Genomic DNA, 40,397 nt, shown 5'->3' with positions numbered 1-40,397 from the left:
ACAGGTACAGCACCAAGCATTGCGGTGGCTGATGGTAGCTACACAGATACTGTGGGCAACCTCGGTACAGGCGATGTGCTTGATGGCACAGACGGTTTCGTTGTAGACATTGTTCCACCAACACTTGCAATTACTACTGATGATCTAGCTCTTGCAGCAGGTGAAACTGCGAATATTACCTTCACATTCAGTGAAGCAGTTGCAGGCTTTGATGCGACAGACATCGCGGTAGTGGGCGGTACCTTGACTGGCCTGACTACGACGGACAACATCACCTGGACAGCGGTGTTTACACCAGATGGCACAGGCACAGCACCAAGCATTAGTGTTGCTGATAATACTTACACAGACCTTGCAGGTAACTTAGGTACAGGTGATGTACTTGATGGTACAGATGGTTTCGTTGTAGACATTGTTCCACCAACACTTGCAATTACTACTGATGATCTAGCTCTTGCAGCAGGTGAAACTGCGAATATTAGCTTCACATTCAGTGAGGCAGTTACAGGCTTTGATGCAAGTGACATCACACTTATTGGTGGTACATTGAGTGCGTTGGTTACAACTGACAATATCACTTGGACAGCGGTGTTCACACCTGATGGTACAGGCACAGCACCAAGCATTAGTGTTGCTGATAGTACATATACAGACCTTGCTGGTAACTTGGGTACAGGCGATGTGCTTGACGGTACAGATGGCTTTATCGTTGACCTGGTTGCACCAGTGGTTGGTTTCACAGATGTAACTACTAATGATGACACACCTCCATTGACTGGTACGATCGATGATCCTGCTGCAACAGTTGTCGTGACTGTTGATGGCGTGGATTATCCAGCAACTAACAATGGCGATGGTACTTGGACGCTTGCAGACAATACCTTGCCAACACTCGCAGACGGTCCACACACAGTGAGCGTAACTGCAACAGATGTGGCAGGTAACATATCGAATCCGGCAACTGGTACGGTAACGATTAGTTCTTCTAGTATCTTGGCCTTTGATAACACTGATACAGCCGTACTTGCTCCTCAACCATTGCTTGTACAAGATGATGCCTCTTTAGGTAGCGAAACTTACCTAGCCTTGGTTTCACTTGCTGGACTTGATTTACAACTTGGTTCTGAAGCAATTGATTTTACAGTGGGTGCTGGTCAAGAAGGTAACGCGACATTTACTTACAGTGCTTTAATTGGAGTGGATGCATTATCTGACTACTCTTTAGTTGTTCAAAAATTTGATACAACAACAGGTCAATGGACTGCGATTTATGGTGGTGGCCAAGCGGATATTCTTGATCTTACTTTACTAGGTTCAACACCTGGTGTAGTGATTGATGGTTTAGAAGAAGGTCAATATCGTGCATTCATGACTTATAACGGTCTTCTAGGCATCGGTTTACTTGGTACCTTAACCGGGACAATGGATGTCTATGATACGACACAAGTAGGTGGATACTACACCGAAGTTGCCGATGGTAATGTTATTACTGATATCAATACCAGTGGTGAAATAGACATCGTAACTCCTACGACTGTAGTTACAGCGGTAAATGGTCAGCCTGTTACAGTGGTAGATACAGTGATCAACGGGTTGTATGGTACTTTGGTAATTGATCCAGACGGTACATACACTTACACACCTAACTTAGATTCCGCTGGAGTTGGTCAAACAGATGTGTTTGTCTACACATTAACTGATCCTCTAACTGGTGATACTGCTCAAGCAAATCTCAATATTCAATTGAGCTCTGTGAAAGCGGTAGACAATGTAGTAACGGCAGAAATTAACCCAGAGCCATTGCTTGTTGCAGATGATGTAGCTCTTGGAGATGCATCTTACCTTGCAGCCGTATCGTTGGCTGGTCTGGATTTACAATTGCTTGGTAACGAGGCAATTGAATTTACTGTTGATCCAAACCGTGAAGGTACAGCAACGTTCACATTCGATGCGATAATCACTGCCGATTTACTCAGTGATTATGCGATTGTTGTTCAGAAGTTTGATGAAGCAACAGGACAATGGGTATCGATTGGTGGAACTAATCCAGAAGCTTCTCTCATCGATCTATCACTCATCGGCGGTACACCAACAGCCGTGCTTGAAGGATTGGATGCTGGTCAGTACCGTGCATTTATCGGATATGAAGGTTTGCTAGGCATAGGCTTAGGCGGAACATTAACTGGTACGATGGATGTCTATAATCCATACATCGTGGCTGGTTACTCTGTTGAACCGATCTCTGGTAATGTCATCAAAGATGCAAGCCTCACTGGTGAAGTTGATGCGGCAAGCAGCAATGCTGTCATCTCTGAAGTGAATGGTATTGCTGTTGATCCAACAGCTGGTGCAACAATTGTTGGCGCATACGGTACGTTGGTGATCGATCAAGATGGTAACTACACCTATACCCCAACTGTAGATGGAGCAAACCTCGGTCAGGTAGATCAATTTACCTACACCTTGCTTGATCCTGTAACAGGTAACACTTCTGAGGCAACACTTTATGTTCGTCTCGATAGTGACAGTGTAGATATGACTTGGAACGATGCAGATCCATCTCAACCAGCTGTAATTACTAGTCCGCTTCCAGTAGATGCAATGGATAACGTTGCTTCAGCTGAAATAGACATGGTGTATCCAGTAACAACTGAGGTACTTGATAATGCGATCAGCTATAACTGGTTACTCGGTATAGGTGGAATTGTTATCGGTTCTAGAGAAGGAACAGCGACATTTACAGTTGACCCAGGTAACCTTACTGATGCCATTATTGCAGTGAACTTCGGTTCGGTTGCAACGGTTATTGATGGTTTACATGTGGTATTAACCCGAGTAAATCCAGACGGCTCTCGTACTGTGGTTGCTGATAGTTCTGATACTGGCGTGATTGATTTGTTAGGTATCTTTGGTTCTGAAGTTCAATTCAAGATTGATAACTTAAGTGCCGGTACTTACGAGTTGTTCATGGAAAGCAACACACTTCTAACAGCTCTAGGTAGTGTTACAGCAGATATCACACTAAATCATGGTGATATTACTCAACCTCCTGTACTGGTCGTTGACCCTGTAACTGGTAATGTACTCGCTGATGATAACTCTGCTGTTTATGGTACAAACTATGTGCCAGACTACATTACGACAACTTCAGTAGTAACTACAGTTACAGCTGAAAATGGTAATACAGAAGCGGTTGTAGTAGGTGCTCCTACAACGATCGTAGGTGCATATGGCAGCTTGATTATCAATTCAGACGGCAGCTATAGCTATCAGGCAACTGCAGATATGGCGAATGTAGGTAAAGTTGATAGCTTCACTTACACAGTCACAGATCCAGTTACTGGTAGAACTGATACAGCTACATTACATGTTCAAGTTGGTTCGCCAGATGTTGATGTAACTTGGAACACAGCAGATCCTTCGGCAGATGCAACGCTTCCAACGCCTTCTGCAACAGCTGATACTGATGATGCAACAATCAGTATGTCACCAGTGGTAGATCCACTTGTGGATGTAGTAAGTGGTAATGTGACCATCGGTAACTTGGTTGGTTTCCCAATTCCACTTCCTGTACTCAGCAGTACGGTAACGTCGGATCAATTTGTGATTGCTGCTAATACAGTAAGCGATGTACATGTACAGTTGAACTACACTGCATCATTAAGCTTGTCTGCTTTCCCAACAACTGGATATACAATTCAGCAGTTCGTTGGTGGAACATGGGTTGATACTGCATATTCAGGTTCTGCAACTGCCTTGGCAGGTGTACTCGGTGCTCCGGCATTCTCGGCAGATGTACCACATTTGACGGCGGGTACTTATCGAGTTGTATTCAGTTTATCAAGTGTGCTTTCACTAGGTGTGGTAACTCTAGACTCTGTAGTGACAACTACAGCGACTCATCTAGACCAATACACACCAGATGGTCAAACAGACTGGATTACTGGCAACGTACTTACTAATGATGTCGTAGAAGGTACTCAGCTCTATGTACTGAACTCAACAACTGGCACATATGAGCTAGCTGCTGGTCAAGGAGTGAATACAGGTGAAGGCACATTGTATCTATACAATGATGGCTCTTACTTCTACAAACCATTAGACAGTGCTGCTAATGCGACAGTTGATGTGATTGATTACAAGTTAGTTTCGGTGATTGATGGTAGTGAATATCCTTCTTCATTGACGATTAACTTGAGTCAAGAGTTGAATAGCCTTGCAGTAAGTACTGCGGCAAATGATACATTTGCTCTTGGTAATGGCTCTGATACCTTGATCTACAACACATTAACAGCTGCAAGTGTCACTAATGCAACTGGTGGTAACACAACAGGTGGTGGTGTAGATATATGGACTGACTTCCATGTAGGTGATACTGCAACCGATGATCAGGCTGATAAGATTGACTTAAGTAACTTGTTAATTGGTTCTCAATCTAACTTAACAATTGGTCAATATGTGTCAGTAAGCTACGATGCTGGTACTCAAACTGCGACAATCAGCGTAGACCGTGATGGTGGAGTACTCATCGAAGGTACTTACACTGAAACACCATTGCTTCAATTGACTAACCTCACAGGTCCAGTCACATTGAATGACTTGATCAACAATGGTCAAATCATTTTCTAATCTGACAATCGACTTATAGAAAAAAGAGCCTTCGGGCTCTTTTTTTATGTTTAAACAATACGTTAACTTTGCTTTTAGAAGGGGCATGATATGATGCTTGATTAGCGCTTTATAGAACAACAAACAATTAGGGACTGAATTCGAGTGACGGCATTTTTAAATTTCCAAAGACAACTTAACCTTTGGTTAGAACAAGTTGTTCAGCACGTTCCGAGTCTTAAACAGGATATTATTTTATTTTTATCTTATGGCCCCAAAGACCAAAGATGTAGCGTATGGCACAGTGAGAAAACCAATTTAGAGCAGGCTAAAAAACAATTATTAGATTTTATTAATGACCAATTTGCACAGGCACCACTTGCTGATTATATAAAAATCGATATTGCATATAATTTAGCGAAACAAGCTTGGAAAGAAGTAGAGCAGCAGGTCCACCATCAATTTCACAACAACCATTACCGTAAAGGCATCGGCTTTGATGAACAAAGTTCAGTGGCTTTTCTTGAACAAGAGATCTATGGAAAAGCAATTATTCGAGGCTTGAGCTACGACAAGCCGAACTTCTTTGATGAAACCAATCTGAATTATGCAATTAAGCAAAAATATAACGCTACAAAACCACAAATTAAACTACAAGAGCTACAAGAAATTTGGACTTTTGATACCTACGCAGGATTTTATGAAAATGGGCAATTCATTAATTTAGCGAGTCGTTATGATGTAAATGGTATTAGAGGCATTTCAAACAATAAGAAACAGCATTTTCAGCAGTTAATAGAACAAAATTCGGCGTTTCTTCATGACCAGATTCAAGAAAATGGCAAATTTATTTATGGTTATTTTTCTGCCTATGATCGGGATATTCGTAACTACAATACGGTACGTCACTGTACCTCGGTGTATGCCTTACTAGAAACATTTGAGGTGCAAAATAAGCCTGAATATTGGTCTAAAATTCATGCCGCGATTCACTATGCACTGACCAAATTTTATAAAGAAAAAGATTCATCAACCGCTTTTATGATTGATGGAAAAGAAGGGGAATTAGAAATTAAACTGGGTGCCAATGCGGCAGCTATTTTAATGCTAACAAAATATCAAGAAATTACTCAAAAAACTGATTATCAAAAATATGCAGAGAAACTCGCAAATGGTATTTTAAAGCTAGTAGATTTAAATGGATCAACGACTCATGTATTAAATTATCCAGATTATGATTTAAAAGAAAAATTTAGGATTATTTATTATGATGGAGAAGCTGCTTTAGCTTTATTACGTTTATATCAAATTAACCAAGATTCTAGATTATTAGAAACAGTTAAGTTAATGTTTGAATGTTTTATTGAAAAAAGATATGAAAAATATCATGATCATTGGTTAAGTTATTGTACCAATGAACTCACTAAAATATGCCCAGAAGATAAATATTTTATTTTTGGTTTAAATAATTATTTAAAACATTTTATTTTTATTAAAAATCGAAAAACCACATATGCAACTTTATTAGAGATGTTAATGGCTGCTTATAAAATGGTGAACCGTTTAAAAGAGCAGGGGCGCACAGCACTTTTTGAGCAATCTTATATGTCTGAACTTCAAAAACTAATTGAGTTTAGAGCAGATTTTCAAACTACAGGATTTTTTTATCCGGAAATGGCCATGTATATGGCACGGCCAGATAAAATCTTGCATGCATTTTATATTCGACATGACCGTTTTCGAGTACGGATTGATGACCAAGAGCATAACTTGTCGGGTTATATCGCCTATGTAAAAGATTACAAGGGTGATGAGCAATGAAGTATCAACCCGTTGAGATCAAGTTATTAGCACATGTTGATACTACAAGTTTTGATGAAACTTTATGGCAATTCGAATTTGATGATGATATTTCAACGCCCTTACTCATCGACTATGCATTAGAGCAATTTCAGCAAAACAAAATACAAGCTCAAGATGTCTATGTCGTGCCTGAGCACCTATCTGAACAAGTAGGTCAGCACAATTTAGGCTTAAAGCCTTCTGAACATTACACCTTTACTGAGCTATTACAGTTTTTAATTTTTACCCAAGCAGCAGATGTAAAAAATGCTTTAAGCAATATGCTTTGCGGTACAAATGAGGAAGCATATTTAGCTTTATTAAAAAGAGCTGATATCTATCACTTAAATTTTAAAAAAGAGGGTAAACGAAATCAGCTAAAATATTTGTTTTTATTAATCAAAAATATTTATACCTATCCAGCTGAAATCAGAAATCTGTTCTTTGTAAAGGAGCTAAATTTTAAGGGTAAGGCCTATCATCCACAGACGCCCTTAATAGCTCAATCAATCATAACGGTCTTATATCTCTCTAATTCGTTTCGAGAAATTTATCTCACGTTCTTTGAAGAAAACCAGACCATCGGTTTCTTTTCATTTTTAGATGATATTCATCGAATTGAACATTTGGTTCCTTACTATCACTGCTTTCAAGAGCAGAACGTAAAACCTAAAGTTTGTACTACTCGAAGTGGCATGATCAATATTTTGGGAGATACTTATTTTGGGGAGATCTATACAGAAAAGCGCAAGTCTAAGGGGCAAAAAGATGCTCTACAACAATATGGATACAGCTATTCATTCGAAAAAATAAAAGCTTTTTTAGGTGAAAATGACTTAAATATTACTAACTTTGAAGCAGTATTTTCTTTAGAAGATCAGTCACCATTAGCGCGTAAAAAGCCGTTTATTCTTAAAGCTGAGGCTGAAAAAACATTAGCGGAATTTAAGAATATTCACCTTAACCATGTTGTGTTGGCCAATAACCATCTAAAAGATCATGGCAATAGTGGAATAACTTATACATTACAGCAATTTGATCAGGCCAATATTTCTTATATTGGTGCAGGATTGAACCAAAAAGATGCCCATAGCTATTTTGAAATCACGTTTAATAACAAGCATTACGCTATTTTTAATGGCTATTGGCACAGAAATACGGCTTATTTAGATTATGATTTTTACGCTTTAGGGCACAAGAGTGGAGTGGCCTGTCTAAATGGAGTTTTAATTGAACAAATAAGCCGTTATAAGTTGGCTCATCCTCACCATAAAGTCATTGTTATTTGTCATTGGGGCGTTGATTTTAAACCTATTACAAAAGAACAAACTAAACTCGCGAATATTTTAACCCAAGCGGGGGCCGATCTTTTGATTGGACATGGTGCGCACACTGTTCAACCTATTCAATCCATTCATCAAAAGCCTGTAGTATTTGGTATTGGCAATGCAGTTTTTAATAGTAATGGTGAATATGAAGAGCACAATGCTCTACCATATGGATGTATAGCACGGTTAGATTTGTCAAAAGATCGCCTTCGTTTATATCCGATCTATACCAATAATTTAAAAACATTTTGGCAGCCGTATCCAGTCAATGAGGAAGAATTTTCAAAGGTCAGCAGTTATATGACTTCATTACTGACCCAAGAAAACTATAGTTTGGCTCAAGATAAATTAGGTTTTTATATCGAGCTTGGTTTTTAAAATATGTTAAGGATAACTTTGATAATTCGATAAAATTGTTTGAAGTTGTACAGGTGTAAAACCTAAATTCCTTAATCCACCACTACCACGTTTACATTCAGCACTCGCCATAATATTCGTTGGAGTCCGTTTTGTAGCATTCGGTGCGCAAACATGTTTTAGACCAAATGCATGCCCCATTTCATGAACGCTTCCTGCCTGAATATTATAATTTAAACGATTCCAGTCTAACAAAATAAAGGGTTCGCCATTGTTGCGAAAAGCTCTGCTGGTAACATCTTCAAATTTCCATTTAGGTGAGTATGCATCGTAAATAAAAATAATGACTTCTTTACTTGCTGTACGTTTTGGAAAACAGGTCTTTATGCTTGCCGGAATCGTTTCGAGGGAAATAGGGTAGGGCTGATTAATTTGCTGCTTAAGGTCACATCGTAACTGAATGAACTGTTCATATGGGATATAGCGGTTTAATTGGAACTTAAAGATTTTATTGTTTTTATCATCTACATAATATTTATTTAATATTTTAATTTCTTTCCGCATTTGTTGGTAATTATCAAACTTTACAGCTTCTGGAGAATTAGTGGTAAAAACGAAAGTGACTGGAACGATAGGGCGGCCATCTATAGATACTTTAGGTACTTCTCTTGAAGGAAGAATAGGGGGGCGAGTAGTACAAGAAACACATAGTAAAGTTCCAGTCACTACCAGTATGGTTTTTTTCATGCAGATCTCCCTCAAACCTACCTTGGATTATATTTAATTTTAGTCAAATTTTTTTATATGATATGAAGAATGTCAATTTTTATGGAGTCCATTTTGACAACTCAGTATGAACTACATCGGCAGATTTTAGAAGTCATTGCTTTGATTCCTTGCGGAAAAGTTGCAACTTATGGGCAGGTGGCTCGTATGGCTGGGTTACCTAAACATGCGAGACTCGTTGGCTATGTCCTTAAGCATCTTGAAGCAGATCATCAAGTCCCTTGGTATAGGGTTATTAATTCTCAAGGCAAAATTAGCCTAAGTAAATTTAATGAAAAGGGTGAAAATGTTCAACAGTTAAAGCTAGAAGCTGAAGGCGTCTATTTGTTAAATGGTAAAGTAAGCTTAAAGCAATTTGCTTGGCAGCCTTAAAGATACTGAAAAGGCTATTTATTTAAAATAATTGCCTAAATCATTAAAATTAACAAGATAGGCAATATGGAAATTATCGAACAATTAAAACAGGAATATGACTTTCGCCTAAGACTTTTTGTGCAACGCTACCCAGCACCAGTTTTCGGACACCTGTACGACCATGTGAACCCATCACAATGAGATCAACATTTAAGTCTTGAGCAGCCTCAATAATTTCTTCATGCACTACAAAACCTTCCAATAACTTAGTTTCAACAGTAATACCTTCTTCGGCAAATTTTTGCTTTGCTTGTTCTAAAATGTCGAGTAAATAAGTTCGTGTGCGTTCAATCAAATCATTCGTTTGACCAGTTTTTACATAGACATCTGCAATAAACGGGTCAAGTGCCATAACTTGTACAACCGTAATTTTGCTATTTAGCGCTTTTCCAAGTTTGATCGCCTCTTTCATGGCGATCATAGAAGTTTCAGAACCGTCAATTGGTACAAGAATATGTTGATATGACATGAGTATCTTCCTTATTGTAATGATGCTTATTTATTCAATACTTTATACTTTTTTTTTGACGATTTAAATTCAAGCAGGTAATCATTTGTGACTTTATAACAATAAATTTTTCTAGATAAAATTTTATAGATTCTGGAAATTTTCCATATGTGTAGATAAAGCATCTATATCATCAGTTTGTAAATATTCACGTATTTTCAGAATCTGCTTTTCATCTAAATCATACAGTTTTAAAGCAAGCAGTTTATCGATTTGTTCTTGAGGAAAGCGATATTTAATAATTTTCGCAGGCACGCCACCTACAATTGCATAGGGTGGAACATCTTTAGTTACTACAGCTCCAGTTGCAACCACTGCACCTTCACCAAGTTTGACACCTTGCATAATCATTGCACGACTACCAATCCAACACCCATCGGCAATAATTGTATCACCAGCAGCTAAAAAGCTACGCGTATCAAAAGGAAAAGTCGAAATCCAGTCTGGTCTATGAAGTTGGTTACCACCCATCATGATTACGCATTCAGCGCCAAAACAAACAAAATTACCAATATAAAGTTGATCAATCGGTTTGTCAGGTGTCGAGGCTTTGTCATGTAAATAACGTACAACACAACGTTCAAAACCTTGGTCCCAATAGGCTGAATAATATGAATAATGACCTTTAATATGGATATTCGGGTTTTTAACAGTTTTGGAAATAAACTCAAATTCACACCAATGACGAACTGGGGTGTTAATTAAAGAAGTATCCATTTGTGATTTCCCAAAAATATATCAATGGTATTGAATAAAAACCCCTCATAAAGAGGGGCTAGTTGTGTATTATCTTAGAGATATTCTACACTTACGATTTCATATTCGACTTCGCCTTGAGGAGTCACGATTTTTACTTCATCGCCTTCACTCTTACTCAAAAGACCACGTGCGATTGGTGAGTTCACAGAAATTTTATTAATTTTAAAATCTGCTTCGTCATCGCCTACAATTTTATAAGTCTTACGTTCTTCGGTATCCAAGTTTTCAATGGTGACAGTCACACCAAATACAACACGACCATTTTGCTCAAGTGTTTTGACATCAATTTCTTGAACTGCACCGAGTTTACCTTCGATATCCTGAATACGGCCTTCACAGAAACCTTGCTGTTCACGAGCAGCGTGGTATTCTGCGTTTTCTTTTAAATCGCCATGTTCACGCGCTTCAGCAATCGCTTGGATAATACGTGGGCGTTCAACAGATTTTAAATGTTGTAATTCTTTCTCTAAGGCAATTTTACCTTCAGGGGTCATTGGATAGCGTTGCATTTTGGTCCCTCTTAAGTTGAGAAAACACAGTTAAAAAAATGAAAAAATCCCGCCACCGATAAGGTGACGGGACTTATCGGTAACAAATTAACCTACAGTTAAATCTTGCAAGCGGTATACATCCATTGGCAATTTCACAGCAAAGGCTTGGCAAACAGCTTCTGCACCATTGATAGTCGTTGTGTAATACACTTTGCCTTGTAGGGCAGCACGACGAATCATTGCAGAGTCATATTGAGCCTGTTTACCTTCAGTGGTATTGACAATAAGGTGTATTTCACCATTTTTCAAGCGGTCAACAATATGTGGACGACCTTCAGTTACTTTATTCACAGATTCACATTCTAAACCTGCTTCTTTAAGCACTTGGTATGTACCACCTGTTGCAATAAGCTTGAAGCCATATGCAGCTAATTTCTTAGCGATATCTGCAATATATTTCTTGTCAGATTCACGTACTGATAAGAAAGCATGTTTCACTTCGCCTTCGGTTGGTAAACCTGGTAAGCGTTCATTTGAGCCTAAAACAGCTTTATAGAATGCTTCACCAAATGTTTTACCTACACCCATTACTTCACCTGTAGATTTCATCTCAGGTCCAAGCATTGGATCTACGCCTTGGAATTTAGCGAATGGGAAAACAGCTTCTTTCACAGCAAAGTGTGTTGGAATGATTTCTTTAGTAAATCCTTGAGATTCAAGTGATTGACCAGCCATACAACGTGCAGCTACTTTTGCTAAAGAATCACCAATACATTTCGATACGAATGGAACTGTACGTGAAGCACGTGGGTTAACTTCAAGAATGTAAACATCATCGCCTTTAACTGCGAATTGAACGTTCATCAAACCAACCACACCAAGTTCTTTTGCCATCGCAACAGTTTGACGACGCATTTCATCCTGAATTTCTTTTGATAAAGAATAAGGAGGAATTGAACATGCTGAGTCACCTGAGTGAATACCAGCTTGTTCGATGTGCTGCATAATACCGCCGATCACAACGTCTTTACCGTCAGATACACAGTCAACATCAACTTCAGTTGCATCATCTAGGAAGCGGTCAAGAAGAACAGGGGCTTCGTTAGATGCCTGAACTGCTTCACGAAGGTAACGTTTAAGTTCTTCTTCGTTATATACGATTTCCATTGCACGACCACCTAATACATAAGATGGGCGAACAACTAACGGGTAACCTACTTTTGCAGCTTCAGAGATACCTTCTTCAGCAGATTTTACAATGCTGTTGTTTGGTTGACGAAGCTGTAAACGTTGGATCATTTGCTGGAAACGTTCACGGTCTTCTGCGCGGTCAATTGCATCTGGTGATGTACCAATAATTGGTGTACCAGCTTCTTCTAAAGCACGTGCCAATTTAAGAGGAGTTTGACCACCGTACTGGACGATTACACCTTTAGGCTTCTCTGTACGTACAATTTCAAGCACATCTTCAAGTGTTACAGGCTCGAAGTATAGACGGTCAGATGTGTCATAGTCGGTAGAAACAGTTTCAGGGTTACAGTTAACCATGATTGTTTCATAACCATCTTCACGCATAGCAAGTGCCGCGTGTACACAGCAGTAGTCAAATTCGATACCTTGACCAATACGGTTTGGACCACCACCAATCACCATGATCTTGTCACGATTTGATGGGTTTGCTTCACACTCTTCATCGTAAGTTGAATACATGTATGCAGTACCAGATTCAAACTCGGCAGCACATGTATCAACACGTTTGTAAACTGGGTAAACACCCAAATTCCAACGTTGTTTACGGAATTGCTTTTGTGAAATACCCATGAGGTCAGCAATACGCAGGTCAGATAAACCTTTGCGTTTGAAAGCACGGATATTGTCAGCGTTTAAGTCACCAAAACCTAAAGCTTTTACTTCAGCTTCAGTTTTAACGATGTCTTGAATTTGAATGAGGAACCAACGGTCAATTTTGGTTGCTTCAAACACTTCGTCTAAAGAGAAGCCATGACGGAAAGCATCTGCTACATACCAGATACGCTCAGGGCCTGGAACTTTAAGCTCTTTTAAAATGGTTTCTTTTGCATTTGTTGCGCCAGCTTCGATTTTTTCATCAAAACCGCTTACACCAACTTCAAGACCACGTAATGCTTTTTGTACAGATTCCTGGAAGTTACGGCCAATAGCCATTACTTCACCAACAGATTTCATCTGAGTGGTTAATACAGGTTCTGCTTGTGGGAATTTCTCGAAGTTAAAACGAGGAATCTTCGTTACAACATAGTCAATCGATGGTTCAAAGCTTGCAGGAGTCACGCCACCAGTGATGTCATTTTTCAATTCATCAAGGGTATAACCAACAGCAAGTTTTGCTGCGATTTTTGCGATTGGGAAACCTGTTGCTTTAGAAGCAAGAGCAGATGAACGAGATACACGAGGGTTCATCTCGATGACAACCATACGTCCATCTTTCGGGTTAATACCGAATTGAACGTTAGAACCACCTGTTTCAACACCAATTTCACGAAGAACTGCAACCGAAGCATTACGCATCAATTGATATTCTTTGTCTGTTAATGTCTGAGCAGGAGCAACGGTAATTGAGTCACCAGTGTGAACGCCCATTGGATCGAAGTTTTCGATAGCACATACGATAATACAGTTGTCGTTTTTGTCACGAACAACTTCCATTTCGTACTCTTTCCAACCAATTAAAGATTCATCGATCAATAACTGGTGAGTAGGAGAAAGGTCAAAACCGCGTTCACAAATTTCAAGGAATTCTTCGCGGTTATATGCAATACCGCCACCCGAACCACCCATTGTAAATGATGGACGAATAATTACAGGAAAACCAAAGCGCGACTGGATTGTTAAAGCTTCTTCCATTGTTTCAGCAATGGCAGCTTTTGGACATTCCAAGCCAATTTTGCGCATAGCGATATCGAAGAGTTTACGATCTTCGGCTTTCTCAATCGCTTCTTTGCTTGCACCAATTAATTCAACATTGTATTTAGCAAGAACGCCGTGCTCATCAAGTGCGAGGGCACAGTTCAATGCAGTTTGACCACCCATAGTTGGCAATACTGCATCTGGACGTTCTTTTTCAATAATCTGTGCAACTGTTTGCCAAGTAATCGGCTCAATATAAGTTGCATCAGCCATTGAAGGATCTGTCATGATGGTTGCTGGGTTAGAGTTAACCAAAATAACACGATAGCCTTCTTCACGAAGTGCTTTACACGCTTGAGCACCTGAGTAGTCAAACTCACATGCTTGTCCAATCACAATCGGGCCAGCACCAATAATTAAGATGCTTTTAATATCCGTACGTTTAGGCATTATTCGCTCCGTAATTACTGTTTAGATGCTTCGATAAGTTCGATGAAATGATCGAACAAAGGTGCACAATCATGTGGACCAGGGCTTGCTTCAGGGTGACCTTGGAAGCTGAAAGCTGGTTTGTCTGTACGGTGGATACCTTGTAGGGTGCCATCGAACAATGATTTATGCGTTGCTTTTAAGTTAGCCGGTAAAGTTTCTGCATCTACAGCAAAACCATGGTTCTGTGAAGTAATCATCACTGTACCATCTTCAAGATTTTGTACAGGATGGTTAGCACCGTGGTGACCATGGTTCATTTTTACAGTTTTTGCGCCAGAAGCGAGTGCCAGAATTTGGTGACCTAAGCAGATACCAAATACAGGTAATGTTGTGGTTTCAACAATAGTTTTTACAGATTCGATCGCGTAATCACAAGCAGCTGGGTCGCCAGGACCATTTGAGAGGAATACGCCATCCGGATTAAGTGCCAATACTTTTTCAGCCGGAGTTTCTGCAGGAACAACGGTTAGTTTGCAACCGCGGTCTGCAAGCATACGCAAGATGTTGGTTTTGACACCGTAATCGTATGCAACTACATGGTATTTTAATTCAGGTTGAGAGAAGCCTTTGCCTAAGGTCCATGAACCTTCAGACCATTCAAAACCTGTTGGATCACAACATTCTTTTGCAAGGTCTAAACCGTTTAAGCCACCAAAAGCACGTGCTTTTGCAATTGCTTCTTCTTCTGTAATATTTTCGCCAGCAAGGATACATCCGTTTTGGGCGCCAGTCTGACGTAAAATACGAGTCAGTTTACGAGTATCGATATCTGCGATAGCAACAACATTATGCGCTTGCAAATATTCACTCAACGACTGCTCAGCACGGAAATTACTGTGTAGTAGTGGAAGGTCACGAATAATTAAACCATTCGCCCATACTTTATGGATACGACCAGATTCAACGTCTTCCGAGTTGCAACCAGTGTTGCCAATATGAGGGTAAGTTAATGTCACAATTTGTTGTGCATAACTTGGGTCAGTCAAAATTTCTTGATAGCCTGTCATGGCTGTGTTAAAAACGACTTCTCCAGTCGTACTTCCCGGTGCGCCGATTGACGTTCCTTTAAAGATCGTTCCATCTGCGAGGGCTAAAATGGCGGGGATGCTCAAACCAAAGCTCCTGAATTTCGGCTGTAAAAAAGCGAGTAGACCCAAAAAAGATCGGCGATGTTTGGATAAAACATGCCCTCCCTATCGGTCTGCCCGCTTGTAACTTAACAGCGCATTATACGCATGGAACCCTCTAAAGTCTATTTCTTTTATGCTAAAAAATATAATTCATTGCTTGCTTTTTACAAAAAAATATCCGCTTATCTGAATTAGATACTTTTGATAAATTGTCTAACAATTTGCAAGGGGAATTCTTGGAACTAGATTTATTGTATTGCTAGTTAAAAAATAAACAATATGAGGAAATAGTATGAGCAATAATGAAGTTTCAAAAGATGTGAGCGAAAAAGCTCAAGCAGTCGTTGATTCGGTAAAAGCTGAGGTTAATGAAGTTAAAGAAACCATAGCTGCTACTACAACTAAGGCTAAAAAAACAGTAACTGCTAAAACTGCACAGGTAAAAGAAGCTGTTGCCGAAAAAACTGAGCAAGTTAAAGAAGTTGCTACAGAAGCAACAACTCAGGTAAAAGAAGCAATTACTGAGACTCAAGAGCAAGTCAAAGAAGTTTTAAGCGAGACTCAAGAGAAAATTGAAGCCGAAACTCACGAATTAAATAAGAACATTCAAAATCAATTTGTTCAAATTAAACAAGATATTCTACAGCGTCTGGATGTGATTAAAGCTCAGTTTAGTACTTCACAAGAAGGCTTATCTGACCTTAAAAATGCTTTGAAAGCAGAAATTAATGCACTTATTGAAGATTTAACGAAAGTGAGCAAAGAGCTTAAGGGTGATATTAGCCAGATTTCTTTGAAACACAAAGATTCTCTAAGTGAAAGTATTAAGCGTACTAAAAGTAATGCAGTCGAAGCTTGGAATAAAGCACGAGACAATTAATGATCTCTGCTTTGATCCAGCTATAAAAAAGCGAGAATTAATTTCTCGCTTTTTTATTTTTAGAACTGATGTAACCAGTCACGTTTATTATGGAAGTCTGCACTTTTTCCACTATGCTGCATTGCATAGTACTGCATACCTTCTTTGGTCTTTAAAACTGTAGTCAAACCTAAATAAAGGTTTGCCCATTTCAAGCGATGCTGTTGCATAAATTGTCCTAAATCAAGACTAACATTTAAGCCATAGTGAGTACGCTTGAGATGATTCAGTTCAATATCGTAAGCAGCAAGGGGAGGTATACTTTCTGGATAGCGATATTCTTCAAACTGATATGACTGCCATGCTTGAGAAGGGGAAAGATTAATTTCCCGATAATAATCTTCACCATGCACGCCAACAAAAATTTCGAAACAAGTTTCTTCCCACAAAAAATCTTGACGAGGATGAGCCGCGACTTCTTGAGGCCAGATAATAAGTTGATTTGGATCACGAATCCAAAAACCGATATTTAAGGTATAGGGTGCTTGCTGTTCAATTGCGCCAACAACGGAAACAGCTTGAAAACGATCAAAAGCTGAAAGTTCGTAACTTGCCATAGTTTGTCAAATTAAATTAGTTTGCTAGATGAGCGTGACGAACAAGATTAGATAAATGCTGGTTTTGTTTAGCTGCCTTTTTGTAAAGCAAAACAATTTTACCAATTTTTTGCACAGCTTGAGCACCCGTCGCTTCTACAATTGCGTCAATTGTTGCAGTACGCGCTTCACGGTCTTCACCAGCAATCTTAACTTTAATAAGCTCATGGTCATTTAAAGCGCGAAGCGTTTCTTCGATTACCGCGTCTGTTAAGCCTTGTCCACCAATCATGACAACCGGATTAAGCACATGACCAATTTGACGTAAACGTTTACGTTCATGGATAGATAAAGCGGCCATTAAAAATACCTGATTTTAAAAACGGCTTAGTATAGCAAAAAACTTAAAACCAGATGTACGAAAAACTGTATAAATAATCGATCAACATTATTGGAAAAAAACTGTAAAACTTAGTGAGATTACGCTACATCCGTACTGTAATGAGAGTAATTTTCACGTACAATGAACGATCAGAAGTTTTTTTGATATTTAGTGAGTTATGGCAACACGCATTACAAACCAGAAATTGTCGAAAAGTAGTCGTGTATGGATGAGGGAACATCTGGACGATCCTTTTGTAAAAAAAGCACAAAAGGAAGGATATCGTGCTCGAGCAGCCTATAAACTTCTTGAAATCCAAGAAAAATATAAGTTGATCAAGCCAGGCATGACTGTGGTGGATTTAGGTGCGGCTCCTGGTAGCTGGTCTCAAATCGCTGGGAAACTCGTTGGTAGCAAAGGTTTAGTGGTTGCTTCCGACATTTTGCCTATGGATGCTTTGCCTGATGTCACTTTCTTACAAGGCGACTTTAGAGAAGAAGATGTATTTGAAAAATTGTTAAATATTTTAAATGGGCGACAAGTAGACATTGTAATTTCTGATATGGCCCCCAATACATCAGGTAATAGGGCCGTTGATCAACCTAGACAGATTTACTTATGTGAATTGGCTTTAGATTTCGCTCAAAAGGTTCTGGGTCCTAATGGACAATTTGTTGTTAAAGTGTTCCAGGGCACAGGATTCGATGAGTTTCGTAAACAAGTAGTTGATAGTTTTGATGTGTTAAAGACAGCAAAACCAGCAGCTTCTCGGGCGCGGTCTAAAGAGGTTTTTTTGATTGGACAAGGGCGTAAGAAAGCATTGCGATAAAGTTTACTTGCCAAGCTCCTAAAAATTGTGCATTTTGTACTTTTAGGTTATCCGCAAGCAATACAGTTGCTGCTTTTATGACGATCGGCCAAGATTGGGCATGATCAAATTAGATCGATATGGGAATAAAGCTTTGAGCGATTACTTCAAGAATGCCGTATTGTGGCTAATAATACTTGGTGTTCTGATTTTAATTTTCAGTAATATCAGTGACCGCAATAAGCCTACTGCGATGAAATATTCAGATTTCGTTGCAGCGGTGAATAGTGGTCAAATTAAGCAAGTCACAATTGACGGTTTAAATATTAATGGTGAAAAAACTAACGGATCACAGTTTGAAACTGTTCGTCCGCAAGTTGAAGACACTGAGCTTATGCCAAGCTTAAATAAACAAAATGTTGTTGTAGAGGGAACAGCTCCGCAACGTCAAGGCATTTTGATGCAACTTCTCATTGCTAGTTTCCCTGTACTGTTAATCATTTTGTTATTCATGTTCTTTATGCGTAACATGGGTGGTGGTGCAGGCGGAAAGAATGGACCGATGAGTTTTGGTAAGTCAAAGGCAAAAATGCTTTCTGAAGACCAGATTAAACTCAATTTTTCTGACGTCGCCGGCTGTGATGAAGCAAAACAAGAAGTTGTTGAAATTGTAGATTTCTTAAAAGACCCTGCAAAATTCAAACGTTTGGGCGCTACTATTCCTCGTGGCGTACTTATGGTTGGTCCTCCGGGTACTGGTAAAACGTTATTAGCTAAAGCAATTGCTGGTGAAGCCAAGGTTCCTTTCTTCAGCATTTCAGGTTCTGACTTTGTAGAAATGTTCGTGGGTGTGGGTGCGTCCCGTGTCCGTGATATGTTTGAGCAGGCGAAGCGTCACGCGCCATGTATCATCTTTATTGATGAGATTGATGCAGTGGGTCGTCACCGTGGTTCAGGTACAGGTGGTGGTCATGATGAGCGTGAACAAACCTTAAACCAAATGCTTGTAGAGATGGACGGTTTTGAAGGTAATGAAGGCGTCATTGTTATTGCTGCAACTAACCGTGCTGATGTGCTTGATAAAGCATTATTGCGTCCGGGTCGTTTTGACCGTCAAGTAATGGTTGGTTTACCTGATATTCGTGGTCGTGAGCAAATTCTGAATGTACATTTGAAAAAGTTACCTTCAGTCACGGGTGTGGACATGCAAGTCTTAGCGCGTGGTACACCAGGTTTCTCTGGTGCACAGTTGGCAAACCTTGTTAACGAAGCTGCATTATTTGCTGCACGTCGTAATAAGAATACTGTTGACATGCATGACTTTGAAGATGCAAAAGACAAAATCTACATGGGTCCAGAGCGTAAGTCGATGGTTCTACGTGAAGAAGAGCGTCGTGCTACTGCTTATCATGAAGCTGGTCATGCAATTGTTGCAGAGATTTTGCCTGGTACAGATCCTGTTCATAAAGTAACAATCATGCCACGTGGTTGGGCTTTGGGTGTAACTTGGCAGTTACCTGAACAAGACCAGATTAGTCATTATAAAGACAAGATGCTAAACGAAATTGCGATTTTGTTTGGTGGTCGTATTGCTGAAGAAGTGTTTATCCAACAGCAATCTACTGGTGCTTCAAATGACTTTGAGCGAGCTACTAAAATGGCGCGTGCAATGGTTACTAAGTACGGCATGTCTGACAAAATGGGCGTAATGGTTTACGAAGACGAAAACCAGAATGGTTTCTTTGGAAATGTAGGTAGTCGTACTATCTCTGAAGCAACTCAACAGTTGGTTGACGAAGAAGTGCGCCGTATTCTTGATGAGCAATATAAAGTTGCACGTAATATCTTAGAAGGTAATAAAGATATTGCACATGCAATGGTAAAAGCTTTGATGGAGTGGGAAACCATTGATCGTGACCAAATTCGTGACATTATGGAAGGTCGTGAACCACAACCGCCTAAGGTCTATGTTGCTGAAAATCCAGTGGCTGCATTTGAACCACCAAAAGATGGTCCATCTACACCACCACCATTACCAGCAATGAACTAAACCAGTTAAAAAAAGAGCCACTATCATGTGGCTCTTTTTTATGCGTGTATTTCAGACAAAGCCGAAAAGAAATCAACAGTATATCGAGTAGAGACTTGTTAAAATGTTGCAGAATATTAAATTGGAGCTTGTCATGCAGTTAATGCCTTTACCTCAGCAAATTCTACAATGTGGACAGCTTCAGTTAGATTTATCGCAGCCCCACGTTATGGGCATTTTAAATGTCACACCAGACTCTTTTAGTGATGGTGGAAAGCATAATCAGTTAGATCAAGCTGTGGCGTATGCATTAAATATGATTGAACAAGGCGCCACAATTATAGATATAGGTGGGGAATCTACTCGACCAGGTGCATCAGAAGTAAGTGTAGAAGAAGAGGTACGACGAGTTGTTCCTGTAGTTGAAGCTTTAGCTAAACATGATGTGGTTCTATCGATTGATACAAGTCAGCCAGATGTTATCCGTGCAGCGAAAGAAGCGGGGGCACATATTTGGAATGATGTACGTGCGCTTACTCGACCAGATGCATTAAAAACCGCAGCAGAGTTAGATATACCTGTAGTGATCATGCATATGCGTGGTGAGCCCACCACAATGAATCAGCTAGATCAGTATACGGATGTAACGTTAGATGTGATGCGAGAGCTTCAGCAGCGTATTAATGAGGCTCTAGCCGCTGGTGTGAAAAAGCATAATATTATTATTGATCCGGGATTTGGTTTTGCAAAAAATGCACAGCAAAATTTAAAACTATTAAAAGAGTTTTGGAAACTTAATGATATGGGGTATCCAATTTTATCAGGTCTTTCTCGTAAACGTTTCATTGGTGAAGCTTTAAAGGGTGTAGCAGCAGATCAACGCGCGGTAGGAAGCGTTACAGGGCATTTGCTTAGTATTCAGCAAGGAGCATCCATTGTTCGTGCGCATGATGTAAAAGCTATGCATGATGCAATTCTCGTTTGGAAAGCCATGGAACAAGCTTGAAGAAACAGGCTTTTATAATCAGATCATGATTAATTAATTGCATGGATTGGATGGTTGAGTCAGGGAAAATTGTCGTTATTATTTTGAAAATATGTTATAAGCGGCAGGTTTCTGCTGCTGTGTAAACTTTTGTATGTTCGAAGACTTACTTCTCCCAATGTTTGATGATGAGTATTATCCAGATATTTTAGTCGCTGAACTCAAGCAGTTAATTGAACAATTTGCCAAAAAAGTTCAAAAGTCTGCTTTAGCTGATCAGGATATCTATCGATATGCTCATCAAACTGTTATTGAAATTAATGAAATGAAACCACAGTTCGAAGATCTGGATTCTTCACTAGATGATAGTGCTGCTGACTATATTGCTGAGGCAATGATGATGGTGGCGCAGGGTGCAGGATATTTAGATCTTGAGATGGAAGAGCTGGTTATGAATCGAGAGTGGTGATTACTCTCGATTCTCAATATTTTCAAATGCATCTAATAAATGACAAGATGCCTTTGAGTGAATTTCGTTTATTTCTTTAATTTTTAACACTAAAACACCATTCTCTTGATAATCGGCATCTGCTAATAAACTGATCCAATAGGTTTCTCGTTTTTGTTGTAATGCTTTGAATTTATCTATGATCTGCTCAGGTGCTTTAATTAAGTAATCATCTTTGGTAATAGAGCAGCGTGAAAAGTACCAGTTGTCATCTTTGAAAGAAATAGTGCCAGAAAAAAGATCTGTAGCGTAAACCTTGGATATAGAAAGGATGCTACATAGAAGTAATAATATTCTTATCATAAAATTCATTTTAATTAGGCATAAAAAAACCAGCTTACGCTGGATTCTTTGTAACACCAAATTCAATATTTGAAAATGGTGCCCGGGGCCGGACTCGAACCGGCACGCTTTGTGGGCGGGGGATTTTAAATCCCCTGTGTCTACCTATTTCACCACCCGGGCATGTGCGCAATAATAGATGACAAGACGGCGATTGGCAAGAGAAAATCGGATAGTTTGCTTTATTTTCAATCAGTTCGTACATGTATTTAAAAATAAGATCTACTTAAGTCATAATTTCTTCATCAAATTGAGATCATTTGTTCATCTTATCTACTTAAGTTTAAGGCACTCATTGCTTAAAACTTAGGTAGTTGTATGTCAGAGAAAATTTCACGCCGAGAATTAATTCAAAAAAGTCTATTCGGTTTTGGGGCGCTGTCTTTGCCCGTAGCTTTTACGGGTTGTAATGATGGCTCAGACGATGAAAGTACAGAGGCACAAGCAGATTTTTTACATGGAGTTGCGAGCGGCGACCCTTTGCAGGATAAAGTGATTTTATGGACGCGATTAACACCAGTAGATCTTAATGCACGCCTTAAAGTTACTTGGGAAATTGCCACTGATAATCAATTTAAGCAGAATTTAAAGACGGGGATGGTTGAAACGACCAAGACTGACGACTTTACGGTGAAGGTGGATGCAGCAGGACTACAGGCGAATACCATTTATTATTATCGTTTCCGTTTTGGGAATAAAATTTCATCTGTCGGTCAAACTAAAACATTACCAATAAGTACTAATAAAGTTACTTTTGCCGTATGTTCTTGCTCGAACTATCCGGCAGGTTACTTTTATGTTTACCGTGAAATGGCAAAGCAGAATGTCGATGTCATTATTCATTTAGGTGATTATATTTATGAATATGGGGCAGATGGCTATGCGGCGGAAGATGCAGCAAAACTTGGTCGAACCTTACCAACAGATAATAATAAAGAAATTATCAAACTAGATGATTATCGCAAACGTTATGCACTTTATCGTCAAGATAAAGACTTGCAAGCAGCTCACCAGCGTCATCCTTTTATTGTAATTTGGGATGACCATGAGTTAGCAAATGATACTTGGCGTGATGGGGCCGAAAATCATCAAAGTGATGAAGGGGCTTTTTCTGATCGTAAATTAGCTGCTCTACAAGCTTATTTTGAATGGATGCCTATTCGACCAGTTACTAGCACAGATCATTTAAATATTTACCGACAGTTTAATTTCGGTTCATTGGTTGAGCTGACGATGTTGGATACGCGTATTATTGCGCGTGATAAACAGCTTGAATATGCTGATTATATGACAGCTGCTGGTTTGAATGCTCAAAAGTTTCAGGTCGACTTAACTGATCCAAAGCGTACTTTAATGGGCTATACACAAAGGGATTGGTTGGTTGATAAATTGAAGCAATCTACAGCAACATGGAATGTGATTGGTCAGCAAGTTCTAATGAGTAAGATGTGGATTCCTGCTGAGTTATTGTTGTCTTTAGGGCAGATTACTTCAGGTGGGGCTTCGGCTGAAACCTTGGCTAAAATGAATGCGCAAATTACAGAGCTAGTCACCTTGAAATTGCGATTAGAACAGGGTGATCCAACATTAACTGCTCAAGAGAAAGCGCGAGTCACAACAGTGGTGCCATATAACCTTGATGCTTGGGATGGTTATTATGCTGAACGTGAAACCGTATATGAAAACTTAGCTAGTTTGAATAAGAAAGTTATTGTTCTGGCAGGCGATACTCATAATGCATGGGCGTCTTATTTGTATAGCCAAAAAGGTCAATATGTTGGTGTTGAGTTGGCGACAAGTTCAGTTTCTTCACCAGGCCTCGAAAAATATTTAAGTATTCCAATGGCTCAACTACAGCAGTTTGAATTTGCTTTTACTACGCTTATTGATGAGTTGGCTTATTGTAATTTAAATCAGCGAGGCTATTTGTTGGTTACGCTGGATCAAGCACAGGTGCAGTCGAACTGGATTTTTGTAGATTCAATTAAAAATGCAGAATATAAAGTAGATACAAGTCGACAATATCAATTGGTGTTAGATGTAAATTTGACACCTGAAAAGGTTAAGCAAAAAACTGCTTAAATATCTTGGATAGAGTAAGGGGTGCTAAGCAGCATCCTTTATTTTTTTATAGGCATAAAAAAACCAGCTTACGCTGGATTCTTTATGGCACCATTTTCAATATTAGAAAATGGTGCCCGGGGCCGGACTCGAACCGGCACGCTTTGTGGGCGGGGGATTTTAAATCCCCTGTGTCTACCTATTTCACCACCCGGGCTTTACCAAATTTGGAGGCGGAGGTCGGAATCGAACCGGCGTCCACGGAGTTGCAGTCCGCTGCATGACCACTCTGCCACCCCGCCTACATTTGGTGATGCACATATTAGCAACCTTTACAGAAAAAACAATACTGTTTTTAGTGAAGATGAACATAAAAGCAACATCTAGAATAAAATTGTCCAAATAATCATGTATTATTGGCATATTAAATTCATGTCTACCTTGGAGATGTGCTGTGGCATTGGTTTTAGACGGTCGTGCATTAGCAAAGCAAATTGAAGAAAATTTGTCGGTACGTGTTGAGGCTTTAAAAGCTAAAACAGGTCGTACCCCGATTTTGGCGACTATTTTGGTTGGGGATGATGGCGCATCTGCAACTTATGTACGCATGAAAGGAAATGCCTGCCGTCGAGTAGGGATGGATTCTTTAAAAATTGAATTATCACAAGAAACTACAACAGAACAATTATTAGCTGAAATCGAAAAGCTAAATGCCAATCCAGATGTTCACGGTATTCTTTTACAACATCCAGTACCTGCACAGATTGATGAACGCGCATGTTTTGATGCGATTTCGTTAGCTAAAGACGTAGATGGCGTGACTTGCCTCGGTTTTGGCTGTATGGCAATGGGTGAAGCTGCATATGGTTCAGCAACTCCAGCTGGCATTATGACTATCCTAAAAGAGAACAACATTGAAATTGCGGGCAAACATGCAGTTGTGGTTGGTCGTTCAGCAATTTTAGGTAAACCAATGGCAATGATGCTTTTGCAAGCTAATGCAACAGTAACGATTTGTCATTCACGCACACAAAACTTACCTGAGCTTGTGAAACAAGCTGACATTATTGTTGGTGCTGTGGGTAAGGCGGAACTTATTCAAAAAGATTGGATTAAACAAGGTGCAGTGGTTGTCGATGCTGGTTTCCATCCTCGTGATGGCGGTGGTGTAGGTGACATCCAGCTACAAGGTATCGAAGAAATTGCTTCTGCATATACACCAGTACCAGGTGGTGTAGGTCCAATGACAATTACAACTTTGATTCGTCAAACTGTAGAAGCTGCTGAAAAAGCTTTAGGTTAATTTAATTAACGTTAGGCTGTTATTGATACGCGTAACCGTCATCCGCAATTGTTTGAGGCAGAAATACATTGAAAAATTAATGTTTCTGCGATGCTTTCGATTCTAGAGAGTATCTGCCGAGTTTTGCGGATGACAATGGTTTTGCCTACTTTTCCCGAAAGCCTTGCGAAGCAGGGCTTCTCAGGTCTAACAGAAGGTTATTCTAAAAATTCAAATCATAATGGAATGACTCTGTTATGCTTGTTATAAAAATGAATTAAAAGAAATCTGATGAGCTGCACCTTTCAACTGACCAAAGCCCCTGAACATTTACTTCAAGCCTTGCATGAAGTCATCCCTCATTGTGAATTAATAGCACAGCAGTTGCCGGAAACACCTATTTCTTTATGGTTGATTCCGCCAGTTTTTCCAACTGATCGCTTAGATGATGAAGTGATTCGCCGTATCTGGAATGACACGCCGTATTGGATCTTTTGTTGGGCATCTGGTTTGGCGATGGCGCAGTGGATACTTGCAGAGCCGCATCATGTTAAAGATAAAGTAGTATTAGATTTTGGTGCAGGTTCTGGTGTTGTTGCAATTGCAGCAAAAATGGCTGGCGCTAAAAGAGTAATTTGTTGTGATATTGATCAGGTTAGTCTAAATGCTTGCCGTGAAAATGCATTGCTTAATGGTGTAGAGCTGGAATATTTAGACGATTTATATAAAGCTGAACAGGTTGATATTTTATTGGCAGCCGATGTGTTATATGACCAGTGCAACCGTTTCTTCTTAGATGAGTTTTTAAAGTTTGCACCCGAAGTCTGGGTCGCAGATAGCCGTGTTAAAAACTTTAGTCATCCTAAATATCAAAAGATTGATGAAAGAAGTGCATCAACATGGCCAGACCTTGATGAAGCAAAAGAATTTAGAAATGTAAGTTTTTATAAGACGCTGTAAAAACAGCGTCTTTTTTTTATATTATGAGCAAGTATAACGAACGACTTTTAGTGTACTCGGGCGTGCTTCAAGCGCTTGGCGAGTCGCATAATCTTCACCATTGTTTAAACTTGGTGTATTAGATAAACCAAATGAGGCACGAGTTTCACCCAATTGAACACCATAATGTTCTTGTTGAGCTGGGTTTGAAATCTCATTAATGCTGAGAACTGACAATTTATAAACTTTTTGAGCACCCAATACATTTTGACAAGCACGTTGCAATTTACGTTCATCTAATTGCTGATTAGTACGGCTAGCCAATGTATAAGCTAAAGTTGCGGAAGTTTTTGTTTGGTTTTCAATCTGATAGCCAGTTGAGCCATTATATTGTCGAGGGGTGGTCTGACAAGCAGTTAAAATAAACATGCTGCTTAATGCCAAACATAAAATACTTCTATTCATCAGTATCATCCTTATATTCTTATCTCTAGTATCTCATAAACACAACGATTGTTGGGGCTTAATCGCACGATTTGAGCTAACATCGGCTGGCGATATTAGCGCTTATTGGTAAAATATTAATGTTCTTTAATTTTTGAATGATGCTTAGTATCTTTCATAAAAATATAAATAATGAGTGAAATGAAGATCATAATAGTTACATAAATAAAGTACCAAGATTCATGACCAGCCTCTTTAAAACTCAAAGCAAAGAACTCTGCTGTACCGCCAAACAAAGTATTGGCAATCGCGTAGGGTAAAGCTACCCCTAAAGCCCGAATATGAGCAGGGAAAAGTTCAGCTTTAACCACGGCATTAATTGATGTATATCCCGTTACCATGACTAGACCTGCCAAACATAACCAGAAAGCAGTCCAATAATTATGTGTGGTTGCAAGGGTATTAAATAAAATATAAGTAAATAAAACCCCAGTTACACCAAAAGTGATCATGAGTGGTTTACGTCCGATTCGGTCTGACAAAGCACCAGCTACAGGTTGTAAGCACATGAAAATAAATAGCGCTAAAGTGGTAATTTGAGTGGCTTCGGGTTTTGTAAATCCGGAAGTATTCACTAAATATTTTTGTAGGTAAGTGGTGTAAGTATAAAAAGCTAAAGTTCCGCCAGCTGTTAAAAATAATACTGTAAAAGCTTCTTTGGGGTAGTGCTTGAATAAAGCAAACATGCCTGATTGTGGCTGGTCTTTTTCAGCTTGAGCATTTTTAAAAGATTGCGTTTCTAATAAGCCACGACGAATACGGAACACAACAATGGCAAGTAAAGCACCAATAAAGAATGGAATGCGCCATCCCCAATCATGCAACTGTTGTTCGGTTAATACGATTTGTAATATTAAAAGAACACATAGAGCCGTCAATTGTCCTGCAATTAAGGTTACATATTGAAAGCTTGAGAAAAAACCACGTCGATTTCTTTCAGCCATTTCACTTAAATAGGTGGCGCTTGCACCATATTCACCGCCTACACTTAAACCTTGAATTAAACGTGCGACAACCAAAAGTAGTGGAGCGAATACGCCAATGCTTTCATAGGAAGGGGTGACTGCAATGAGTAGAGAACCGACACACATTAAAGTGACGGATAGTGTAAGGCCTGCTTTACGTCCTTTACGGTCTGAATAGATTCCCATAATCCATGCGCCGATTGGGCGCATTAAGAAACCTACAGCAAAAATAGCTGCAGCTTGTAGCAATTGTGCAGTTTGGCTACCTTTTGGGAAAAAAGCATGAGCAAAATAGAGGGTAAATGCGGCATATACATACCAGTCGTACCATTCGACAAGGTTACCAGCAGAACCACCTAAAATTGATTTTAGGCGAGTTTTTGTATCTAAATGAGGTTGTGGAGTTGTTGCTGTAGAGGGTTGATCAACCATGGGTCGCTCCATGTTTCGCTTGGGTTGAATGCTAAAAAAGAGAGAATTTATTCCGTTTTTACATATTATCCAGAGGAGTATTTCACTTTATTTTTTTTATGTCTGTAAAACAATGTTTATTATTTAAGCAAAGGGATAGGTTGAATATTTATGTGATTTCAAATTAGACAATTCGCATGTTCTTGTAGCTAAATTTTGACTTACTGGACATTATTTTCCCATAAAGATAAGAAAATTGATCAAGAATGACCAATGTTTAGTTTAAGAAGCAATATATGCGTTAAAAACAATGATATATTCCAAAGAAAATTTTGAATAATGCAGTTAGACATGATGTTTTATCGTCATGAGCTAGTGTGTGTAAATAATGAAAGGGACGTTCAGATGTCAAATTGCCCGAAAAAATATATTGTCGCTTTCGATCAGGGAACAACAAGCTCAAGAGCAATTGTTTTAGATCATGATGCTAACGTTGTAAGTATTGCTCAAAAAGAATTTACCCAGATTTATCCTCAACCAGGTTGGGTGGAGCATGATCCTATGGAAATTTGGGCGACACAAAGTGCGGTATGGGTAGAGGCATTGGCTCAAGCTGGCATTAAGAGTGAGCAAGTTGCAGCAATTGGGATTACAAACCAGCGAGAAACCACAATTGTATGGGATAAGAAAACAGGAAAACCTATTTACAATGCAATTGTTTGGCAAAGCCGTCAAACTACAGAGATATGTAATCAATTACAAAAGGCGGGTTGGCAAGATCACGTCCGTAAAGTGACAGGTTTGGTGATTGACCCGTATTTTTCTGCCACCAAAATAAAATGGATTCTAGACCATGTAGAAGGAAGCCGTGAACGGGCCGAGCGAGGGGAGTTATTATTTGGTACGGTCGATACATGGTTAATCTGGAAATTAACCAATGGCGCAGCCCATGTCACTGATTTCACCAATGCTTCGCGAACAATGCTTTTTGATATTGAAAAGCTTGAATGGGATGAGAAACTTTTACAAGCTTTAGATATTCCTAAAGCAATGCTACCAGAGGTACGTAGTTCATCTGAGGTGTATGGCTATACACATACAATTAGTGGGCAAGAGGTTGGAATTCCAATTGCAGGTATAGCAGGGGATCAACAAGCTGCACTTTTTGGGCAAATGTGCGTAGAACCTGGACAAGCAAAAAATACCTATGGCACAGGCTGTTTTCTTTTAATGAACACGGGTAAAAAGATTGTCCGTTCAGAGCATGGCTTACTGACGACGATTGCGTGTGGTGCACATGGTGAAGTGAACTATGCTTTAGAGGGCGCTGTATTTAATGGCGGCTCTTGCGTACAGTGGCTTCGTGATGAGCTGAAGGTAATTAAGAACGCTAAAGACTCGGAGCTTTATGCAACACGCGTAAAGGACAGTAATGGCGTATATGTAGTACCTGCCTTTACAGGTTTAGGTGCGCCATATTGGGACCCGACCGCTCGCGGAGCAATTTTTGGACTCACTCGTGGAGCGAGTATAGAGCATATTATTCGTGCAACTTTAGAGTCAATTGCTTACCAGACACGAGATGTACTTGACGCGATGCAGCAAGATGCAGAAGAAGAGCTTCGAACACTCCGAGTTGATGGTGGAGTAACTGCTAATAATTTCTTAATGCAATTTCAGGCTGATATTTTAGCCACACCAGTTGAAAGACTAACCATGAAAGAAACAACGGCTTTAGGTGCAGCTTTTCTTGCTGGACTGGCAACAGGTTTTTGGCAAGATTTAAATGAATTAAAGAATAAGTCTGCAATAGAGAAAGTTTTCGAACCACGTACCAGTCTTGAAGAAACTGAAGTTATGTATAAGGGATGGTTGAAGGCAGTTCAACGTAGTCAAAATTGGGCAGAGGATTGATTTCCTCTTAAACTAATTAAATAGTAGAGTAATCAATTACGAGCTAACCTGATAGGTATTTAAAATTGATTATTCTGCTTTTTTGATTGTTGTTTCATCAATTTGATGTTTTAATTTTTAATAACATAAACAATAAAAAGAAAATGAGAAATGACAGTACAAGCTAATGATTATTCAAAAATATATGATATTGCTGTGATTGGTGGCGGTATTAATGGTGTCGGTATTGCTAATGATGCGGCAGGCCGCGGATTATCCGTATTTTTATGTGAAAAAGACGATTTAGCTAGTCATACCTCATCTGCGAGCAGTAAATTAATTCACGGTGGTTTACGCTATTTAGAACATAAAGAATTTCGGTTGGTTAGAGAAGCTTTAGCAGAGCGTGAAGTCTTGTTGGCTAAAGCCCCTCATATTATTAAACCAATGCGTTTTATTATGCCTCATCGACCACATTTACGTCCCGCATGGTTAATTCGGGCAGGCCTATTTTTTTATGATCATTTAGGAAAACGAGAAAAATTATTAGGGTCAAATCTCATTTATTTCAAAGAAGATAGTCCCTTAAAACCAGCTATAACCCGTGGTTTTGAATATTCTGACTGTACTGTAGATGATGCACGTCTTGTCGTATTAAACGCACTACAAGCGAAAGAGAACGGGGCCAAAGTTGTAACACGGACACGATGTATTAAAGCTTATAGACAACAAGAATTGTGGCATCTGGAATTACAAACTGGGGCTGAGCTTTATCAAATACGTGCAAAAGCCTTAGTGAATGCAGCAGGTCCTTGGGTCGAGGAAATTATTAGTGAAAATCTACAATTAAAATCGCCATATCAAATTCGGCTTATACAAGGAAGTCATATTGTTGTGCCTAAGCTGTATGATTGCCATAAGGCTTTTATAATGCAAAATGAAGATCGACGTATTGTGTTTGCCATTCCTTATTTAGAACACTACACATTAATAGGTACAACAGATCAGGAATATTTAGATGATCCTCAAAAGGTAGAGATTACAGAAGTAGAAATTGATTACCTTTTAGCAGTGACAAATTCACATTTTAAAAAGCAGCTCACCCGCGCAGATATTGTAAGTCAGTTTTCTGGAGTGCGAGCTTTATGTGATGATGAGTCAGATAATCCTTCAGCAGTGACCCGTGACTATACTGTGGCGTTGCAAGTGGAAGATAAAACCACTCCCTTGCTGTCTGTATTTGGTGGAAAGATTACGACCTACCGGAAATTAGCGGAATCAGCTCTGGAACAACTTAGCCCATTTTTCATAGAAATGGGAGAGGAGTGGACCGCAAATGAAGTATTACCTGGTGCAGAGAATTGGACCACACTTGAAGATTTAGTTATAAGGATTCAAAACCAAGTGGAAGGGGTTACTGAGCAGCTTGCTACGCGCTGGGCAAATGCCTATGGCTCTAGAGTTTGGAATATTTTGCATGAGCAAAAAGCTCTTGAGCAGTTAGGACAAGATTTTGGTCACGGTTTATTTGAATCTGAAGTTCAGTATTTATGTGAAAATGAATGGGCAAATACGGCAGAAGATATATTGTGGCGTAGAACTAAGCTAGGTTTGGCATTTGATGAAAAACAAGTAAAAAATTTGGAAAGCTATTTGACTGGACGTCGACAAAAAGATGATGCCGCATAATAAAAAAGGTCGCATATAGCGACCTTTTTTATATTTAGCAATTAGAAGCCAGTTTTTACAGCTTCAAGTAAAGCTGTTTGACGTTCTTTTAATGCTTTTGGTAAGCGTTCACCAAGTTTATTGAATAACTCAGTGTGGCTTTCAATTTCAGTAACCCACTGATCTTTATTTTGAGCTGTGATAAGGTCAAATTCTTCTTTAGAGAAATCAGTACCTTCCCAGTTCAAGTCATCGTAAGTTGGAACAAGACCAATTGGTGTTTCAACAGCGTTTGCACGACCTTCACAACGGTCAATGATCCACTCAAGAACACGCATGTTTTGACCGAAACCAGGCCATACGAAGTTGCCTTCAGCATCACGACGGAACCAGTTTACGTTGAAGATTTTTGGTAATTTATTACCAGCAGCTTCAGCTTTTGTACTTACTTCTTCACCAAGGCTTAACCAGTGATCGAAGTAGTCAGCCATGTTGTAGCCAGCAAATGGAAGCATCGCGAATGGGTCACGACGAACGATACCTTGTTGACCAACAGCAGCAGCAGTGGTTTCTGAACCCATAGTTGCAGCTTTATAAACGCCATCAACCCAATCAAAAGCTTCAGATACTAAAGGAACCGTATCTGCACGGCGACCACCGAAGATAAATGCAGAAATCGGAACACCTGCTGGATTTTCCCAGTCAGCATCGATAGAAGGGCATTGACCAGCAGCAACAGTGAAGCGCGCATTTGGATGAGCAGCTTTTTCACCATTTACGTGAGGTTGACCTTTCCAGTTAGTTAAGTTAGTTGGAATTTCTTTAGAAAGACCTTCCCACCATACTTCACCATCATTAGTCACCGCAACGTTTGTATAGATAACATCTTTGTGAAGAGTTGCCATACAGTTAGGGTTAGTTTTGGTATTTGTACCAGGGGCAACACCAAAGAAACCAGCTTCTGGATTGATTGCGTATAGACGACCATCTTCACCTGGTTTGATCCAAGCAATATCGTCACCTACAGTCTCAATTTTCCAGCCTTCATAGCCTGCTGGTGGAATTAACATTGCAAAGTTTGTTTTACCACATGCAGATGGGAATGCTGCAGCGATATAGTGTTTTTCACCTTGTGGGTTAGTTACACCAAGAATAAGCATATGTTCAGCTAACCAACCTTGTTCGCGTCCCATAACAGAAGCAATACGAAGTGCTAAACATTTCTTACCAAGTAATGCGTTACCGCCATAACCAGAACCGTAAGACCAGATTTCACGAGTTTCTGGGTAATGAACGATGTATTTTTCAGGGTTGCAAGGCCATGCAACGTCTTTTTGCCCTTCAGCGAGTGGAGCACCTACGGTATGAATACAAGGAATAAATTCGCCGTCTGTACCTAACACGTCATAAACTGCTTTACCCATACGTGCCATTTTGCGCATGCTAACAGCAACGTAAGGAGAGTCAGTTAACTCAATGCCGATATGAGCAATATGGCTTCCAAGTGGACCCATAGAGAAAGGCACAACGTACATTGTACGACCTTCCATTGACCCTTCAAACAAACCATTTAACTTTTCACGCATAACAGCTGGTTCTTCCCAGTTGTTTGTCGCACCAGCATCTTCTTTCTTTTGAGAGCAAATGTAGGTACGATCTTCAACACGCGCAACATCAGATGGATCAGAATTTGCAAGATAAGAACCAGGATGTTTTTCTTGGTTTAATTTCTGCATGGTGCCGTTAGCGATCATCAAGTCGATTAGACGTTGATACTCTTCTTCGCTTCCGTCACACCATTCGATTTTTGCTGGTTTGGTTAAGTTTGCAATTTCTTCAACCCATGCGATAAGCTTAGGATGACGAACGAATTCTGGTGCGTTCACTGTGGTCATGGTGAGGCCTATTCAAAATATGTACAACAATGTACAAGTCATTCATTGAGGTACAATGAAAGATCAAATAAAAAAGTGGCTGTATTAAAGCATAAAATCATAAAAAAAATAAGACTAAAGAATAAGAAATAGATATTTTGATTTTTAAATTTTTTTGATTAAAATCATTTGCTTATTGTTTTTTAGTGTATTTTATTCTTTACATTTTTATGTTGTATGTGTGTTATTTATATTATTTATTTTTTTTAAAATCAATGACTTGATGTTTAAATTTTTCTTGAGAATTATTATTGATTAAACAAATGATCATCATTCGAAATTTACATAAAGAGACTTTTATTAGGCGATTTTATATACAAAATATAGGGTAAATCCTCTCTAAGATAATAAAAATGCGGACTTTAAAGCCTCTCTCTATCATCTACAACCAGAAATCGGGTTTTCATGCTTCGAAACATGAAGATATGTATGAACAATTAATGACTGTACTTACCGAATTTGGTTTTGAAATACAAGTTTTTGAATTAGCAGAGGGCGTCACCTTTGATGATTTGATGAATAAAGTCATCCATCGGCATAGTCAAAGTGCAAATTTAGGCGTTGTTGTTGCAGCTGGTGGGGATGGGACGTTAAATGCAGTCGCTTCAAAACTTCGACATACCAATATCCCTATGGGAATTTTGCCTTTGGGGACTTTTAATTATGTCGCTAAAGTTTTAGATATTCCTTTAGATTTGTTAGAAGCTGCTGAAGTCATCGCTACAGGTACACCACGTTCTGTACATATTGCGACGATTAACGATCATATTTATTTGAACAATGCGAGTTTAGGCCTTTATCCATTATTTATAAAAAAACGCGAGCTCTACAATAAATACTTAGGTCGTTTGCCTTTACATGCCTACACCTCGGCTTTGGACGTTTTATTAAGAGAAAATAAATCAATGAAACTCTCCGTTACAGTCGATGGTAAGAAATATCCAGTCAAAACACCTCTAATTTTCTTTGGTAATAATCAATTGCAACTATGTGATATGAAACTAAGAATTGCGGATTGTGCTGCACAAGGGCGAGTCGCTGGAGTGGTCATTACAAAAAGTGATAGGCTTAGTTTATTAAACATGTTGTGGCAGTGGATTCAAGGCAAAGTAGAAGAGGCACAAGATGTTTATAGTTTTTGTGCAGACCATGTGATGGTAGATTGTGCAAAAAGATCAAAACTTACCGTGGCTTTAGATGGCGAAATATTAGAGATGAAAACACCATTAAATTTCACTGTAGAAAAGAATGCTTTAAATATTATGGTGCCAAATGTTACTACATCTGTCTGATTTGCATTTTGGAACAGAAATTGAGGCCTGTTTAGATGCGATTCGGCTTTTTTGTACTCAACATAGACCTGAAGTTATTGTTGTGAGTGGAGATATTACTCAGCGTGCTCGATACCAACAGTTTTATAATTGTCGCCAATTTTTAGATAGTCTTAATATTCCTTATCTTATTGTACCGGGTAATCACGATATTCCTTTGTATCATGTCTGGAACCGTTTTTTTTCTCCATTTACCCGATATCAATATTTTTTTGGTCAGCTTGAGCCCACTTTGGAAACTGAACATTTTTATATCGTTGGCGTGAATAGTATACGCCGCCGTTATCATACTCGTGGGCATATTTCGATTGAGCAAATTCAAACTACATATGAGCGATTACAGCAAGGACCAGCTCATAAACTTAAGTTAGTGGTTTTTCATCAGCCTTTTTATACCCCGCCTGATGACGAGCATGGTATTAAAGATTGTCCTGTATTAGGAAAAATGGCTCTCGAAAAATGGAGTACTACAGGGCTATTCGGTATGTTACACGGGCATCTACATAAAACGGCTGTATATGATTTAACGCAGATCTATCATTTAGAAATAGATCATCCTATTTATGACATTCATGCAGGGACAGCGACATCTAGCCGTTTGCATTATCATGTTCCGAATAGTTTTAATGTCATTTCAAATGAGGGGAAAATTGATCATTATTGGTTTAATTACGATTTAAAGGTTTTTCAATTAATTTAATTTATAAAAATTCTATAAGACATTTAACTTAAGAGTAGATTGATAAAATTTTATCCATTACAATGCCTAAGCTTTAAATTCTATATATGGGGAATAGAAAAACATTCTAAATGTTTTATCATTTTAAAATAATATTAATGAATACATAAAAATTTTTAACTATATAAAAAGCCGTAATTTTTATGCAGCTATAATAAGGGTTTAGTGTTTTATGATCTTTAATAATATTTTATTAAAGTGAGTATCTATTTTTCTTAATATTTTAGAAAAACTTAATAAATATTTAAAATTTCATGGTGGAAAAATGGTACAAGTATCATTAATGGCAAATAATGCTTCAAAAAATAATACAGTTGATATTGATGTAGGCCAGACAAAAACTATTGTAGTAGATCCTAAAGAAATCGCGAAAATCGATATAAGCCCAGAAAAAATTGCCTCAATAACAAGAGAGGGAAATAATGCAATTATTCATCTAAAAGATGGAACTGAAATTATTTTAGAAAACTATTTTATTAGCGAAAATCCGCAAATTCTTTTAAATGAAGGGCAGAGTTATTGGACTGCCAGTTTAGGTGAAGATGCTACCGGACAAACTACTGTTAATTATTTAGAAGTAAAAGATGCACCAAAGTTTATAGACTCATCATCTTCTGTACCTCTCTGGACTGGGGTGGTCAGTGTTTTGGCTGGTGCAGGAACTATTGCTTTATTGTCACGGAAAGATCCTAAAGACACGACCCCTCCTGAGCCAGGTAATTTGATTCTCAAAAATCTTTTGGACTCAGGTGCCTCAACAACGGACCAGATCACTCAAGATAAAAACTTCAATTTAAAGATTGAAGGGCAGGAAAGTGGCAGCCGAGTAACGTATTTGGTCTCTATCGATGAAGGTAAGACTTGGCAAGAAACAACAGTAATTCAAAAAGATTTAGCTGACGGAAGTTATCTTTACAAAGCTGTAGTAACCGATCGGGCAGGAAATGCTTCGGAAACTGCTATACAAAAAGTCATTGTGGATACTACAGCGCCGAAAGCAGGTGAACTGACTTTATCTGATTTGAGTGATACAGGTGTTTCGACAACCGATCAGATTACGCAAGATAAAACTTTTGATTTAAAGATTAGCGGACAAGAAGTAAATAGCCAAATCACTTACTGGATATCGAAAGATGATGGTAAGACGTGGCAGGAAACGACATTAGCTCAAAAAGATTTAGCTGATGGTATTTATCTCTATAAAGCTGTAGTAACGGATCTTGCAGGGAATACATCAGAAACTGCTGTACAAAAAGTAGTTGTTGATACAACGGCGCCGAAAGCAGGTGAACTAACTTTATCTGATTTGAGCGATACAGGTGTCTCAGCAACGGATCAGATTACGCAAGATAATAATTTTACTTTGAAGCTAACTCAACCAATTGTGATCGGTGAACAAGCTGCTTTACTAGATCATTATGAAATTTCGAAAGATGAAGGAAAAACTTGGCAGGAAACAACAGCTGAACAAAAAGATTTAGCTGATGGTATTTATCAATTTAAAGCTGTAGTAACGGATCTTGCAGGGAATACCTCAGAAACCGCTGTACAAAAAGTGATTGTAGATAATTCCTTAAATGTTGAATCAACTACAGTAACTGTAAAGCCGATTACTGAAGACAATACAATAAGCCTGGTTGAAAAAGATCAAGTTATTTCTATAAGACTGGACGTAGATAATCTACCAACAGATTTAAATAGCTCACTGACTTCAATAAATACGACATTAAATGATGTTGTTTATAACTTTCATTTTGATGAGCTAACTCAAGAATGGGTTGCTGAAATTCCAGCAGAGTTCTTGTGGTCAGAAGAATCGCAAACCAATATATCAATTGATATTAGCCTTACTGATCAAGCTGGCAATACAGCGATTATTAAACAGATTCAAAATTATAATGTAGATCATACTCCGAATTCACCAATACTAGATTCTCTAACTTTCAACAATATAGATGGAGCTATCATTTCAGGTAGTGGTTATAAAGGAAGCAAGATTGATATCTACAATAAAAATGGTGATTGGCTTGCCAGTACAATAACTAATGATGAAGGTAAATTTACTCTACAAGACCTTTCAATTAGTTCAAATGAAGAAGTTTATGCAGTTGCTACTTATAATGGATACAGCAGTGAAAATTCATTAATTGGTCTAGTTACTGAAGTTCCAGCTCTTAGTATTTTACGAATTAGTCCAGAGGGTGTGATCACTGGTTATGCGACTGAAGGTAGTCATTTTATTGTAAAAGATCAGAATGGAAATATTCTACAAGAGTTTAACCCTATTGCATTTGAGGGCTCAGGTATTACACCTTTTAGTGTAATGGCATTAGGTGAAGTTAGACCATTTACTTTGTCTCTCGATCAGCCTTTAGAGGAAGGCACTCATATTATTATCTCTACAGATAAAGATAATATTTCAGGCCATCCGCAATATATTACCGCAGACTATACCCCCGCAGTATTTTTAGAAACTCCACAATTTGATATCAGTGGTGAAACTTTATCAGTACATGTTAATGAACCTAACAGCTTTATTCTTGTATTTTCTGGAACAGGAAATCTAATCGCTAACGGTGTTACAGATGAGCAAGGTTTTGCAAGCTTATCTGTATTCCAATTTTTAAAAGAAGGCGAATCAGTTACCGTACAGGTAGTAGATAAAAATCAAAATACGAGTGAAGCCCTAATCGAAGTTCCAAACTTTGCTTATATTCCATATGTTGAACGTATTACACAAGAAGGCTTAATTTCTGGATTTGCTGAAGATAATAGTACAGTAATCGTGCGTGATGCTGAGGGTAATGAATTAGGAAAAGTTACAATAGGTGATGACAATAGTTGGAATGAATTTAGTCATTTTAGCTTGAGTGTAAACCGTCCTTTAATTGATGGAGAACAAATTTCCGTTCAAATTATTGATAATAAAGGTCTGATGAGCCCTGAGCAGAATATTGTTGTAGATCTGACTCCTCCACCTGTTCCAACAGATTTAAATTTCAATGATGTTGGTGATTTAGTTTATGGTCATGCAGAACCTTTCTCTGAAATTTTAGTTAAAGATGGTCAAGGAAACATTCTTAATAAATGGTTTTGGAATAACTGGACCGACGAGAGTGGAAGTTTCTCGATAGAATTAGGTATGTTTTTAACCAATGCTGAGACAGTTTATGTCACGGCTACAGATGTAAATGGAAATGTAAGTTTAGCTGCTCAGATACAGGCGCCTAACTATGCTTTTGCCCCATATGTAGATAGCTTTACTTCAGACGGAGTGATAAGTGGGCAAGCTGAAAATAATAGTACTCTCATTGTTAAAGATGCCAAAGGTGAAGTCGTAGCTGAAATTAAAGTCGGTGAAGATAACGGATGGAATGGATCAAGTTATTTTAAACTCCAGCTTGACCGCCCTCTTGTTGATGGTGAACAGTTGTTCTTATCAATTAAGGATGCTCGTGGACAAGTAAGCACCGATACTGTAATTACCGCTGATACAGTTCCTCCTACACCAGCCAGTAATTTAGTTTTCTCAGAAGATGGTTCATATCTTACGGGTGTAGCAGAACTGAATACTACGATTCAGGTTTTTGATCATAATGGTCAGCTAGTGAATATATGGAATAACACCATAAATTCTGATGGTACATTTACTGTTTTCTTAGGTAGCAATAATTTACATGGAGAGGCATTCACGGTCACTGTTAAAGACCAAGCCGGAAATGTGAGTGAAGCTGTTTCAATTAAAGCTCCACTTGATGATATTGCACCAAATCCAATTAAAAATATTTTACTTGATGCAAACGGTCAAAACTTTACAGCACAAGCAGAAGCAAATAGTCAGATCGAAGTTTTTGACTCATTGGGTAATCAGACAGGTTGGGGCTCTACGGATAGTGCTGGTAATGCCTCTGGTTCTTTTAATCAAACCTATTTACATGGTGAAGAACTTACTTTTGTTGTCATAGATCGAGTTGGTAACCGAAGTGTCGAATTTAAGCAAAATGCTTTAATTGATACCATTGCACCAAATGCGATTGAAAATATCATCTTTAACGAAAATGGCCAAAGCTTTACAGCTCAGGCAGAAGCTGGAAGCTCTATTGATGTATTAGATCAGGCTGGCAATAAGGTTGGTTTTGGCTATACCGATAGCTCAGGTAATGTATCTGGTTATTTTCAGCAAGTTTACTTACATGGTGAGGAACTTACTTTTGTCGTGATTGATCGAGCGGGTAACCGTAGTGCAGAGGTCAAGCAGAGTGCTTTGAATGACGATGTTGCACCAAATCCGATTGAAAATATTGTATTCGATATCAATGGACAGAGCTTTACAGCTCAGGCTGAAGCAAATAGCCAGATTGAAATTAAAAATACCAATGGTGACATTATTGGTTATGGATCAGCAGATAGTGCAGGTAATGTTTCTGGTTACCTGTATCAGGTCTATTTACATGGCGAAGAGCTTACTTTTGTTGTCGTTGACCGAGCGGGTAACCGTAGTACAGAAGTTAAGCAGAATGCTTTGATTGATGATATTGCACCAAATCCGATTGAAAATAT

28 protein-coding genes, 3 tRNA genes and 2 pseudogenes are annotated in these 40,397 nt (G+C 38.8%); 18 read left to right on the top strand and 15 right to left on the bottom strand.

Translation table 11 applies throughout. The features are described 5' to 3' along the window. Nucleotides 1-18 precede the first annotated feature (18 nt). The 3 genes and pseudogenes from MKL38_RS00165 to MKL38_RS00155 all read left to right on the top strand — a co-directional run. Nucleotides 19-4,629: pseudogene (locus MKL38_RS00165) on the top strand (BapA/Bap/LapF family large adhesin); the annotation flags it as partial. Between the two features lie 144 nt (nt 4,630-4,773). After that, nucleotides 4,774-6,429 (top strand): poly alpha-glucosyltransferase, encoded by a 1,656-nt coding sequence (locus MKL38_RS00160; protein WP_270902163.1) that lies wholly within the window; start codon nt 4,774-4,776, stop codon nt 6,427-6,429. Beyond that, the gene (locus tag MKL38_RS00155; RefSeq protein ID WP_270902162.1) at nt 6,426-8,156 is read left to right on the top strand and encodes a CapA family protein; all 1,731 of its coding nucleotides are present in this window, start codon (nt 6,426-6,428) and stop codon (nt 8,154-8,156) included. Before MKL38_RS00160 ends, MKL38_RS00155 begins: the two co-directional genes overlap by 4 nt. A 6-nt stretch (nt 8,157-8,162) precedes the next feature. Here MKL38_RS00155 and MKL38_RS00150 read toward each other — a convergent pair whose 3' ends face one another. Beyond that, on the bottom strand, nt 8,163-8,882 hold the full coding sequence (locus MKL38_RS00150) for a metalloprotease (RefSeq protein ID WP_270902161.1): 720 nt from the start codon (nt 8,880-8,882) through the stop codon (nt 8,163-8,165). Between the two features lie 81 nt (nt 8,883-8,963). Between MKL38_RS00150 and MKL38_RS00145 the strand changes: the two genes are divergently transcribed. After that, nucleotides 8,964-9,293: an MGMT family protein gene (locus MKL38_RS00145; protein ID WP_270902164.1), complete on the top strand. Its 330-nt coding sequence runs from the start codon at nt 8,964-8,966 to the stop codon at nt 9,291-9,293. Nucleotides 9,294-9,366: 73 nt separating this feature from the next. On the opposite strand, the gene MKL38_RS00140 is transcribed toward MKL38_RS00145, so the two are convergent. The 5 genes from MKL38_RS00140 to carA form a co-directional block, all read right to left on the bottom strand. Next, the gene (locus tag MKL38_RS00140) at nt 9,367-9,804 is read right to left on the bottom strand and encodes a universal stress protein (RefSeq protein WP_270902160.1); all 438 of its coding nucleotides are present in this window, start codon (nt 9,802-9,804) and stop codon (nt 9,367-9,369) included. A gap of 123 nt (nt 9,805-9,927) precedes the next feature. After that, complete coding sequence (locus MKL38_RS00135; RefSeq protein ID WP_270902159.1) at nt 9,928-10,560, bottom strand: CatB-related O-acetyltransferase; 633 nt, start codon at nt 10,558-10,560, stop codon at nt 9,928-9,930. 74 nt (nt 10,561-10,634) lie between these two features. Beyond that, the gene (gene greA / locus MKL38_RS00130; RefSeq protein WP_003650066.1) at nt 10,635-11,111 is read right to left on the bottom strand and encodes a transcription elongation factor GreA; all 477 of its coding nucleotides are present in this window, start codon (nt 11,109-11,111) and stop codon (nt 10,635-10,637) included. 87 nt (nt 11,112-11,198) lie between these two features. Further along, nucleotides 11,199-14,429 (bottom strand): carbamoyl-phosphate synthase large subunit, encoded by a 3,231-nt coding sequence (gene carB / locus MKL38_RS00125; RefSeq protein ID WP_005038712.1) that lies wholly within the window; start codon nt 14,427-14,429, stop codon nt 11,199-11,201. A gap of 14 nt (nt 14,430-14,443) precedes the next feature. Continuing rightward, nucleotides 14,444-15,583: a glutamine-hydrolyzing carbamoyl-phosphate synthase small subunit gene (carA, locus tag MKL38_RS00120; protein ID WP_045429218.1), complete on the bottom strand. Its 1,140-nt coding sequence runs from the start codon at nt 15,581-15,583 to the stop codon at nt 14,444-14,446. Between the two features lie 123 nt (nt 15,584-15,706). On the opposite strand from carA, the pseudogene MKL38_RS00115 reads away from it, so the two are divergent. Next, nucleotides 15,707-15,864 (top strand): annotated as a pseudogene (locus MKL38_RS00115) (hypothetical protein). A gap of 29 nt (nt 15,865-15,893) precedes the next feature. Continuing rightward, nucleotides 15,894-16,481 carry a hypothetical protein gene (locus MKL38_RS00110; protein ID WP_270902158.1) on the top strand — a complete coding sequence of 196 codons (588 nt, stop codon included), beginning with the start codon at nt 15,894-15,896 and terminating at the stop codon, nt 16,479-16,481. A gap of 59 nt (nt 16,482-16,540) precedes the next feature. On the opposite strand, the gene MKL38_RS00105 is transcribed toward MKL38_RS00110, so the two are convergent. After that, entirely contained in the window at nt 16,541-17,077 is a 537-nt protein-coding gene (locus MKL38_RS00105; protein WP_003650074.1) for a DOMON-like domain-containing protein, read from the bottom strand. 16 nt (nt 17,078-17,093) lie between these two features. Beyond that, entirely contained in the window at nt 17,094-17,417 is a 324-nt protein-coding gene (gene yhbY / locus MKL38_RS00100) for a ribosome assembly RNA-binding protein YhbY (RefSeq protein ID WP_003650075.1), read from the bottom strand. 199 nt (nt 17,418-17,616) lie between these two features. Here yhbY and rlmE point away from each other — a divergent pair, with 199 nt between their 5' ends. From rlmE to MKL38_RS00080, 4 genes are all read left to right on the top strand, one after another. Then, complete coding sequence (gene rlmE, locus MKL38_RS00095; RefSeq protein WP_003650076.1) at nt 17,617-18,267, top strand: 23S rRNA (uridine(2552)-2'-O)-methyltransferase RlmE; 651 nt, start codon at nt 17,617-17,619, stop codon at nt 18,265-18,267. A 133-nt stretch (nt 18,268-18,400) separates the two neighbouring features. Further along, complete coding sequence (gene ftsH / locus MKL38_RS00090) at nt 18,401-20,296, top strand: ATP-dependent zinc metalloprotease FtsH (RefSeq protein ID WP_003650077.1); 1,896 nt, start codon at nt 18,401-18,403, stop codon at nt 20,294-20,296. A gap of 133 nt (nt 20,297-20,429) precedes the next feature. Further along, nucleotides 20,430-21,281, top strand: coding sequence for a dihydropteroate synthase (gene folP, locus MKL38_RS00085; protein ID WP_231764697.1), 852 nt, complete (start codon nt 20,430-20,432; stop codon nt 21,279-21,281). Nucleotides 21,282-21,414: 133 nt separating this feature from the next. Then, on the top strand, nt 21,415-21,729 hold the full coding sequence (locus MKL38_RS00080; RefSeq protein ID WP_005038721.1) for a DUF5713 family protein: 315 nt from the start codon (nt 21,415-21,417) through the stop codon (nt 21,727-21,729). On the opposite strand, the gene MKL38_RS00075 is transcribed toward MKL38_RS00080, so the two are convergent. Both MKL38_RS00075 and MKL38_RS00070 read right to left on the bottom strand, forming a co-directional pair. Beyond that, a complete protein-coding gene (locus tag MKL38_RS00075) occupies nt 21,730-22,080 on the bottom strand; it encodes a hypothetical protein (protein ID WP_035357911.1) in 351 nt (116 codons plus the stop codon). It abuts the gene before it with no gap. Between the two features lie 67 nt (nt 22,081-22,147). Further along, nucleotides 22,148-22,233: transfer RNA gene (locus MKL38_RS00070), tRNA-Leu, on the bottom strand. 195 nt (nt 22,234-22,428) lie between these two features. On the opposite strand from MKL38_RS00070, the gene MKL38_RS00065 reads away from it, so the two are divergent. Continuing rightward, on the top strand, nt 22,429-24,192 hold the full coding sequence (locus MKL38_RS00065) for an alkaline phosphatase D family protein (protein ID WP_270902157.1): 1,764 nt from the start codon (nt 22,429-22,431) through the stop codon (nt 24,190-24,192). A gap of 110 nt (nt 24,193-24,302) precedes the next feature. Here MKL38_RS00065 and MKL38_RS00060 read toward each other — a convergent pair. After that, nucleotides 24,303-24,388 (bottom strand) — tRNA-Leu (locus MKL38_RS00060). 11 nt (nt 24,389-24,399) lie between these two features. Continuing rightward, a tRNA-Cys gene (locus MKL38_RS00055) sits at nt 24,400-24,473 on the bottom strand. Between the two features lie 152 nt (nt 24,474-24,625). Between MKL38_RS00055 and folD the strand changes: the two genes are divergently transcribed. Then, on the top strand, nt 24,626-25,474 hold the full coding sequence (folD, locus tag MKL38_RS00050; RefSeq protein ID WP_270902156.1) for a bifunctional methylenetetrahydrofolate dehydrogenase/methenyltetrahydrofolate cyclohydrolase FolD: 849 nt from the start codon (nt 24,626-24,628) through the stop codon (nt 25,472-25,474). A gap of 270 nt (nt 25,475-25,744) precedes the next feature. Then, nucleotides 25,745-26,413 carry a class I SAM-dependent methyltransferase gene (locus tag MKL38_RS00045; RefSeq protein ID WP_017391185.1) on the top strand — a complete coding sequence of 223 codons (669 nt, stop codon included), beginning with the start codon at nt 25,745-25,747 and terminating at the stop codon, nt 26,411-26,413. Nucleotides 26,414-26,434: 21 nt separating this feature from the next. On the opposite strand, the gene MKL38_RS00040 is transcribed toward MKL38_RS00045, so the two are convergent. Beyond that, a complete protein-coding gene (locus tag MKL38_RS00040; protein ID WP_003650088.1) occupies nt 26,435-26,857 on the bottom strand; it encodes a hypothetical protein in 423 nt (140 codons plus the stop codon). A gap of 116 nt (nt 26,858-26,973) precedes the next feature. After that, the gene (locus tag MKL38_RS00035) at nt 26,974-28,305 is read right to left on the bottom strand and encodes an MFS transporter (protein ID WP_080027650.1); all 1,332 of its coding nucleotides are present in this window, start codon (nt 28,303-28,305) and stop codon (nt 26,974-26,976) included. 372 nt (nt 28,306-28,677) lie between these two features. Here MKL38_RS00035 and glpK point away from each other — a divergent pair, with 372 nt between their 5' ends. Both glpK and glpD read left to right on the top strand, forming a co-directional pair. Continuing rightward, the gene (gene glpK, locus MKL38_RS00030; protein WP_270902155.1) at nt 28,678-30,186 is read left to right on the top strand and encodes a glycerol kinase GlpK; all 1,509 of its coding nucleotides are present in this window, start codon (nt 28,678-28,680) and stop codon (nt 30,184-30,186) included. Nucleotides 30,187-30,336: 150 nt separating this feature from the next. Continuing rightward, the gene (glpD, locus tag MKL38_RS00025; RefSeq protein WP_270902154.1) at nt 30,337-31,854 is read left to right on the top strand and encodes a glycerol-3-phosphate dehydrogenase; all 1,518 of its coding nucleotides are present in this window, start codon (nt 30,337-30,339) and stop codon (nt 31,852-31,854) included. 41 nt (nt 31,855-31,895) lie between these two features. On the opposite strand, the gene MKL38_RS00020 is transcribed toward glpD, so the two are convergent. Next, the gene (locus MKL38_RS00020) at nt 31,896-33,728 is read right to left on the bottom strand and encodes a phosphoenolpyruvate carboxykinase (GTP) (protein ID WP_005038731.1); all 1,833 of its coding nucleotides are present in this window, start codon (nt 33,726-33,728) and stop codon (nt 31,896-31,898) included. A gap of 392 nt (nt 33,729-34,120) precedes the next feature. Between MKL38_RS00020 and MKL38_RS00015 the strand changes: the two genes are divergently transcribed. The 3 genes from MKL38_RS00015 to MKL38_RS00005 form a co-directional block, all read left to right on the top strand. Beyond that, nucleotides 34,121-35,059, top strand: a complete 939-nt coding sequence (locus tag MKL38_RS00015) for a diacylglycerol/lipid kinase family protein (RefSeq protein WP_198077517.1) — start codon at nt 34,121-34,123, stop codon at nt 35,057-35,059. Next, nucleotides 35,040-35,798 carry a metallophosphoesterase family protein gene (locus MKL38_RS00010; protein WP_270902153.1) on the top strand — a complete coding sequence of 253 codons (759 nt, stop codon included), beginning with the start codon at nt 35,040-35,042 and terminating at the stop codon, nt 35,796-35,798. Before MKL38_RS00015 ends, MKL38_RS00010 begins: the two co-directional genes overlap by 20 nt. A gap of 304 nt (nt 35,799-36,102) precedes the next feature. Continuing rightward, nucleotides 36,103-40,397: Ig-like domain-containing protein (locus tag MKL38_RS00005; RefSeq protein WP_270902152.1), on the top strand; the 4,295-nt coding region annotated here is incomplete at its 3' end.

Origin of the sequence: Acinetobacter sp. AOR14_HL (genome assembly GCF_027855175.1) — a bacterium.
Classification (GTDB): domain Bacteria; phylum Pseudomonadota; class Gammaproteobacteria; order Pseudomonadales; family Moraxellaceae; genus Acinetobacter; species Acinetobacter calcoaceticus.
This window is presented reverse-complemented; position numbering and strand designations above follow the sequence as displayed.

Bases quoted from the DNA above. Each gene is read 5' to 3' on its own strand.
- MKL38_RS00155 (WP_270902162.1), top strand. From the start codon at position 6,426: ATGAAGTATCAACCCGTTGAGATCAAGTTATTAGCACATGTTGATACT.
- MKL38_RS00150 (WP_270902161.1), bottom strand. From the start codon at position 8,882: ATGAAAAAAACCATACTGGTAGTGACTGGAACTTTACTATGTGTTTCT.
- MKL38_RS00145 (WP_270902164.1), top strand. From the start codon at position 8,964: ATGGAGTCCATTTTGACAACTCAGTATGAACTACATCGGCAGATTTTA.
- MKL38_RS00140 (WP_270902160.1), bottom strand. From the start codon at position 9,804: ATGTCATATCAACATATTCTTGTACCAATTGACGGTTCTGAAACTTCT.
- MKL38_RS00135 (WP_270902159.1), bottom strand. From the start codon at position 10,560: ATGGATACTTCTTTAATTAACACCCCAGTTCGTCATTGGTGTGAATTT.
- greA (WP_003650066.1), bottom strand. From the start codon at position 11,111: ATGCAACGCTATCCAATGACCCCTGAAGGTAAAATTGCCTTAGAGAAA.
- carB (WP_005038712.1), bottom strand. From the start codon at position 14,429: ATGCCTAAACGTACGGATATTAAAAGCATCTTAATTATTGGTGCTGGC.
- MKL38_RS00110 (WP_270902158.1), top strand. From the start codon at position 15,894: ATGAGCAATAATGAAGTTTCAAAAGATGTGAGCGAAAAAGCTCAAGCA.
- MKL38_RS00105 (WP_003650074.1), bottom strand. From the start codon at position 17,077: ATGGCAAGTTACGAACTTTCAGCTTTTGATCGTTTTCAAGCTGTTTCC.
- yhbY (WP_003650075.1), bottom strand. From the start codon at position 17,417: ATGGCCGCTTTATCTATCCATGAACGTAAACGTTTACGTCAAATTGGT.
- rlmE (WP_003650076.1), top strand. From the start codon at position 17,617: ATGGCAACACGCATTACAAACCAGAAATTGTCGAAAAGTAGTCGTGTA.
- folP (WP_231764697.1), top strand. From the start codon at position 20,430: ATGCAGTTAATGCCTTTACCTCAGCAAATTCTACAATGTGGACAGCTT.
- MKL38_RS00080 (WP_005038721.1), top strand. From the start codon at position 21,415: ATGTTCGAAGACTTACTTCTCCCAATGTTTGATGATGAGTATTATCCA.
- MKL38_RS00075 (WP_035357911.1), bottom strand. From the start codon at position 22,080: ATGAATTTTATGATAAGAATATTATTACTTCTATGTAGCATCCTTTCT.
- MKL38_RS00065 (WP_270902157.1), top strand. From the start codon at position 22,429: ATGTCAGAGAAAATTTCACGCCGAGAATTAATTCAAAAAAGTCTATTC.
- MKL38_RS00045 (WP_017391185.1), top strand. From the start codon at position 25,745: ATGAGCTGCACCTTTCAACTGACCAAAGCCCCTGAACATTTACTTCAA.
- MKL38_RS00040 (WP_003650088.1), bottom strand. From the start codon at position 26,857: ATGAATAGAAGTATTTTATGTTTGGCATTAAGCAGCATGTTTATTTTA.
- MKL38_RS00035 (WP_080027650.1), bottom strand. From the start codon at position 28,305: ATGGAGCGACCCATGGTTGATCAACCCTCTACAGCAACAACTCCACAA.
- glpK (WP_270902155.1), top strand. From the start codon at position 28,678: ATGTCAAATTGCCCGAAAAAATATATTGTCGCTTTCGATCAGGGAACA.
- glpD (WP_270902154.1), top strand. From the start codon at position 30,337: ATGACAGTACAAGCTAATGATTATTCAAAAATATATGATATTGCTGTG.
- MKL38_RS00020 (WP_005038731.1), bottom strand. From the start codon at position 33,728: ATGACCACAGTGAACGCACCAGAATTCGTTCGTCATCCTAAGCTTATC.
- MKL38_RS00015 (WP_198077517.1), top strand. From the start codon at position 34,121: ATGCGGACTTTAAAGCCTCTCTCTATCATCTACAACCAGAAATCGGGT.
- MKL38_RS00010 (WP_270902153.1), top strand. From the start codon at position 35,040: ATGTTACTACATCTGTCTGATTTGCATTTTGGAACAGAAATTGAGGCC.